The following is a 56,138-nucleotide window of genomic DNA, read 5'->3' as shown; positions in this document are numbered from 1 at the left end:
GCCGATCTCGGCCTGGGACGCGCCGCCAAAGCGAATGGTCCCGGACTGGGGCGTGTAAAGACCCAGCAGCAGTTGCACCAGGGTGCTTTTACCGCCGCCGCTGGCGCCGACAATCGCGACTTTTTCGCCAGGGGCGATGGACAGGTCCAACTGATCGAGCACCGGTTCCTCGCCATAGGCAAAACTCAGGCCCTGTACCTCGATACCCACGGTGTCGCGCCCAATGAAAGGATCGACGCCACCGGGGTACTGCGGTTCATCGGCACGTGCCAGCAGTTCGTTGATCCGCTCGAGCGCACCGCCGGCGGCGTAGAAGGCATATTGCAGGTTCAGCAACTGCTCCACCGGCCCGATCATGAACCAGAGATAACTGAACACCGCGAGCATCTGGCCGATGGACAGGTCCGAGAACAGCACCGTGAGCATCGCCGCCGCACGGAAGATATCGATGCCGAACTGGAACAGCAGCCCCGTGGCCCGGCTCGAGGCATCGCTTTTCCATTGCGACGCCACGGCGTAATCCCGTACTTCCCGGGCACGGGTCCCCAGACGGCCGAGGAAAAAGCCCTGGCGATTGCCGGCACGCACTTCCTGGATCGCGTCGAGGGTCTCGGTCAGGGCCTGGGTAAAACGCGAGGTGCTGTCGTTTTCCAGCTTCTTCAGATGCTTGACCCGCTTGCCCAACTGCACCGTGGCATAGATCACCAGCGGGTTGAACAGCAGGATCAGCAGCGCCAGCTTCCAGTGCATCCAGACCAGGATGGCCGAGGTGCCCACCAGCGTCAGCATCGCCACCAGAAAGCGGCTCAGGGTCTCGCCGACGAACTTGTCCAGGGTGTCCAGGTCGGTCACCAGGTGCGTGGTCACGGTGCCACTGCCGAGGCTTTCGTACTCGCCCAGGGAAATACGCTTCAAACGCTCGATCAACCGGGTGCGGATGCGGTAGACGATGTCCTTGGCCAGCCCGGCGAACAGCCGCGCCTGGACCACGTTGAACACCAGGGCCCCACAACGCAGGGTCAGAGTCACCAGCAGCATCAGGCCGATATAACCGACGGCGCGCTGCCAGGGATCGGGCAGCAGGTGGTTCATCACCTTGAGCGCGGCATCGCCGTGCCCCAGCAGGACCTCGTCCACCAGCAATGGCAACAGCAGGGGAATCGGCACACTGCACAAGGTCGCCAACACGGCCACCAGATTGGCGATCCATAGCGCTTTCTTATGGTGCAGGGCCAGACGCCGGATTTCGGCCCAGCTCAAGCGGTCCACAGGGGGTTTGACGGGTTCGGGATCGGGCTGTTCAAGCACTGGCCGCGCGCTCCAGCCATCGGCCGAGCAGCGGGGCAAGTTCAGCCAGCGGCTGGTAGCCATTGGTCAGCAGCGCCAACTGGCCATTACGTTCGGCCAGCAGGGTCGGGAAACCGGCAATCCCCAGGTCCTGGACCCAGGTGAAATCGGCCGCGGTGGCCGCGTGTTGCTCGGCCGTGTCGAAGGCGCCGGCAAACTCGATGCGCGGCAAACCGGCTTGCTCCGCCAACTCCACCAGCACGCTGGCTTGGGTGACATCCCGGCCCTCGACATAGAAGGCCCGCTGGATCAGCCCCACCAGCGTCCACGCACAGTCCGGCGCCAGGCTACGCGCGGTGATCACGGCGCGGCAGGCAGGCTCGGTGTCGTAGATGAAACCGTCAGGCAAGGCGCCGTCGAGCTTGAACGGCTGGCCGGTGGTCTCGGTAACCGCCTGCCAGTGCTCCATGATATAGCGCCGGGTGGTCGGCTCCAGCGCGGCGCCGCTACCGGTGCGCAGGCCGCCCATCACCAGGTGCAGTTCGACCCCCGCCGCCTGGGCCTGCTTGACCAGTGCCTCGGCCACCGGGGCAAACCCCCAGCACCAGGAGCACATCGGGTCCATTACATAGAGCAGGCGCGCGGACATGGTTCAGCCCTCGGAAGATTGACGGTAGTTGTAACCGATCGGATGCGGCTGGTTGCGCGCCTTGGCCAGTTCGATCTGCTTCTGGCGGTCAATGGCGCTACGACGGGTTTTCTCGCTCAAGGTGTCCCAGCAATGCGGGCAACTGATCCCGGCCACGTAATGCTCCGAGGCCCGTTCCTCGACGCTGATCGGCGTACGGCAGGCATGACATTGATCGTAGTCGCCTTCGCTCAGGTCATGGCGCACGGTCACCCGATTGTCGAAGACAAAACAGTCGCCCTGCCACTTGCTCTGCTCCTGGGGCACCTCTTCGAGGTACTTGAGGATCCCGCCCTTGAGGTGATAGACCTCGTCGAACCCCTGGCTGAGCATGTAGCTGGAGGCCTTCTCGCAGCGAATGCCGCCGGTGCAGAACATTGCGACCTTCTTGTGTTTGGCCGGGTCGAAATGGGCTTTGATGTAGTCGGGGAATTCGCGAAAACTGGTGGTTTTCGGGTCGATGGCGCCTTCGAAGGTACCGATCGAAACTTCATAATCGTTGCGGGTGTCGATCAGCAACACTTCCGGGTCGGCGATCAACGCATTCCAGTTCTGTGGATCGACATAGGTGCCGACCTGCTTGTTCGGGTCCACGCCCTCGACCCCCAGGGTGACGATTTCCTTCTTCAGCTTGACCTTGGTCCGATAGAACGGCTGGTCATCGCAATAGGATTCCTTGTGGTCGATGTCGACCATCCGCGGATCCAGCTTGAGCCAGGCGAGCAGGCCGTCGATGCCTTCGCGGCTACCGGAAACCGTACCGTTGATGCCTTCTTCGGCGATCAGCAGGGTGCCTTTGATACCGTTGTCGACCATCGCCTGCAGCAGTGGCTCGCGCAGGGCAACGTAATCTTCCAGGGTGACGAACTTATAAAGTGCCGCCACGACTATGGGTTGAGTCATGGGTGATTCTCTCCAGGTGGCTGCCCTCGCAAAGGGCGAACCGGATGCAAAAAAAACGCGCCGACAGTGCGGCGCGTTGCGGATTCTAGCAAAAAAACACCGGTCAAAAAACCAGCATCAATGCCCTCCGCCGGCGCAGACCGGCGATGCCGGGGCCACGCCGATTTTCACCCATTCTTCAGGGGTGTAGGTATGCAGGGCCAACGCATGGAATTCACTCATCAGATCACCCAGGGTGGCATAGACCTTCTGGTGGCGCTTGACGCTGTTCAACCCGGCAAACTGTGCGCTGACCAGCACCGCCTTGAAGTGGGTCTGCAACCCACGGCTGTGCATATGGCTCTCGTCCAGGACTTGCAGGTGCTCGGGTTGCAGGGCGCCCAGTGCGGTTTCGATACGTTGCTGCATGCTCATTCCAGGCTCCGCTTACGGCTTTTTCTTGACCGCGGGTGCCGGCGCCTTGGGCGTCAGCTCGTTGGTCATGTCTTCCAGCAGCTTGTTCACCACCGGTACTGCGCTTTCCAGTTTGGCCTGGGTCATCTGGGCCGATTGCTGGGTCAGCTGCGGCATTTTTTCCAGGACTTTCTTGCCCAGTGGCGACTGGTAGAACGCGACCAGGTCCTTGAGTTCGGATTCGCTGAAGTTGTCGGTGTAGAGTTTGAGCATGTCAGGCTTGAGCTTGTTCCAGCCGATGGCCTGGTCCAGGGCGGCGTTGGCCTTGGCCTGGTAGGTGTCGAGCAACGGCTTTTTCGAGGCCGGTGCCTGGGTCTGCTCGAAGCGCTGGGCAAACATTTGCTGTACTTGCGCGTAGACCGGGGTGCCCAGCTTGTCGGCGTGGGCCAACGTCAGGAAAGCCTCGGCACTGGCGTTGTGGCTGGCGGTATCGGCGAAAACCTGGCCGCTGGCGCATACCAGAGCAACCGCGGTACAGATGGCACGAAGACGGGTCATCGAGTTTCCTTTCTAAACAGGCGAGGTAAAACCCCAAGGGCATCCATTCTGCGCCTAACAAAGTGTGTCACTCAACCCCGTGGCCAATGCTCGGGTGTCCGATGGTCGCGAAGAGAGTAAAACCTGGAAGGGAACCCACGCGTTCGATCAGGACCTAAACTGCGCTAACCCGCCATCAGGAGTGAAACCGAATGAGTCGCATCGAAACCGACAGCCTTGGCCAGGTAAACGTACCGGAAGAGGCCTACTGGGGCGCCCAGACCCAGCGTTCGCTGATCAACTTCGCCATCGGCACGGAAAAAATGCCCCTGGCGGTCATGCACGCCCTGGCGTTGATCAAGAAGGCCGCGGCCCGGGTCAACAACCGCAATGGCGACCTGCCCGCCGATATCGCCCGGCTGATCGAGCAGGCCGCCGACGAAGTGCTCGCCGGCGAACATGACGACCAGTTCCCGCTGGCGGTCTGGCAGACCGGCAGCGGCACCCAGAGCAATATGAACGCCAACGAAGTGATTGCCGGGCGGGCCAATGAACTGGCCGGCAAGGGCCGTGGCGGCAAATCGCCAGTACACCCCAACGATCACGTCAACCGCTCCCAGAGCTCCAACGACTGCTTTCCCACCGCCATGCACATCGCCGCCGTCCAGGCGGTGTACCAGCAGTTGCTGCCGGCGATGGCCGAACTGTCCGGCGGGCTGGCGGAACTGGCGGCACGCCATATGAAGCTGGTGAAGACCGGGCGCACCCATATGATGGATGCCACGCCGATCACCTTCGGCCAGGAGGTCTCGGCCTATATCGCGCAACTGAACTACGCCGAGCGGGCGATTCGCGCGGCCTTGCCGGCGGTCTGCGAACTGGCCCAGGGCGGCACCGCCGTCGGCACCGGGCTGAATGCGCCCCATGGTTTTGCCGAGGCGGTTGCCGCCGAACTCGCGGCGTTGTCCGGCTTGCCGTTTATCAGCGCGCCGAACAAATTCGCCGCCCTGGCCGGCCATGAGCCCCTGACCACCCTCTCCGGCGCCCTGAAAACCCTCGCCGTGGCCCTGATGAAAATCGCCAACGACCTGCGCCTGCTGGGTTCCGGGCCGCGTGCCGGATTTGCCGAGGTGAAGTTGCCGGCCAACGAACCGGGCAGTTCGATCATGCCCGGCAAGGTCAACCCGACCCAGTGCGAGGCGCTATCGATGCTGGCCTGCCAGGTCATGGGCAATGACGTGACGATCGGCTTTGCCGCCAGCCAAGGTCACTTGCAGTTGAATGTGTTCAAGCCGGTGATCATCCATAACCTGCTGCAGTCGATCCGACTGCTCGGCGATGGTTGCAGCAACTTCCAGCAGCATTGCATCGCCGGGCTGGAACCCGACCCGGTGCAGATGGCCGCGCACCTGGAGCGTGGCCTGATGCTGGTGACGGCGCTGAATCCGCATATCGGCTACGACAAGTCGGCCCAGATCGCCAAGAAGGCCTACAGCGAAAACCTCACCTTGCGTGAAGCGGCGCTGGCCCTCGGCTACCTGACCGACGCCGAGTTCGACGCCTGGGTCCGGCCGGAAAACATGCTTGAATCCGGCAAGAACGGCTGACGTCGAGCGTTAATTTGCCATCAAACGCACCCGCCGGGCCTTGAGCCCGGCCATCAGCGACGGCCCCAACGCCACCAGCGCCGAGCCCAGCACCACCAGCAACGCGCCGCCATACCCCAGGCCATTGATATCTTCGGGCTGTACGAAGCCGGGCCACAGCCAGGCCGCCAGGGCCACCGCGGCAAAGGTCACCAGCGGCGTGATCGCCAGGGTCGCACTGACCCGCGAGGCTTCCCAGTGCGCCAGGGCCTCGGCAAAGGCACCGTAGGCCACCAGCGTATTGAGGCAACAACCGAGCAACAACCAGCCCTGCAACGGACTCAGTTGCAGGACTTCGCTCGGGTGCACCCAGGGCGTGAGCAACAAGGCACAAAACAGGTAGATCACCATCATCACCTGCAACGAATTCCATACCGTCAGCAATTGCTTCTGGCTCAAGGCATAGAAGGTCCAGACCGTGGACGCCAGCAACACCATCAATACCCCGGCGGTGTAAGTCCCCAGGGAGGTCAGCAACTCTTCCAGGCGCTGATTGAAAAACAGCCCGAAGCCGAACAGCAGCACCAGCAAGCCGAGCCCCTGCCCCAGGCTGAAGCGCTCCTTGAACACGAACAGGCTGGCGATCAGCAGGAAAATCGGCCCCATCTGCACCACCAACTGCGCGGTGCCCGGACTGAGGCGGTTCAAGCCCATGAGGTAAAGCACGTAGTTGCCCACCAGGCCGAGCACCGCCATCAGCACCAGCCAGCCGCCTCGTGGCCCGAGGACATGCCGGCTCGGCAACCGCCGGGTCGCCGCCAGGTACACGAACAGAAAGCCCCCCGACACGATCAAGCGGCACCAGGTCACGGTCACCGGGTCCATCACCTGCAATACCTGCTTGAGCTTGATCGGCAAAATGCCCCAGAGCACGGCGGTCAACAGCGCCAGGAACAGGCCATAGCCCCAGCGACCGGATGAGATATGCATGAAGAGTCCTGCGGACGTGTGGGGGAAGTCGCCATTCTAGGCCTTGCCAGGTCGGCAACACAGCCGGGGAAGACAGCCCGATACGACCTTGAGCATGCCAGAAACGCCGTCAATAAACTGGCCATGACCATTGATCGGAGGATCAGGTGAGCTATCCTCATAAGTTTTATGCTAGATTTCTGACAGCTACGCTCACCAGCGAGATTTCGCCATGTTCGGCAAACGCGCACAAGACAACACCGAGGCCATACATTTTCGCAGTGGCCGAGTGACGACCATCAACGGATTGTTTTTTTTCAGCACTCGGGAAAACACACTGGAAGGGCCGTTCTTTACTCGCACCGATGCCGAGCGCGAAACCCAGCTGTATGTAAAACGCATGCAGCGGGCCAATGCCATCCAGGCCAGCCAGACCCTGTAGCAACAGGGTCTGGTCCAGGTTCAGAGCAACGCTTCGAACAACCCCGTCGCCCCCATCCCACCGCCCACGCACATGGTGACGATGCCATAACGCAACTTGCGTCGCTGCAGCTCACGCACCAGGTGCCCGACCTGGCGCGAGCCGGTCATGCCGAAGGGATGGCCGATGGAAATCGAACCGCCGTTGACGTTGTACCTGTCGTTGTCGATGCCCAACCGATCACGGCTGTACAGGCACTGCGAGGCGAACGCTTCGTTCAACTCCCACAGATCGATATCCGCCACGCTCAGGCCCCTGGCCTTGAGCAGCCGCGGCACCGAGAACACCGGGCCGATGCCCATTTCGTCCGGTTCACAACCGGCCACGGCAAAACCACGGAACAAGGCCTTCGGCGTCAGCCCCAGTTCCAGGGCTTTTTCCAGGCTCATCACCAGGGTCATCGAAGCGCCGTCGGACAGTTGTGACGAGTTGCCCGCGGTCACCGAACCGTCTTCGGCAAACACCGGCTTCAAACCGGCCAGGCTTTGCAATGTGGTGTCCGGGCGATTGCAGTCATCACGCTCCACTACGCCTTGCAGATGCTGGATCTGCCCGCTGGCCTTGTCTTCAACCGCATAGGTTACGGCCATGGGCACGATTTCATCGTCGAACAAACCGGCGGCCTGGGCGGCGGCCGTGCGCTGCTGGCTTTGCAACGCATACAGATCCTGCTGCTCACGACTGACACCGTAGCGTCGGGCGACGATCTCGGCGGTCTGGCCCATGGGGAAATAGATCCCCGGCACCTGCTCCTTGAGCAGCGGGTTGATCAGGTTGTCGGTGTTGACGCTTTTCATCGTCAGGCTGATGGACTCGACGCCACCGGCAACGATGATCTCACTGCAACCGGATGCGATCTGGTTGGCGGCAATGGCAATCGCCTGCAAACCCGAGGAGCAGAAACGATTGAGGGTCATGCCGGCGGTGCCGGTGCCCAGCTTCGACAACACCGCGACATTACGCCCGATGTTGTAGCCCTGGGCCCCCTCGTTGGAGCCGGCGCCGACGATGCAATCCTCGACGCTGGCCGGGTCGATGCCGTTGCGGCTGAGCAAGGCGTTGACGCAATGGGCCGCCATGTCATCCGGCCGGGTCTGGTTGAATTTGCCGCGAAAGGACTTGGCCAGGCCAGTCCGCACGCTGTCGACGATCACCACTTCACGCATGACCCACCTCGTTGATTGTTGTTGTCGGTTGGAAGGATCGAGCGAGCATAAGCCCACCCGATTCCCGACCGCGACAATCATTCATCCGGCGTATGCGCGGCCATCGTCCTACTTCGACTTACCCTTCTTCCCATATGCTTCGAAGGCGTCCTCGATGGCCCGGTTGATCGTGCGCAGCACCTTGACCCGGGCCCAGCGCTTGTCATTGGCTTCCACCAGCGTCCAGGGCGACACTTCGGTGCTGGTACGGTCGACCATATCGCCGATGGCATCGCGGTACAGCTCCCATTTCTCGCGGTTGCGCCAATCGTCTTCGGTGATCTTGAAGCGCTTGAACGGAATTTCTTCGCGAGCCTGGAAACGCTCCAATTGGGTTTGTTTATCGATGGCCAGCCAGAACTTCACCACGATCACTCCGGCCTCGCTCAGTTGCTCCTCGAAATCGTTGATTTCACTGTAGGCACGCATCCAGTCGGCCTGGCTGCAGAAGCCTTCAATCCGTTCTACCAATACACGGCCATACCAGGAACGGTCGAACACGGTGAACTTGCCACGCGGCGGGATATGCCGCCAGAACCGCCAGAGGTACGGCTGGGCACGTTCGTCTTCGGTCGGCGCGGCGATGGGGACGATACGGTACTGCCGTGGATCGAGCGCCGCGGCGACCCGGCGGATCGCTCCGCCCTTGCCCGCCGCATCATTGCCTTCGAACACCGCCACCAGCGCGTGCCGACGCATGCGCTTGTCCCGCAGCAGACCGGCCAGCCGCGCCTGTTCGGTAATCAGTTGTTCTTCATAGTCGTCCTTGTCCAGGTGCTGACTCAGGTCAAGGCTGTCCAGCAGACTGAGTTCATCCACCCCCGACTGCAGCGGTGCGGCATTGGTCGGGCGCGGCTTGGCGTCCTTGGTCTTGAGCGCCGTCTGCAAGCCTTCGAGCAGGATCTTGCCCACGGTCAGGCTGCGGTAATGCGGATCGACACCTTCGATCACATGCCAGGGTGCGTAGTCGTTGCTGGTGCGGCGCAGCACCCGCTCACCGAAATGCACGAACTTGTCGTAAGTCTCCGACTGCTGCCAGTCCAGCGGGCTGATGCGCCAGCTGTGCAGGGGATCATCCTGGAGAGATTTGAGGCGGGCCTTCATCTGTTTCTTGGACAGGTGGAACCAGAACTTGAAGATCAGCGCACCTTCGTCGCAGAGCATGCGCTCCAGGCGCTCGGCGCCATTGATCGCCTGGTCCAGCACCGCGTCCTTGAAATGGCCGTGCACCCGTCCCTGCAACATCTGGCTGTACCAGTTGCCGAAGAACACCCCCATGCGCCCCTTGGCCGGCAACTGCCGCCAATAGCGCCAGGCCGGTGGCCGGGCCAGTTCTTCATCGGTCTGCTGGTCGAAGGTGCGGACCTCGATCAGACGCGGGTCCATCCATTCGTTGAGCAACTTGACCGTCTCGCCCTTGCCCGCCCCTTCAATGCCATTGATCAGCACAATGACCGGAAAGCGCTTTTGCTGCTGGAGTTCGAACTGCGCCTCCAGCAAGGCTTCACGCAGGGCCGGGACTTCGGCGTCGTAGGTTTCTTTGTCGATGGCGTGACCGATTTCGGCGGATTCAAACATGGGCGACTCCCTTCCAAGATAGAGCAAGACTAACGGATCGGACCACGCTGTGTGGCGGGAAATCCCCAGGCCTTGCCATGGATCAATCCAGCGCCCGGCAATGGGCTAGAATAGCCGCCTTGTTGCCGTCGAGTGCCCCCATGACCCGCGTATCGCCCACTCCTCCCAGCCACGCCCAGATCGACTGGGATGATCAAGGTCGCCCGCACTCTAGGGTCTTCGACGACGTCTATTTCTCCGACCAGTCGGGCCTGGACGAAACCCGCTACGTCTTTATCGAGCAAAATCGTCTGAAAGAGCGTTTCGAGGCCCTCGGGCCGAACGAGCGGCTGGTGATCGGCGAAACCGGCTTCGGCACCGGGCTGAATTTCCTCTGCGCCTGGCAGTTGTTCGAAACCTGTGCGGTAGCGGGCGCCCGACTGCATTTCGTCAGCGTGGAAAAGTACCCACTGAGCCGCACCGACCTGCAACGCGCCCTCAGCCTCTGGCCCGAACTGGCGACGTTCAGCGCGCAATTGCTCGGGCAGTATGTCGCCATTCACCAGGGCTTCCAGCGCCTGCTGCTGGACAATGGCCGGGTGACCCTGACACTGCTGGTCGGCGATGCCCTGGAACAGTTGCCGCAACTGGATGCCCGGATCGACGCCTGGTTCCTCGATGGCTTTGCCCCGGCGAAAAATCCCGAGATGTGGACACCCGAGCTGTTCGCCGAACTGGCGCGACTGGCGGCCCCCGGCGCGACCCTGAGCACCTTCACCAGCACCGGCTGGGTCCGTCGCTCGTTGAATGCCGCGGGCTTCAAGATGCGCCGCACGCCGGGCATCGGCCATAAATGGGAAATCCTGCGGGGCGAATTTATCGGCTGGCCCGAAGACACCGCCGAACCGCCGCCGGCCAAGCCCTGGTTCTCCCGCCCACGACCGCCCGGCGGCGAACGCCGGGCCCTGGTGATCGGCGGCGGCCTGGCCGGTTGTGCCAGCGCGGCGAGCCTCGCCGCCCGTGGCTGGCAGGTCTGCCTGCTGGAGCGCCACGATGCCCTGGCCCGGGAAGCCTCGGGCAACCCGCAAGGCGTCCTCTACCTCAAGCTGTCGGCCCATGGCACCGCGCTGTCGCAACTGATCCTCAGCGGTTTCGGGCATACCCGGCGCTTGCTCGAGCAGTTGCACAAAGGCCTCGACTGGGACGACTGCGGCGTCTTGCAACTGGCCTTCGATGAGAAAGAGGCCGAGCGCCAGGCCCAATTGGCCAAGGCCTTCAGCCCCGAGTTGCTGCAGGTCCTCGATCAAGCCCAGGCCCAGGCCCGTGCTGGCGTGGCCCTCGAACACGGTGGACTGTTCTTTCCGGAAGGCGGCTGGGTTCATCCGCCGGCCTTGTGCCAGTGGCAGGCCGACCACCCGAACATTGAAGTGCGTGCCCATAGCGACGCCGTCGAACTGCGCCAGGTCGACGGCCAATGGCAGGCGTGGGCCGCCGACACCCTGCTGGGCGGCGCCCCGGTGGTGATCCTTGCCGGCGCCGCCGAAGTGAAACGCTTCGCCGCCAGCGCCACGCTGCCGCTCAAGCGCATTCGCGGGCAGATCACTCGCCTGGCGCAGACCGCCGGCAGCGCCGCCTTGCACACCGTGGTCTGCGCCGAAGGTTATGTCGCGCCGGCACGCCTGGGTGAACATACCCTGGGAGCCAGCTTCGATTTCAAGAGCGAAGACCTGACTCCCACCACGGCGGAGCATATCGGCAACCTGGCATTGCTACAGGACATCTCGCCCGACCTGGCCCTGCGCTTGAACGCCGCGGGCTTGGCTCCAGAACAACTGCAAGGCCGGGCCGCCTTTCGCTGCACCAGCGCCGATTACCTGCCGATCGTCGGGCCGCTGGCGGACCCGCAAGCGTTCGCCGAGGCCTACGGCATCCTGGCCCGGGATGCCCGGCAGGTGCCACAGGTCCCCTGCGCCTGGCTCGAGGGCCTGTATATCAACAGCGGCCACGGCTCCCGAGGCCTGATCAGCGCACCGCTTTCGGGTGAGCTGCTGGCGGCGTGGCTGGAGAACGAACCGTTGCCGCTGCCCCGCAGTATTGCCGAGGCCTGTCATCCGAATCGTTTCGCCTTGCGCGCCCTGATTCGCGGCACGGTCAAGCCTCGGACGAACGCCTGAACCGGCGCCCCGACCAGACATCAGAGCGGGGCGGGATGCTCATCCAGTTCGTACTGGGTCAGCCCTTCGAGAAAACGTTGCTCCTCGGCGAGGCGGCTCTCCATCAACATCGACAAACTTCGGGAATACCTGTCGCTGAGCATCTCCGGGGAGTTGTTCAGCAGTTGTTCCTCCTGCTCATGAAACGGCCTGTTGAAGAGGGCGAAATCCCGTGGGTACTTCTTCCTCAGGTAGTCGATCCAGAAATCGCGCGAAGCAATAAAGGTCTTCATGGCCGCTGTCGCCTCAGCCTGCCGTATGCGACCGCGGGCTTCCAGGATCTGCTCTTCGCTGACACCGGCAATGGATCTGAAGAACATCTCCTTCGGCTGCCCGGGCAAATACAGCGAACGTCCCAGGCCGACCCGATAGGCCAGATTCACTTCGATCTCATCCACCATACCGGCTGAAGGCCGCTCGGGCTGCTCGTACAGCGCCTTGACATGCTCCCGGGCAATCTCATCGATACGTTCCAGGCGAAACAGGCCCCGCGCCAACTTCAGCAACTCCGTCGGCTCACTACTCCTGAGCGCCAGAAACCGGGCCCTGGCCAGCAACATCCGGACTTCCAGGTGACTGAAATTGCGTGCGGCGCTGTCCACACAGGTCAACGGATCGGCCGCCAGGTCGAACAGCTCACGCCGCAACGTGGTGTTCTCGGCGGCTTCCGCCAGCACCTCCCAGACGCGTCGCGTCAAGTCGGCGCGAGTCTTCTGATATTCCGCGCTGCTGCCCAGGCGTCCCAACAACGCGAACAGTTCCCCGGAGCCCTCCTCTTGCCGCAAGTCATGCCACAGGTCGCGCAGGTTGTCGCGGCGCTCGCCCTCCTCGATATCGGCCAGCCAACGCTGACGCGCACTGTAGTCATCCAACGCCAACTCGGTATCGGGAATGCCGAAGGTAATGCCGGTGCGCGCCCGATAGGCGGCCAACAGGTTCTGGTGATACTCCGACAAGGGGTTGTTACGCAGAATGATCCGCCGATTGATCGGCGAAGGTGCCGTGTAGATCGCGTTCGGCACAACCTGAATCCGGTTGTCACGCAGATCCGCCTCGTACAGGCGAACCCGCGTCAACAGGCCCACTGGCAAACCGTCGATACCTGTCCCGCGCAGATGCAGGCGGCGTAAACGCGGCATCTGGCCAACATCCAGCAAGCTGACATCGAAGTTGCCGTTCAGGTTCAGGGTTTCAAGATCGTGCAAACCCGACAGCACACCGACGGCGTTCGGCGTCAGGGTGATCTGGTTATCCTGCAGATACAGCTCCCTGAGCCGGCTCATATCGGCAATCGCATTCGGCAGGTACTCCAGCCGATTGTTATTCAACTCCAGCAGGCGCAGGTTGGGAAAACGCTCGAGAAAACCTTCTGGGATCCGACTGATTCTCATGTTCTTCAGCGAAAGCTCGGTGACATGATCAAAACTGATACCGGTGGGCAAACTTGGCAGGCTGTCGACGCGCAAGCCCGCCAGGCTCAGGCTGTGACCGATGGCCGCGCCATTTTCGTTGTAGGTAGCCGGTGTCTGCCGTCGCCAGCAACGCTCGATGATCTCGGCCGCCTGTTCACGGCTCTCGGCCATGCCTCCCAACCAGGCATGCGCCCTCACCGTCTGCCCTCCTCGCCAATCGGCCAGGGTCGAGCGCAGTTGCCGGAGCTCCTCTTCGAGCGCCTGGAGCCGAGCTCTGACCTCAAGAGGATCATCGCCAAAAGAAAAATAGAGATTGCGCGCCTCCGCCTCGCAAAGGTCTGGATACAGCCGGGTCAACCGGCGTAACCCGCGTCGCGAGCCATGGACAATGCCACGCCTGACACGCAGGCAACCGCCCATATAGCTGTCGCGCCATGTCGGCGAACGCGTTCCTGGCTTGCGTGGCGGCAGGCCGAGTGTCTCTTCGAGCTCAGCCCGTGGACGCAGCAGGATCTTGGACATCAGCAACTGGTGCAGCAAGTCGGCCTCGCCCAGCTTGACCCCCATCGCCTCGCGCTCGCTCACCCGCAAGCCGCTCAACACCGCCGAGCTCAGGGCCTGGGGCCCATTGACCTGCGGCCCCAGGCTCAGGCCCTCATTATCAAAGGCTTGATAGCCCTGTGCAGTCCTGACCAGAACCCGGCGCCGGGGCAAGTCGTCATCGCCCATCTTGAACAACAGGCGTCCGTCGAAGCGCTCCTGACGAATCTCCCAGCGCACATCCGCCGGCCACCCAACCATCGTTTTCAGGAGGGGCAGCTGCAACCTGGCGCCATCCAGATCTCCCGTTTTCTTGAGAAAACCACCGTCCAGCGCGTGATTGACTCGAATCTCACGCCTGCTTTCGCCGGCCTTTTCAATCAATTCCAAGGGCAGACGCCCGCCAAGGCTCAAGCGCCCTTTCAGTACGTCGTCCGTCTGTCCCAGGATTTCACGCAAGACCCCGTCCGGTAAATCGGCAAAGCCTTGCCTGAGGCTCATCGGCAAGCCGACATTGGTCACGCAGCACAAACGGTAGAGGCGCTGGAACACCGTGGGGCGCTGTTCGCGTACATGGGTGCGCAGCAGCCCTTCCAGAAGCGCCGACGTCTGGTCGGGATCCGCCCCCGGACCGAGCAGCATCCGCTGCTCCTGGAGTGTCAGTTTGTCCAGGACCATCGCCAATCCATCCGCCTCGATGTCCCTGGAGCGGAGCATGAGCCGCATCGGTTGCGTTGTCAGATCCGCCCCGTACTCCTTGAGCGGCTTGCCTGCATCGTCCAGCAACATGAGCGTGCGATTCCGGGGCCAGCTCTCGAGGCTGGGCAGAATCTGCAGCTTCAGGTCGAGCACACGTGCCGCGGCCGATCTCGGCGCGGTGGACGGCACCAGCAGCCAGCTCAATTCATTGTCCAACCTGAAGCGCTGTATCGAGTCCATCAGGGAAGCCGGGAGCTTGGCATTATTCATATGCAGGCGACGCAATAGCGATTCGTCGAGTCGATGAATCGACAGGATCTCCTCGAGGCTTTTATCACTCAAAAACCGCACGTCAGGCCCCAGGCGACGCAGCAGGTGAACCGGATCGTGCCACTGCAAAGGCCATTCGTGAGCCAGCCTCCAGGCCCCGGCGCCATTGTGCTCAAGCCAGGGTTCGTAAGCCGACCCACGGTTCGGATGGCACAGACGCCAGGCCCCGGAAGCCTTATCCCGGTAGGCCCGGTAAGGCTCGCCGGCGATATCCAGATAACGGTGTCCATCGCCAGCGTCGTCCCCCAGGTAAAAACCTTCAGGGTCCAGCCCCCTTTCCTCCAGTTCGGGGACATCATGGCGATAGGCGCGCAGGTCGGCCTGCCACAGCCGGTAGCGACCATCGCTCGACTTGATCGGCAGCAGGCTGTCAAAAAAGTCCGAGGGCCGCTGAAAAAAACCTTTGAGGGCCTTGCTCCCCCAGTGCATGACCACACCCAGGGCCACCATCGTCGCAATGTCCTCGGCCACCGACATCATGTGCGAGATCGCTTCGTCACGCTCACCGCGCCGCCAATCCTCATAGCCCTCATAGGTCTCCGCCAACAGTTGCCCGACCGCCACCCCCATCATCAGCAAACCCAGCCAGGGGTTGGCGAAGGCGGCCAGGTTGAGCAAGGTCATGCCCAGACCCAACAGCGACTGCCTCCTGGCCTCGCGGGCAGCCTCGTCAACATCTTCGGTCGGGACCGCCACGACCCGCCCATCGTCCTGAAGCCGCAGGATCTGTTGTCGATAGAGGTGAAAAAACAACTCGCCGCTCAGCAACTCCAGCTTCAACGATAAATCGGCAGACGGATTCAGGGACTTCGTGATGTTTCCATAGGCATCCCGGGTCTCAAGGGTCAGGCGCACCCTCAACTGCGACAGGAACCTCGGCAGATCGCGCTGGCTGACAAAACCACAGAAGAACGCTTCATACGAGGGCTGCCAAAGACGGCTACGCAGTTCGGCGTGGAACGCCGCGAGCGAGGCATAGAGTTTGAAGCGGGTGAGTGGATCATTGGGAATATGCACCAGTACCCGATCCTTCATCGCGGCCGTTTCGCTCGCTGGCACATTCTGCAGCGTGAACAGACAAATACCCGGTAACGAAACACCCAGCACTTTCAATCCATTGACCACCATCCTTGAGCCATCCGGGGCAACGGCGATATTCCATTCGATCAACTTGCAGATCTGTTGATGGGCAATCTGATCGATGTCTTTTTTCATGTAGGCGATATAGGCATCCACCAGCATATCGGCTTTCTTTTGCTGGACGATGGCGGACTCAATGCGAAACTCGTCGTCATCCGCCGACTCCCCCTCACTTCCCTGGAGATGAAAAGCCTGGCACAGGTGATGCTGATAGACCCGGCCCAGATCAAGCTGGCGCACCAGTTCGACGAAATCCTCCAGGCTGACTTTTGGCACCCGCTTCGGGTCGCCACTCAGGCTTATATGGGATTTTGGAGGGAGGCGTTCGTCCGCCTCGAAGTTCTGCAACGCGGCCTCCAGCAAACTGCGGCTGGTATAGGTCATCGGAAAGACTTGAGACGACTCGATGGGATAGCGCAGTGACGGCCATCGATCGGCAATTTTCACGTGGTCCCGGTAGATATCCAGGCCCGGCCCGAATCGACTCAGCAACGCGTGCTCCAGAACCGGCGCGCAAAACTCCCGGACGGGTTTCAGGTCCTTGAACCGCTCGGACAGTTCCTCCTTGAAAAAAAGACTGCGCCGCAGGTGCTCGCGCAGGCGCGCGATATCTTCGGGGCGGGCCGCCAACAACCAGGGCGGAGCATGGGCATTGATCACATCTTCGTTTTCGCTTTGCTCGTCCAGGGCAGACGGCACAAAACTGGGAATAGCTGACATTTCAAATATCCTTTTTTAAAAGCCCGCCGCCGCGACTGATCAGGGCAGACAAAGGCCCCAGGCCGTTATCCGCCAAGGCCTGGGCCACTCGCGCTCCGGCAAATTGCGCCAGGGGCTGACAATGCTCGAGTGCCGCGTCCATTTCCATCGAGGCTATCAGTCTGTCGAAGCTTGAAAAGCTCAAAAAATCTATTATTTATCAGCAAGTTAAATCAAAAATAAAAATCCTTTGGATAGCCGGATAACACCTCTGCGCGCAACACGCCGCGTCACCGGGGCTCAGCCGGCGAGCACGGTCGCGGAATTTTTTATAACGATTGGACTGGGGAAATTTCAGCGGGGCTCAGCCCTGGTCGCAGTCGCGTGGCCGGGGCCAGGTACGCGCGGGTTTCTGCGCCTTGACCTCGTCGCTCGCTTCGATGCCGACGGTGTCACTCCCCAGCAAGGCCTCCAGTTCCGCGATGCTGCGGATGTAGCGGTCCAGCGGCTCAAGCGTCGCCTGGTTGGGGATGTACCAACTGATGGCCTGGGTCTTGCCATCCGCATCGGTGGTCAAGATGGTTTTCCAGAAGGCATCAGGTGTGCGGATACCATGGGACTCGAGGAAGAAGTCATTCGCCGGGTTATCGTGGATCACCCCGCCGTAGACCTGCACCGATGCCAGGTCGCGATAGCATTCCGAAATCTCCTCCGTTTGCACCCAGATCCCCTGGTTGAAGCGCGCGGCCTGGGGCACGATATTGCTCATGTAATGGGCCTGGCGAATCGCCAGGCCGCTGTGGTCCATTTGATTGGAGGGCACCAGATGCCCCCGGTCCCAGCCGGGTACCGCGCTGTATCCTCGAGAGGAAAATTGCGTCGGGCAGCCGGCGGGCAGATCAGGGTCCAGTTCAAAGCCCCTGGGCCGCTTGGCATTGCCCTTGTCGGCGGTCAACTGATACGCGTACCTGAGTGCCGTGCGGTTTTCACAGTCATAAGTCAGGGTAAAGCCCTCGCGGACCAGGGTGATCTGCCCGGGAGGCGGCGCCAGATCCGGCAATGGCGAGACACAGCCGCCAAGGCCCAGCAACAGCCCCCCCAGGAGCGCTCGGCGGCCGGCACTGGTAAACGCCGCGTACGAAACCGGCCTGATGGGGTGTACTGCATTGTTCATTTTGATGTTCCTCATCAATAACGATCTGCCCTTGGCAGTCCGTCAGGAAGAGAACATTCTTTTGTTGCCTATGTCTGTCAGAACGGGACGAAATGAGCGAGGGGCCTGTCATTACACCTTGGCGTTATAGCCCGACAGGCCCTGGCACAGTAGCATCAGGCCCCTTAGCCGCCAGAGACGATTCCATGCTGATTCCCTACGACCAACTCGAACCCGACACCCTCACCCGCCTGATCGAAGACTTCGTCAGCCGCGACGGTACCGACAACGGTGACGACACGCCCCAGGAAACCCGCGTGCTGCGGGTACGCCATGCATTGAGCAAGGGCCAGGCGGTGATTCTCTTCGATCTCGAAAGCGAGCAATGTCAGTTGCTGCCCAGGCACGCGGTGCCGAAAGAGTTTTTCGACTGATCGTCAGACAACGGAGTCGCGGACAGGCTCCGGCGCCCCCAGTTGGGTCAGGATCCGACGGTAGATTTCCGCACGGTGCACATTGACGTTCTTCGGTGCCTCGACACCGAAACGAACGTGGTTACCGTTAATGGCGAGAATTCTCACGGTGATGTTATCGCCGATGGAAATCATCTCGCCGACGACGCGGCTCAGTACAAGCATGGCACTCAATCCTCAAGGGTTTATGAGCGCCCAAGACTGCCCGGCCCGATGAGCGCCTTCAATGCAGGCACGGCAAATCAGCCGGCCCTGACCGACAGGGTCGACTCGCCCTACAGAATCAGATTACTTACCGGGCAGAGTCGGAGAATTTACCGAGGAGAGTTGGATTCAGGACGGTGAAAAGCGCGGTCCCAACAGAATGATGCTTGCACCGAGGACACAGAGCGCGGCGCCCAACCAGTCGGAACCGAGGGGCCGGATACGCTCGATCAGGCCCAACCAGGCAATCGAAGCAATGATGTAGATACCGCCGTAGGCCGCGTAGGCCCGACCGGCGTAGGTCGCCTCGACCTTGGTCAGCAGCAGCGCGAACAGCGTCAGGCTCAACAGCGCCGGGGCAACCCACCAGGCGCTCTTGCCCAAGCGCAGCCACATCCAGAAGGCATAACATCCGGCGATTTCAAACAGTGCCGCGAGAAAGAACCACAGATAGTTGATCACAATAAACACTCGTCAGGATTGCCCATTGCCGGCAACCCTAACCAGCCGTCGATCCGTGGGCAAGCTCAATGCGGGACTTGTTTGGCCTTGGCCCGCATCTTGTCGGCCATCACGGTCATTTCGTCATAGAGCAACTGCGGATTCTTCTGCTTGAGGGCCCAGGCCATGCGCCCTTGCTCGTGGGGCAGAATCATGAATTCGCCCAGGCCGACCCGGGTATAGATGTAGTCGGCGATGTCGCTCGCGCTGATCGGTGAGCTTTCCAGCAACTTGCCGACCTGGGCCTTCATCGCCGGCGTAGGCCCGCGGAAAGAGTCCAGCAGATTGGTCTGGAAAAACGACGGGCAGACCACGTGCACGCCGACTTCCTGCTGCGCCAGTTCGATCAACAGGCTTTCCGACAACGCCACTACGCCAGCCTTGGCCACGTTGTAGTTGCTCATGGCCGGCCCCTGCATCAGCGCCGCCATGGAGGCGATATTGATGATCTTGCCCTTGCTCTGTTCCAGCAGCGGCAGGAACGCCTTGCAGCCCTTGACCACCCCCATCAGGTTGATCGCGATCTGCCAATCCCAGTCTTCGAGAGACAACTCGCTGAAGAACCCGCCCGAGGCAACACCGGCATTGTTGACGATCACATCGATGCCGCCGAATTTGACCTCACACGCCTGGGCGAATGCCGTCAACTGGCTGTAGTCGCGCACGTCGCAACGCTGGGTGAAACCATCGCCGCCAGCTTCGCGCACCAGCCTGAGGGTTTCCAGCAGGCCCGGCTCGCTGACATCCGACAGCGCCAGACGCCAGCCTTCGCGGGCCCAGCGCAGTGCGATTTCGCGGCCAAGACCGGAGCCGGCGCCAGTGATCATGATGCGATTGTGCATAGCAGATGCCTTGTGGGTTCTGAGGACGATGAGCGGCAGTGTAGCGAAGGACGCTCGAAGGCCCATGCACCATCAGATTGCTGAATGCTCCAGGCAAAGTGACGACTGAGGGGGAAGGCGCAGCTTTATTGTTCGACACCGCCAAGGTGGGAACGGTCGATCAATAAAACAATAAGACGAGGGGGCGAGAAAGGTCGGAAAAAAACTGAATTTTCTTCTCGGCGCTCAAGTCGGACTTATCAAGCAGCCTGTTATTCAACAGCTGAACGTGCGCGATAGCGTCTCGAAAAACAGAACAAGGAAAGCACCATGAGTCTTATTCTGATCGTCATCCTGATCCTGCTGCTGGTCGGCGGCCTGCCCGTTTTCCCACACTCCAGAAGCTGGGGTTATGGTCCATCGGGGGTGATCGGGACAGTCTTGATCGTACTGCTGATCCTGGTACTGCTCGGCAGGATATGAACCTGCTGGCTTGAGTCGGCTCGCGACGGTCCGGTTGACGATCATCGCGAGCCAGCGAGTGCGGTATCAGTCGTTGCTCGGTTTGTTCACGGCCTGCAACACGTATTGCGGCAAGGCAAACGCACCGAGATGGATCTCGGGATTGTAGTAGCGCGTGACTATACCGCTGCCAGCAAAGCGCTGGCGCAGGGTTTCCAGAGACAACTTGCGCGACGCGGTGTGGGTCGCGCCCCAGGCGAAGGTCATGGCACCGCCGATGTAGGTCGGTATCGCGGCCTGGTAGAAGTGCCAGTCCGGGAACAGGCTGCGCAGGCGTCCCGCGGTGGTCTGCACTTCGGCCAACTGCATGAACGGCGTACCGTTCTGGGTCACCAGGATGCCGCCTTCGTTCAGGCAGCGACGGCAGGCCTGGTAGAAATTTTCGGAAAACAGCACTTCACCGGGACCGATGGGGTCGGTGGAGTCGGAAATGATGACGTCGAACTTTTCTTCGGTGGTGGCGACGAAACGCATGCCGTCGTCGATCACCAGGTTCAGCCGCCCATCGTCGAACGCGCCCTTGGAATGCTCAGGCAGGAACTGCTTGCACATCTCCACTACGGTGGCGTCGATCTCGACCATGGTGATGTGCTCGACACCGCGATGCTTGGCTACTTCACGCAGCATGCCACCGTCGCCACCCCCAATAATCAGCACGCGCTTGGCGCTGCCATGGGCGAGGATCGGCACATGGGTGAGCATTTCGTGGTAGATGAACTCATCGGCCTCGGTGGTCTGGATGACACCGTCCAGGGCCATGACCCGGCCCATGCGGGCGTTTTCGAAGATCACCAGGTGCTGGTGCCCGGTGCGCACTTCGTGCAGCAGCTTGTCCATGCGAAAGCGCTGGCCGTAGCCTTCGTAGAGGGTTTCCTGGTAGTGGGTTTCAGGCGTATTGCTCATGGGAAGTGCTCCGGTGAAGGCGAGTGGCAACGGACGGTTACCCGCCCATGACGGACTATCGAACAAGCAATGGGCGCTGACGGCCATCGTCTCGATAATCCGAGAAAGGCGCGCAGTCTACGTTGCGAACTATGACAGGTCGAACCGTCCCCGGACAAAGGCCGTTGACTTGCGCGTTCTAACTAAGGGACGAGGTATTTGATCAGTAATGCGGTGACCGTCGACACGGTCCCGACAAAGCCAATGGCAATCGCGACCGGGTACCAGAATGTTTCCCGTGTCATCTTCCCCGCCTCGGCATTGAGCTTGCGTTGCTCGGCGATAAGCTTGGCAATCTCGACATGGGTTTTCTCAAGCTGAGCCTGTTCCATACTCATCTCCTGCATGGGCTAATCCTTTAGCGTAGGGTTTCGGGGCAGGTCCTCCCTTGAATCCGGGAGAAGCCTGAGGGCAAGGCGTCCAAGCCTTTTACCCTGTTCAAACCCTAGGACTTCATCCATGTAGATGCCATCAGCCGCCTACAACCAAGATCGTAGGCAATTTCCGAAACACAAACAGAATGTGTCACACCCTCTGCCGGGGCGGCACCTTGCTCAAGCCTGTATTGACCACCACTAGCGCAGATTGCCACGCGGCCCGGCGATGGCCCAGATGATCAGGCCGAGTACCGGCAGCAGGATGATCAGCAGGATCCAGAGGATCTTCATCCCGGTTTCGGCAGGGCTTTTCAGCACATTGAGGATGGCCCAGATATCCAGCGCCAGGATGATCAGGCCGATCAGGCCGTTGAAAGTGGAACCCATGGTCTTGCTCCTAGATGAGGATCTGCCCCCATAGGATAGCCGGCCGCCGCCAGGGTTCACTTTATTGCTGCGCGTTCAACCGCGGCGACTCAGACGTGCAGCGCGACTCTCAGGGCTTCCAGGGAGGGCGCGGCGGCAATCCCGACCTCTCCACACAGGGCCAGCACTCGCGGCAGGTCATTGCCGTAGACCAGCACCGCCTGCAGTTCGTCGTCGAGCAACTGGCTGAAGTTCACCAGTACGTAGCCGCCCATTTCCGGGTTCATGCTGCTCAATTGGACCTGGATACGGTTCAAGGCGGTCAAGGCCTCGACCTTGGCCAGCTGCTTGGGCTTGATATTGAAAGGCACGTCCTTGCCGAAGGACTCGACGATCCGGGCGAACAGATCCATGTAGGTGTCGGCCTGGAACAGCACGGTCTCGGGCAGGCTACCGACCACCACCCACTCGCCCAGGGGAATCGGAAAACTGTCGTCGTAGTTGATGTCCGGATTGGCCGCCAGGAAACCGACCTGGTCGGCGTAGGCCTGGGCTGCTTCATCGGCGATCTGCAGGATTTCGGCCTCGCTCATGCAGCCGGAGCTGATTTTGCTGATGAGTTCGACGAGGGCGATTTTCATGGACAGGTCCTGCAGAGGAGAAAATGACGGCCGCGAAGAATACACCAATTCCCCCTGAAGCCGGTCCATCCGCGCCTGAATCCCTGTCGACGGGCTGGCGAACGGTATCACCATGGCACCATTTGGCATTTTTATTTTCATAAAATTGATTTATGAAAAAAAACATGTCATTTATAGCCGCTACAAGATCAGGCGGAGCTACCCGCCACGCCAATCCGGACGGCACCTCGCCCACACTTCACAAACAACGGGAGTCAACAATATGAACAAGACAGGACTTCTAGGTGCCCTGGCCCTCTGCGCCTTCAGCATCCTGGCCCATGCCGACGAGGACAGTCTGCGTATCGGTATAGAAGCCGCCTACCCGCCCTTCTCCTACAAGACCCCGGAAGGCAACCTCGGGGGGTTCGATTACGACATCGGCAACGCCCTGTGCGATGAAATGAAGGTCAAGTGCCAATGGGTGATCCAGGAGTTCGACGGGATGATCCCCTCGCTCAAGGTGCGCAAGATCGATGCGGTGCTGTCGTCGATGTCGATCACCGACGACCGCCTGAAATCCGTCGACTTCAGCGAAAAGTACTACCACACCCCAGGCAAGTTCGCGATGAAGGCCGGCAGCCTGATCAACGATCCGCTGGTGGATCTCAAGGGCAAGAAAGTCGGCGTGCAGCGCTCCTCCACCTACGACCGCTTCGCCACCGAACAACTGGAGAAAGCCGGCGTCGAGATCGTGCGCTATTCCTCACAGAACGAGGCCTTTCTTGACCTGGCGTCGGGTCGCCTGGACGCCACCCTCGCCGACATCGTCAACACCGACGAGAGCTTTATCAAAACCCCGGCGGGTAAAGGCTTCGCGCTGGTCGGCCCCGATATCAACGACCCGAAATACTTCGGCCGGGGCGCCGGTATCGCCCTGCGCAAGGGTGACACCGCGAACGCCGCGCGCCTGAACGCGGCCATCGATGCGATCCGCGCCAATGGCAAGTACCAGCAGATACAGGCCAAGTACTTCGCGTTCGATATCTACGGCGAGTAAACCTTCCCGTGACCTTGGCGCCGGCTTGCCGCGGGCGCCCTTCTCCCACTTGTCCCGCGCGCCCGACGGCGCTTCGGGCGAGGAGTTTCATCATGCTCCACGGTTACGGATCGAGCATCCTCGAGGGTGCCTGGCTGACCCTCAACCTGGCCCTGAGTGCGATGGCCATGGCCATTGTCCTGGGTCTGATCGGTGCCGCCTTTCGGTTATCCCCGCTCAAATGGCTGGCGATGCTGGGTGAGGGTTACACCACCCTTATCCGCGGCATCCCCGACCTGGTCCTGATTCTGCTGATTTTCTATGGCGGTCAGGATCTGGTGAATCGCCTGGCTCTTGCACTCGGCTACACCCACTACATCGACATCAACCCCTTCATGGCCGGTGTCTGCACCATGGGCTTCATTTTCGGCGCCTATCTCTCGGAAACCTTTCGCGGTGCCTTCATGGCCATTCCCGGCGGCCAGGGCGAGGCCGGGATGGCCTATGGCATGAGTGGCCTGCAGGTGTTCCGGCGGATCCTGCTGCCACAGATGATTCGCTTCGCCATTCCCGGTTTCACCAACAACTGGCTGGTGCTGACCAAGTCCACCGCGCTGATCTCGGTGATCGGCCTGCAGGACATGATGTTCAAGGCCAAGAACGCCGCCGATGCCACCCACGAACCCTTCACCTTCTTCCTCGCCGTGGCGGCGCTTTACCTGATGCTGACCAGCCTGTCGCTGCTGGTGCTGCGTTATCTGGAAAAACACTATTCGGTCGGCATCAAAGCCGTCGAGCTGTAAGTGGAGAGCCACCGATGATTCTCGATTACAACCTGATCTGGCAAAACCTGCCGCTGTATCTCGGGGGGGCCTTGCTGACCCTCAAGCTGCTGCTGATCTCCCTGGCCCTGGGCCTGATGCTGGCCATCCCCCTGGCGCTGCTGCGGGTCTCCCGCTCGCCGCTGCTCAACTTCCCGGCCTGGCTGTACACCTACGTGATCCGCGGCACGCCGATGCTGGTGCAATTGTTCCTCATCTACTACGGCCTGGCGCAGTTCGAAGCAGTCCGCCAGAGCCTGCTCTGGCCCTATCTGTCGAGCGCGACCTTTTGCGCCTGCCTGGCCTTTGCAATCAACACCAGTGCCTACAGCGCAGAGTTGCTCGCCGGCAGCCTGAAGTCGACACCCGGCGGCGAAGTCGAGGCCGCCCGGGCCATGGGCATGTCGCGCATGACCCTGTACCGACGCATTCTCCTGCCCTCGGCCTTGCGCCGCGCGCTGCCGCAGTACAGCAACGAAGTGCTGATGATGCTGCAAACCACCAGCCTGGCGTCGATCGTCACCCTCGTCGATATCACCGGCGCGGCGCGCACCGTCAGCGCGCGCTTCTATTTGCCCTTCGAAGCCTTTATCACCGCTGGCCTGATCTACCTGGCCATGACCTTCGCCCTCGTGCGTCTGTTCAAGTTGGCCGAGCGCCATTGGCTGGCGTATCTGGCGCCACGCAAGCACTAAGGAACCCCCATGCAGCAGATCAACTACGTCCTGCCCTGGAGCGCCACGGGCACCGAGCGCCAGCTGTCACTGTTTCGCTTCGGCAGCGGCTCGCGCAAGGCCTACATCCAGGCCTCCCTGCACGCCGACGAACTGCCCGGCATGCGCGTCGCCGTCGAGCTCAAGCGCCGCCTGCGTGAACTGGAAGACCAGGGGCGCTTGATCGGTGTGATCGAACTGGTACCCATGGCGAACCCCATCGGCATCGGGCAGATGTTCCAGGCCACCCATCAGGGTCGCTTCGAGTTCTCCAGCGGCAGCAACTTCAATCGCGACTTCCCGCAACTGACCGACGCCGTGGCCCGGCAGTTGGAAGGCCAACTGGGCGCGGACGCCGTGACCAACGTCGGACTGATTCGTCGCGCCATGCTCACGGTCATCGAGCACCTGCCCCCGGCCACCTCGGAACTTGACGGTTTGCGTCGCCAGTTGTTGCGCCATGCCTGTGATGCCGATGTGGTGCTCGATCTGCACTGCGACTTCGAGTCGATCATGCTGCTCTACGCCCTGCCGCAAAACTGGTCGCGCCTGTGTTCCCTGGCCGCGCGCCTCGGCGCCGGAGCCGCCCTGCTGGCCGAGGATGCCGGCGGCAATGCCTTTGACGAAGCCTGTGCCAGCCCTTGGGTGCAACTGGCCAAACGCTTCCCACTGGCCAATATCCCCCTCGCCTGCATAGCCACGACCGTTGAGTTGCGAGGTATGGCCGACACCGATCGCGAGCCCTGCATCGCCAGCGCCGAGCAGATCCTCGGCTACCTGGCCGAACAGGGCCTGATCAGCGGTCAATGGCCGGCCGCGCCCGCCCTCTGCTGTGAAGCCACTCCGTTCGCTGGAGCGCAATATGCCTACGCGCCACACCCCGGCGTGGTCAGTTTCCTGCAGCCGCTGGGTGCGCGAGTCAAGGTCGGCGACCCGCTGTTCGAAGTCATCGACCCCGTGACCGACCAGCACAGCGTGGTGACCGCCAGCACCGACGGCATTCTCTATGCCCGCGAACGCCTGCGTTTCGCCCAACCCGGCTTGTGGCTGGCGAAAGTCGCCGGTCGTACCCCTATTCGCCAAGGTCGCTTGCTCAGCGACTGACTTCAGCAGAGTGAACACAGCATGAACAAACTTGAAATTCAGGACCTGCACAAAAGCTACGGTACTCACGAAGTGCTCAAGGGCGTGTCGCTGGAGGCAAAAGCCGGTGATGTGATCAGCCTCATCGGCTCCAGCGGCTCCGGTAAAAGCACTTTCCTGCGCTGCATCAATTTGCTTGAACAACCCAATGCCGGTCAGATACGGCTCAATGGTGAACAGCTCAAACTGGTGGCCAACGCCTCGGGCGGGCTCAAGGCCGCCGAGCCGAAGCAACTGCAACGCATGCGTTCGCGACTGGCCATGGTGTTTCAGCACTTCAACCTGTGGTCGCACATGAGCGCCGTTGAAAATGTCATGGAGGCCCCGGTGCAGGTCCTCGGTGTGTCCAGGAAAGAAGCCCGGGAAAAGGCCGAACACTACTTGAACAAGGTCGGCGTGGGACACCGCCTGAACGCCTATCCGGCGCACATGTCCGGCGGCGAGCAGCAGCGTGTGGCGATAGCCCGGGCCCTGGCCATGGAACCGGAAGTGATGCTCTTCGACGAACCCACTTCGGCGCTCGACCCGGAGCTGGTCGGTGAAGTGCTCAAAGTCATGCAGGACCTGGCCCTGGAAGGTCGCACCATGGTCGTGGTGACCCATGAAATGGGCTTCGCCAGGGAGGTCTCCAACCAGTTGGTATTCCTCCACAAAGGCCAGGTCGAAGAACGCGGCAACCCGCGCGAAGTGCTGCGGGGGCCCCAGTCCGAACGTCTCCGGCAATTCCTCTGCGGCAGCTTGAAATAGCCGCCGCCTGACGCCCCGACCATTGCCGGCCCCGCACGTCGACGGCCGGCTTCGGATACACTGGCACCCGCCCTTCCACCCCCAGAACCTGTTGAGCCGGATATGCCGACCCCCTCGAAAAACACTACGGTCTATGCCGCACCGGTCATGCGCAAACTGGCGGAAATCGTTGCCGACCTGCAGCCCTCGCTGCGCAAGGTGGCCGACTTCATCCTGCGCCATCCGTTGAAAGCCGCGACCCTGACCATCGAGGAGATGGCGCAGGCCACCGCCACCTCGCCCGCCGCGGTCAACCGCCTGGCCAAGGCGCTGAACCTGGGCGGCTACACCGGCATGAAAGCCGAGCTGGTAGCGACCTTGCAGCAGATGGTGTCGCCGGTGGACAAACTGCGCAACGAACTGGCGCACCGCCCCGGCGGCGCCTTCGGCCTGCATGAACAGATCGAGAGTGCCATTGGTAACCTCGGCACCACCGGCACCAACAACCACCCCGAGACCTTCGAAGCCTTTGTCACCTGCCTGACCCAGGCCCGCAAGATCTACATCCTCGGGTTTGGCAACAGCGTCTACATGGCCGGCCTCGCGGCTTCGACCCTGATGCCCTTCTGCGCCGACGCGACCGCCATCAGCATGGAGGGCGGTAACGAAAACGCCGCTTATCGACTGGCGGCCATTACCGACCAGGACATCCTCCTGGCGATCTCGCTGCCGCGCTATTCCCTGGATACGTTGCAACTCTCGCGGTTTGCCCACGAGCGTGGCGCCACGGTGCTGGCCATCACCGACTCGCCGGCCTCGCCGCTGACCGGCATCGCCCAGCACGTGCTCTTTGCCCCGGCCGACCACGCCGTGTTGACCAGTTCCAACATCGCGGTACTGGCGTTGATCGAAGGCTTGGTAGCCGGGGTGATGGCGCGCAACAAGGAAGCCGTGAAACTGGCAACCGAACTCACGGAAAGCGTGATGTCCTACCTGCACATACCCGGCAGCAGCAAGCCAACGAAAAAGTGAGCATGGCCGCCGCGCGGTATTTGCAGCAGTGCGTCAGCCGAGGATTTTCTGCAACTGCGCCGCCGTGTCCTGGGCGCCCATGGTCTGTGCCGCGGCCAATGCGGTGACGCCGTTGGCGTCCTGGGCCCGGGGATCGGCGCCCTGGCTGAGCAGGTAATCGACAATCGTGGTGCGATTGAACATCGCCGCCATCATCAGCGCCGTACGGCCGTCCTTCGACGTCCCCTCGACCTGGGCCCCGCCTTCGATCAGCAACCTGACCATCTCCAGGTCGCCCTTGAACGCCGCGCCGGCAATCGGGCTCTGGCCGTTATCGTTTTGTATCTGCGGATCAGCCTTGTGCTCCAGCAACACACGCACCGCATCGGCATGCCCGTGGTAACTGGCCAACATCAGCAAAGTGTCACCCTTGTGGTTACGCAGGTTCGGCGGCAGGCTTTTGCTCAACAGGGCCGCAAGCATCGGCGCATCGCCCTTGCGCGCCACATCGAACACCTGTTCGGCGAACTCGGCGGCTTGGTCTTCGGTCATTTGTCGGGCCTGGTCGGACATGGAGCGCTCCTTGGCGTTGCTTGGACAGGGCTGTAAAGGACTCCAGTTTCCCGAGCCTCCTGCTCGCTGTCATGCCCTATTTTTCAAGCGCTTCCATAGAGACAATCAATAAACGCAACGGAACAGCCCGACACCAGGCCCGCGCCGAGCGCCCAGACATCGGCAAAATGCAGGATGCACGATGGCCTTTCTTGCAAAATGCACGACCGCGCAAAACCAAAAAAACCATAACTTATTGTTTTATAAGTAATTTTTAAAAATCCCATGCTGGCACAATCACTGCACCTATGACTCCATGCCCTACATGAGCTAAAGGAGTCCATAGACATGAGCCTGATCCAGGAAAAGTTTGCTTCGGTATTTTCCAACTACAAGGTCACGACCCAAGCGCGTCCGGATGGCGGCATTCTGCTGACCCTGCAGGCCAGCGACGGCAAGCAAGTCCGGCGCTCGGTTTCCTACGCGCAATTACACACCGCGGAACAACTCACCTGGGTGATCAGCGCCATTCGCCGCGACCTCGCCAGCGAGCCCGGTGAACTACCGTCGATCGCACTGTTGCAAAGCCAGAACCGCTTCGCACTGCCGACCTATCAGTAAGCAGAAAACCACAAGCACCCCGTTGAAGCCTGTCGGACTCTCCCGGCAGCCCTTCCACGGGTGCCATGCAACTTGCCTGCACCCTCTCACACCAAGCCACGATTAACCGCCTCTCCCACGGCATGCGCCCGATTGCTCACACCCAGTTTGTGATAGATATTGCGCAGATGAAACTTGACCGTGGCTTCGGAAACATCGCGAATAACGCTGATTTCCCAGACGGTTTTGCCCGCCCGTGCCCAGCGCAACACTTCCAGTTCCTTTTCGCTCAAGGTTTTGCTCTTTGACAACCGGCACCGGCGGGGCTTGTCCAGCGCGGGCAGGACGACAACGTGGGACGGTGCCTTGGAGGATTGAATAAAATCCTGTTTATTCCGCCCTCGCGAATCGGCAATATCGACCACCCTGCAAGAAACTCTGCGCACGACATCGGCACCCAGCATTTCGGGAACGTTCATGATTGTTTCTCCCTCTGGTTTCAATAGATCTCCCTGCCGTGACCAATGCTTCTTAGCCACAGACAAACACCCATCAAAAAACAGAGAGTTACACAGAAAGGGGATTTAACAAGCAACCACAAACACAAACAGGGATGCCCGACATTTCAACAGGCAATTTCCTACAACTTAAAACACACAAGGCCGACTCAAGTTTTAATCAAGACGACCGTCCATGCTCTGTTTAACCTAAAGTGTCGCCAGATCAATCTCGGCAAAACTGCTCACGTTCGGGTGGCCGGGCAGTTCTCCACCGTCGCGCGCCAGGCCGCAGGTCAGCATGCCGGCCTGGCGGGCGGCATCGAGTTCTTCGACGATATCCGAAAGGAACAGGATCTGGCTTGCCGGGCAACCGATGGCTTCGCTGATATGTCGATAGGACTGGACTTCGCGCTTGGGTCCCGAGGTGGTATCAAAATAACCGCTGAACAAGGGCGACAGGTCACCAGCCTCGGAACAGCCGAAGATCAGCTTCTGTGCCTGGATCGAGCCCGAGGAATACACATACAGCGCCAAGCCCTGCCCGTGCCAGTCCTGCAGCGCCCGGACCGCATCCGGGTACACATGCCCCTTGAGCTGACCGGCTTCATAACCCTGCTGCCAGACCATGCCTTGCAAGGCCTTGAGCGGCGTGGCCTTGCGGTCCTCGGCAAGCCAGTCGAGGAGAATCTCGATCACCCGCTCGACATCCGCCGCCGGCTCACCGCTGTCCAGCCGCACCGCCCCCAGTTGCACCGCCACCTCCGGGCGCTCGGCGTGTTGCCGGACAAACTCCGGCAGATGCCCGGCCGCGTAGGGAAACAGCACGTCGAAGACAAAGCTCACCGCACTGGTGGTGCCTTCGATATCCGTGAGGATGGCTTTGATCGGCATGTCGGATCCTTCTGGGTGGAATGGCGGAGTCAGTCTTCGAGACGCGGGAAACGGTTGGCGATGTCCTCGCCGGTGAACTGGGCGACCCAGCCTTCGGGGTTGTTGAACAGGCGAATGGCGACGAAATGTGGGTGTTCGCCCATATCGAACCAGTGCGGCGTACCGGCCGGTACCGAAATCAGGTCGTTCTTTTCACAGAGCACGGCGTAGACATACTCGCCGATGTGCAGGGAGAACAGACCGCGACCGGCAACGAAGAAACGCACTTCGTCTTCGGCATGCCGGTGCTCGTCGAGGAACTTGGCGCGCAACTCGGCCTTCTGCGGGTGATCACTGTTCAGGCTGACGACGTCGACGGTGATGTAGCCGCGCTCGGTCATCAGACGGTCGATCTGCGCCTGGTAGGCGGCGATCACCTCTTCCTGGCTGGCACCGGGCTGAATCGGCGCGGCAGCTTGCCAACGGTCGAAACGCACCCCTTGCTCGGCCAGGGTCGAAGCGATGTCGTCGACGTGGGTCAGGACCTTGTTCGGGAGGTCCGGGCTTGAAACGTGATAGACGGACAGGCTGCTCATGGGACTCTATTCCTCGACTGGGCTCTGCGTCGACCTGCTCTGGAGGCCGGTCCGACGCGCCGGATAATCAGATAATCAACAGTTCGTGCAAAAACCGATATTCAGGAAGACTGCAGCGAACGGACTTTCAACTCACATTCAAAGAGAAACTCGAACGCTTCGATCTGGCGCAGGGCGTCGCTCATGCGCGCCCCCCAGGTGTAGAGACCGTGCCCGCGAATCAGATAACCGACGCAATCGGGATGCGCCTCGAGCCAAGGCTGCACCTTGGCCGCCAGCCGCGCAATATCCTGGTCGTTATCGAAGATCGGCACCCGCACCCGGGACTCATGGGTCGTGACCCCGGAGAAAGCCTTTTGCAGCTCATAGTCTTCGAACTCGATGAACTCGCCGGGCGTCATCCGCGACAACACCGTGGCATTCACCGAATGGGTGTGCAACACCGCGCCGATCTCTCCGCGCCAGGTATAGAGCTGGGTGTGCAACAGGGTTTCGGCCGAGGGCTTCTTGCCCGGCTCCAGGCTGTTGCCCGCCAGGTCGGTGGCGAGCACATCGTCCGGGCCCAACTGCCCCTTGTGCTTGCCAGACGCCGTCAGCAGCGCCTGGCTGGCCGACAGGCGGGTCGAATAGTTGCTGCTGGTGGCCGGCGACCAGCCGCGACCATACAGAAAGCGCCCGGCCTCGATGATCTCCAGGCTCAATTGTTCACGGGTCAGGTTCATGGCCGCTCCTCTTCCATGCGTGTGGCAATGATAATGGCCGCGGCCAGGGCCGCGAGGCTGGCGATGCTGAAGGTCCAGGTCGGCCCCAGGCTGTTCCAGCTATAACCGGCGTACAACGCGCCCAAAGCCCCGCCCGTACCGGCCAGTGCAGCGTATAACGCCTGCCCCTGGCCTTGCTGGCGCGCGCCGAAGCTACGTTGCACGAAATGAATGGCAGAGGCGTGAAAGCTGGCAAAGGTCGCCGCGTGCAGCACCTGGGCGAACAACAGCACCGCCAGGTGATCGGCCAACGCGCCCAGCAGCAACCAGCGCACGGCGGCCAGGAGGAAACTGGCCAGCAGCACCCGACGGACCGAAAAGCGCGCGAGGATCCGGCTCATGGCCAGGAACATCAGCACTTCCGCCACCACCCCCAGTGCCCAGAGCATGCCGATCAGCCCACGCGTGTAGCCGAGGCTTTCCAGGTGCAGGGTCAGGAAGGTGTAGTAAGGACCATGGCTCATCTGCATCAGCGCGACACAGGCATAGAACGCCAACACCCCGGGGCGGCGCAACTGTCGCAGAAAACCTTCGCCAGGCACTCTCGGGCCCTGGCTCGGCGGCTGGGCATTGGGCACCCAGGCGCTGCTCAGGACGATACCGGTCATGATCACCACAATGGCCACCGGGTAGATATCCAGGCTCAGGGCCTCGAACAGGCGTCCGAGTGCCACCACCGTGAGGATGAAACCGATGGAACCCCACAAGCGGATCTGGCTGTAACGTGCCGCCTGGCCCTGGACCTTCAGATGGGCCAGGGTGATGACTTCGAACTGTGGCAGCACCGCGTGCCAGAAAAACGCATGCAGGGCCATGACCAGCGCCAGCCAGGCGTAGCTCTTGTCGAAGAAGATCAGCGAAAACGCCAGCAAGGTGCAGACCGCGCCGAAGCGCACGATCGCCAGGCGCCGGCCCGTGTAGTCACCCAACCAGCCCCAGATATTCGGCGCCACGCAACGCATCAGCATGGGAATCGCTACCAGTTCGCCAATCCGCGCCGGGGCAAACCCCAGATGATGGAAGTACAGCGCCAGGAACGGCGCCGTCGCTCCCAGCAAGGCGAAGTAGAACAGGTAGAAACTGGACAACCGCCAGTAAGGGAGCGGCGCCCCCGGCATTACAACTGGCCCAGTACCGGTGTGCCGACCCGCACGTCAGCGTTTTGCCCGCGGTGACGCAGCAGGTGGTCCATCAGTACGATCGCCATCATCGCTTCGGCGATCGGGGTGGCACGGATGCCCACGCAAGGGTCATGACGGCCCTTGGTGATCACGTCCACCGGGTTGCCATGGATGTCGATGGAGCGTCCCGGCGTAGTGATGCTCGAGGTCGGTTTGAGGGCTAGGTGCGCGACAATCGGCTGGCCGGAGGAAATCCCGCCAAGGATGCCGCCGGCGTTGTTGCTGAGGAAACCTTCCGGGGTCAGTTCGTCGCGATGTTCGGTGCCGCGCTGGGCCACGCAGGCAAAACCGGCACCGATCTCGACCCCCTTGACCGCGTTGATGCTCATCAGCGCATGGGCCAGTTCCGCATCCAGGCGGTCGAAGATCGGCTCGCCCAGGCCCGGCATCACGCCTTCGGCAACCACGGTGATCTTCGCACCGACCGAATCCTGGTCGCGCCGCAACTGGTCCATATAGGCCTCAAGCTCAGGCACCTTGTCCGGATCGGGACAGAAAAAGGCATTCTGCTCCACCGAGTCCCAGGTCTTGAACGGGATTTCGATAGGGCCCAACTGGCTCATGTAGCCACGGATAACGATGCCCTGGCTGGCCAGGAACTTCTTCGCGATGGCACCGGCCGCCACGCGCATGGCGGTTTCCCGGGCGGAACTGCGGCCGCCGCCGCGATAATCGCGCTCACCGTATTTATGGTGATAGGTGTAGTCGGCGTGGGCCGGGCGGAACAGGTCCTTGATCGCCGAGTAGTCCTTGGACTTCTGGTCGGTGTTGCGGATCAGCAGGCCGATGGCGCAGCCGGTGGTACGGCCTTCGAAAACCCCGGAGAGGATCTCCACTTCGTCGGCTTCCTGGCGCTGGGTGGTGTGGCGGCTGGTGCCCGGCTTGCGGCGGTCGAGGTCGCGCTGCAGGTCATCCAGGGACAACTCCAGGCCCGGAGGGCAGCCGTCGACAATGGCGACCAACGCCGGGCCATGGCTTTCGCCTGCGGTGGTGACAGTGAACAGCTTGCCGTAAGTATTGCCGGACATGCAGGGCGCTCCGCGAATCGAGTCTAGATCAAGCGTGGCAGTATACGCGGGCTATCCCCGTAGTTCATCCTCGAACCTTATCCTCGATGACGAGTCGAACCGACACTCTGTAGATAATGGCGTGATAATGCTGCGATTGATTTTGATGACCCTGGCCCTGTTCAGCGGTTTTGCCCAAGCCTCCGTGCTGCTACAACAACCGATCACCCTGGACACCGGCAGCGGCGAGCTGTTCGGCTCGTTGCTGCTGCCGCGCTCCGACGCACCGGTACCCGTGGTGTTGATCGTGTCCGGCTCAGGTCCCACCGATCGCGATGGCAACAATCCCGATGGCGGTCGCACCGACAGCCTCAAGCGCCTGGCCGGGGTACTGGCCAGTCACAATATTGCCAGCGTGCGCTTCGACAAGCGTGGCGTGGCCGCCAGCCTGGCTGCCGCACCCGACGAGCGAACCCTGAGTATCGAGGGATATACGGCGGATGTGGTGGCCTGGGGCGAGAAGCTCAAGGCCGACCCGCGTTTCGGGCCACTGATCCTGCTCGGCCACAGCGAGGGCGCATTGATCGCCACCCTGGCGGCGCCCAAGCTGGACGTCGCGGCGCTGATCAGCGTCGCCGGCAGCGGCCGCCCGGTCGACAGCGTGGTCCGCCAGCAACTGGCCAATAACCTGCCGCCGGCCTTGATGTTGCGGGCCAACGCTCTGCTCGACAGCCTCAAGGCCGGGCACCTGGACAACGATATCCCCGCGCCGCTGATGCCGATTTTCCGTCCCAGCGTCCAGCCCTACCTGATCAGCCTGTTTCGCCAGGACCCGGCGGCGGCTTTCGCCCGCCTGAAGATACCCGCACTGATCGTCCAGGGCCGCAACGACATCCAGGTCGGCGTCGGCGATGCCGAGGCGCTCAAGGCCGCCAAGCCGGACGCGCAGCTGGCGCTGATTGACGGCATGAACCATGTGCTGCGTATCGTCCCCGAAGATATCAAGAGCCAGCTGGCCTCCTACAAGGACCCGCAACTGCCTCTGGCCGCCGAACTGGGCAGCCGGATCCTGGCCTTTATCGACGGGCTGCCGCATCACTGAGGCCCGGCTTGAGGGCGTCAAAAGCTTCGCGGGCAAGCCCAGCTCCTACAGTTCAGTGTCGTGTGTAAAATTTGTGTTCGACACTGGACTGTAGGAGCTGGGCTTGCCCGCGAAGAGGCCCTCAAGACCGCTACAGGACCGGTGCCAGGCCCAAGGGCACTTTCTGCTCCAGTCCTGCCAAAAACGGCCGATAAGTCATTGCCGGTACCGATATTGTGACCGGCAAGCTGGATACGGACAGGATCTTGCCGAATGACTGAACCCCAAGCCTCAACCGAAAACACCGCCGAAGCCGCCGAGGCCCCGCCCGTGGAGCTGCCGTGGGCGGACGTCCAGGCCGAGCATTTCAAGCTGCTGCGCCTGGCGCCCCTGCCCACCGAGCGCAGCACCGGCGCCCGCCCCCTGCGGTTTGTCCAGTTCGGCTACGCCGAGCGCCATAGCAAGGAACGCAGCCTGCTGCGCCTGGAGATCCAGCTGCCGGGACAACGGGTGCGCAAGGAACAGAACCACCTGGACGTGTGGGTCGACCACAGCACCAAGCGCGTGCATTTCGGACCGGAAAGCGGCTTGCAGGTAGAGCCGATGAATCGCGGTATCGGACGTTTCCTGGCCGCCCAGGCGGCGATCTGGGCCCAGAAGAAAGGCTCACATTACGTGGTCGATGGCGCCACCCTGCAAAACAAGGACGCCTTGAACGAAGACACCCGCCTGCGCCGCGATCACTTCCTGAAAGTCCAGGGTTACGAAGTCGAATACGCGGATGCCCCCCTGCACCTCAAGGGCAGCTACAAGGACGTGCGGGTCGGCGACCTGCGCACGGCGTGGAACACCGAAAAACTGCAATTCGTCGAAATACTCGAAGCGGCGCAGATGCTGCAGACCGCCGAACAGAACCTGCTGGAACAGGAAGTGAAGCTGCGCCAGCAGGAAGAACGCGTGAGCAAATTCAAGCGTGAAGACACCGGCCTGCGCTTCACCATCACCTGCCTGGTGGCCTTTGCGATGTTCCAGGCCGGCTTGCTGATCTGGATCGCGACCCGTCACTGAACCTTGTGGCGCCCATCCAAGGGCGCCAGGGTCAGGCCAACGACGAAGGCTTCAACCCCGATGCAACTTGCTCATCAGCTCCGCCTCGGCCTGGGTCAGGCCGCAGGACTGCGTCAATTCATCAACGCTGGCCCCCATCCCCACCAGCCGTGCCGCCTGGGCGAAGGACAGGCTCGACGGATCACGCTGCTCCAGTTGGGCAAGCTTTTCCGGTAGCGGCGCGACGACGGCCCGCAGCTCGTGCAGGTCCTCGCCCATGCGCACGGTGCCGTTCTGGAAGTTATCCACGCGCCGCGCCAGCTCCTTGATGCGCTGGTCCCGCAACGCATCGCCCTCGGCCTGCTGCCCGGCAATCAGACGCTGGTTGCGGGCATAGACCACAAACATCCCTACGGTCCCGGCCCACAACAGGGACAGGAGAATAACGGCGACCTCAAGAATCAATCAGATGCTCTCCAGCTCGGACCATTCTTCTTCGCTCATCATTTTGTCCAGCTCAACCAGAATCAGCAGTTCGTTGTTCTTGTTGCACACGCCCTGGATGAACTTGGCCGATTCGTCGTTACCCACGTTCGGCGCGGTTTCGACTTCCGACTGACGCAGATAGACCACTTCGGCCACGCTGTCGACCATGATACCGACCACTTGCTTGTCGGCCTCGATGATCACGATACGGGTGTTGTCGTTCACTTCGGTCGGCATCAGGCCAAAACGCTGGCGGGTGTCGATCACGGTGACCACGTTGCCGCGCAGGTTGATGATCCCCAGCACGTAGCTCGGTGCACCCGGTACCGGGGCGATCTCGGTGTAGCGCAGGACTTCCTGGACGCGCATCACGTTGATCCCATAGGACTCGTTATCCAGCTTGAAGGTTACCCATTGCAGGATCGGATCTTCGGAACTCTGTGCGGACGACGACTTATTCATACCCCTGACCCTCAATGACCGTTGATACGGTGTGTGCTCTGGCAAGCCTCGCGGGGGGACCGCTAGGACGCCGTTATTTGTTCGTTGGTTTGCTGGCTGGTTTACCGGCCGGCTTGTTCGTTTGCAGATGTTTCACCGCACCGCTGGCGATCAGTTCAGCCAGTTCGGAGACGTCGAGTAACGCACACATGTGTTCGATGACCGTGCCGGCCAGCCACGGCCGCTGTCCACGATGGGTACGCCATTTGATTTCGTTGGGGTCCAGGCGCAGGGAACGGCTGACCTGATGCACCGCCAGCCCCCATTCGTAGCCCTGGACCGAGATCACATATTGCAGCCCCTGGCGGAAATCGTCGCGATAACGGTCCGGCATCACCCAGCGCGCGGTATCCAGCACTTTCAGGTTGCCGGCCTGGCTCGGCAGGATCCCGAGGAACCATTCCGGCTGTCCGAACAATGGCGTCAGCTCGTGCCCCGCCAGCGAATAGATCGACCCCAGGCACACCAGCGGCACCGCCAGGGTCAGCCCGGCGACGTCGAACAGCAGGCATTCGAAAGGCTCGGCCGCCCAATGGGGACGCTCGTCGCCCTGCATCGGTGGCGGCGGGATATTCGCCGCGGGCGGCAGATGCACCTCGACCACCGGCTCCACCACCACGGGCGCGACCGGCACAACCTGCGGTATCGCCACCGGCGCTTCCAACACCACTGGCACTGGCGCAGGCGCCGTCACCACGGGTGCGGCAACCACGGCTTGCGCGGCCAGGGCATCGCGGGCCTGCTCTTCGAGCACGGCGGCCTGGAACTCGTCCAGCTCGCTGGCCACGCTCGTCTCTACCAGCAGCGGTACCGCGACCGGCACCTCGACGGCGATTTCCACCGGCAACTCTTCGGTCGCCTCCTGCAGCAGTGCATCCAGATAGGATTGCAGCGCCACTTGCGGCCGTGTGGTGATTTCGACAGGACGGATCATGTGCATGCCCATGGAGATGTCCCGTTACAGTAACCTGTAAAGGGTATCGGCTGGACAGGCAGATGACTTGAGGACTGGGACACGTCAGGCCACCTGCGGAATGAGTTGTTGGGTCAGCAAGTGCTTGAGCAAGGCCCGATAGGCCAGCACGCCCCGGCTCTTGCCGTCGAACTGCGACGGTGTGACACCCGCCCGGCTGGCATCGCGCAGGCGCGTGTCGACCGGAATGTAGCCTTCCCAGATGGTCTCCGGGAACTTGTCGCGCAGGACCCGCAGAGTCCCCATGGACGCCTGGGTCCGGCGATCGAACAATGTCGGTACGATGGTGTAGGGCAAGGCCTGCTTGCGTGAACGGTTGATCATCGCCAGGGTGTTGACCATCCGTTCCAGTCCCTTGACCGCCAGATGTTCGGTCTGTACCGGCACCACCAGTTGCTGGCTCGCCGCCAAGGCGTTGACCATCAATACACCCAGCAGCGGCGGGCTGTCGATCACCGCGTAATCGAAGTCCTGCCACAGCTGCGCCAGACTCTTGGCGATCACCAGGCCCAGGCCGCTCTGGCCCGGCGACAAGCGCTCAAGGGTCGCCAGGGCGGTGCTGGAGGGCAATAGGGAAATCCGCTCGTCGCTGGTGGACAGCAGCAATTGCCCGGGCAAGCCCACAGGAACCGTGCCCCGGTGCTGGAACAGGTCGAAGGTGCTGTGTTCCAGGGTATCGGGGTCATAACCGAAATAGCTGGTCATCGAGCCGTGGGGGTCGAGGTCGACCACGACCACGCGCTTGCCCGCCTCGGCCAGCAATCCGGCTAAAGCGATGGAGGAAGTGGTCTTACCGACGCCACCCTTTTGATTGGCTACTGCCCAGACTCTCATTCAGTGTATTCCTCCCGCCCGGCGTCAAGCCGGCCGAGAAATAGCGCCAAGTTATAGAGCAGGTGCCGGAGATTTGACGGCCTTCTCGCGTACCGCTTGCTTTATCGCTGGCGGTGCAGTTTGTGTGCCAGCACGCTTCAAGGCCGCGTCCGGTGTTGCATTGGCCGTGCCGGTACCGGTCAGGCTGCGGCGTACGTCGAGATTACGCGACACCACCAGCACCACCCGCCGGTTGCGCGCCCGGCCTTCGGCGGTGGCATTGTTGGCCACCGGCTGGAACTCGCCATACCCCACCGATGCCAGCCGGCCGGGGTTGACCCCGTCCATGGCCATCATCCGCACGATACTCGCCGAACGGGCCGAGGACAGCTCCCAGTTGGTGGGATATTGCGCGGTACGGATCGGCTGGTCGTCGGTAAAGCCTTCGACGTGGATCGGGTTGTCGAAGGGTTTGAGGATCTTCGCCACCTTCTCGATGATGTTGAACGCCATGTCACTGGGCATTGCATCGCCGCTGCCGAACAGCAGGCTGGAGTTGAGTTCGATCTCGACCCACAGTTCGTTGCCGCGCACGGTCATCTGGTTGGAACTGATCAGGTCGCCGAACGCCGCGCTGATATCGTCGGCGATGCTCTTGAGCGGGTCCTTGGCCCCCTGGCCGATGGCGGCATCGGTCTGATCGACATCCTTGATCAGCGGGTCGGCCGGCTTGACCGTGACCGGGCGCTCGTCACCGATGGGAATCGGCTTGAGGCTGCGGTCGGCGTCGTTGAAGACCCCGACCAGCGCCTGGGAGATCACCTTGTACTTGCCTTCGTTGATCGAGGAAATCGAGTACATGACCACGAAAAAGGCGAACAGCAGCGTGATGAAGTCAGCGTAGGAAACCAACCAGCGCTCGTGATTCACATGCTCTTCGTGTTGGCGACGTCTGGCCATGTCTACTCCATCACTCCATGAAGCCTTGCAGCTTCAATTCAATGGAGCGCGGGTTCTCGCCCTCGGCAATCGACAGGATGCCCTCGAGGAGCATTTCCCGATAACGCGACTGGCGAAAGGCAATCGACTTGAGCTTGCTGGCCACCGGCAGCAGTATCAGGTTGGCACTGGCCACGCCGTAGATGGTCGCGACAAAGGCCACGGCAATCCCGCTACCCAGTTGCGAGGGGTCGCCGAGGTTGCCCATCACGTGAATCAAGCCCATCACCGCACCGATGATACCGATGGTCGGCGCATAGCCGCCCATGCTTTCGAAGACCTTGGCGGCCTCGATATCACGGCTTTCCTGGGTGTAGAAGTCCACTTCGAGGATGCTGCGGATGGCTTCCGGCTCGGCACCGTCGACCAGCAGTTGCAGGCCCTTGCGCGAGTAGGTGTCGGGCTCGGCCTCGGCGATGCTTTCCAGGCCCAACAGGCCTTCCTTGCGCGCCGTCAGACTCCAGTTGACCACGCGCTCGACGCCGGCAGGCAGATCGATACGCGGTGGAAAGAGGATCCAGATGAGAATCTGCATGGCGCGCTTGAACGCGCTCATCGGCGATTGCAGCAAGGCCGCGCCGATGGTCCCGCCCAGCACGATCAAGGCGGCCGGACCGTTGGCCAGGGCCCCCAGGTGACCACCTTCGAGGAAGTTGCCGCCGATGATGGCGACAAACGCCAGAATCATCCCGATAAGGCTCAACACATCCATCAGAGACAAGCCTCGACCAGGTGCTTGCCGATTTCATCGAGGCTGTACACCGCATCGGCCAGCTCAGCCTTGACGATGGCCATGGGCATGCCGTAGATCACGCAACTGGCTTCGTCCTGGGCCCAGATGGCACTGCCGCCCTGCTTGAGCAGGCGCGCGCCTTCACGACCATCGGCACCCATGCCGGTGAGGACCACCGCCAGAACTTTGTCACCGTAGGACTTGGCCGCGGAACCGAAGGTGATATCCACACAAGGCTTGTAGTTCAGACGCTCATCGCCTGGCAGGATTTTCACCGCGCCACGCCCGTCGATCATCATCTGCTTGCCGCCCGGAGCGAGCAGGGCCAGCCCGGGACGCAGGATGTCGCCATCCTCGGCTTCCTTGACGCTGATCTGGCAAAGCTTGTCCAGACGTTCGGCAAAAGCCTTGGTGAAGGCCGCCGGCATATGCTGGATCAACACGATGGGCGCCGGGAAGCTGGCCGGCAACTGGGTCAGGACCCGCTGCAGGGCTACCGGACCACCGGTGGAGGTACCGATGGCAACCAGCTTGTAGGCCTTGCGCTTCGGCGCGCCGGAGGTCGAGACCGCGGCGTGTGCGGGCGCCGGAGCGCGACTGGCCACCGGGGTGGTGCGCACGGGTGCCGGAGCCGGGCTGCCGTAGCTGCTGGACGCCGGTGTCGGCGTAGGGGCCGGAGACGGCGCGGCAGCAGGCACACTGCTGAAGCGGCGGTTACTGCGCGAGATGCTGTGAACCTTCTCGCACAGCAGCTGCTTGACCTTCTCCGGGTTGCGCGAGATATCTTCGAAATTCTTCGGCAGGAAGTCCACGGCCCCGGCGTCCAGCGCATCGAGGGTGACCCGGGCGCCTTCGTGGGTGAGGGACGAGAACATCAGCACCGGCGTCGGGCAGCGCTGCATGATATGCCGCACCGCCGTGATGCCGTCCATCATCGGCATCTCGTAGTCCATGGTAATCACGTCCGGCTTGAGGGCCAGGGCCTGATCGATGGCTTCTTTACCGTTGGTCGCCGTACCGACGACCTGAATGCTTGGATCCGCCGAAAGAATTTCCGAGACGCGGCGGCGGAAAAACCCCGAATCATCCACCACCAGGACCTTGACTACCATAAACACTCCGTTAGGCACGGCGGCGGGCTTAAGCCCAGCCGCCGGGCCAGAATCAAATACGCCGTGCGGCGTAACGCTTGAGCATGCTCGGCACGTCGAGAATCAGGGCAATGCGACCGTCACCGGTAATGGTGGCGCCCGACATGCCCGGGGTCCCTTGCAGCATCTTGCCCAGCGGTTTGATGACCACTTCTTCCTGGCCGACCAACTGATCGACGACAAAGCCGATCCGCTGGGTGCCCACCGAAAGGATCACCACATGGCCTTCGCGCTGCTCCTCATGAGCGGCCGAACTGACCAGCCAGCGCTTGAGGTAGAACAGCGGCAGGGCCTTGTCGCGGACGATCACCACTTCCTGGCCGTCGACCACATTGGTGCGCGACAGGTCGAGGTGGAAGATCTCGTTGACGTTGACCAGCGGGAAGGCAAAAGCCTGGTTGCCGAGCATGACCATCAGGGTCGGCATGATCGCCAGGGTCAACGGGACCTTGATGACGATCTTCGAACCCTTGCCCTTGGTCGAGTAGATGTTGATGGTACCGTTGAGCTGGGCGATCTTGGTTTTCACCACGTCCATGCCCACGCCACGCCCTGACACGTCGGAAATCTCGGTCTTGGTCGAGAAGCCCGGGGCGAAGATCAGGTTGAAGCAGTCGGTCTCGCTCAGGCGATCGGCCGCATCCTTGTCCATCAGGCCCTTCTTCACCGCGATACTGCGCAGCACGTCGGCGTCCATGCCCTTGCCGTCATCGGAGATCGACAGCAGGATGTGGTCGCCTTCCTGCTCGGCGGAGAGGATGACCCGACCGCTGCGGGACTTGCCCATGGCTTCGCGGTCGGCCGGTTCTTCGATACCGTGGTCGACCGAGTTGCGCACCAAGTGGACCAGCGGGTCGGCCAGGGCCTCCACCAGGTTCTTGTCGAGGTCGGTCTCTTCGCCCACCAGTTCCAGGTTGATCTCTTTCTTCAACTGCCGGGCCAGGTCGCGAACCAGGCGCGGGAAGCGGCCGAAGACTTTCTTGATCGGCTGCATGCGGGTTTTCATCACCGCGGTCTGCAGGTCGGCGGTCACCACGTCGAGGTTGGACACGGCCTTGGACATGGCTTCATCGCCGCTGTTCAAGCCCAGGCGCACCAGGCGGTTACGCACCAGCACCAGTTCGCCGACCATGTTCATGATCTCGTCCAGGCGCGCGGTATCGACCCGCACGGTGGTTTCCGCTTCGCTGGCGGCCGGCTTGTCGCCGGCCGCAGCGGCAGGCGCCGGGGCACGGGCCGGAGCCGGCGCGGCGGCGGCAGGTGCCGGTGCGGCCTTGGCCGGTGCTGGCGTCGCTGCGACCGGCGCTGGCGCCTTGGCAACCGGTGCAGGTGCGGCGGCAGCCGGTTTGGTCGCGGCCGGCGTGGCCACCGCCGTGGTCGCGGCCACTTCGGTGAACTTGCCCTTGCCATGCAGCTCGTCGAGCAGCGATTCGAATTCCTGGTCGGTGATCAGGTCGCCGCTTGCAGCGCCGGTTTTCTCGGCCGCCTGAGCCGCAGCCGGAGTGGTATCGAGCGCCTCGACCTTGAACGAACCCTTGCCATGCAACTGGTCGAGCAAGGCTTCGAATTCGTCGTCGGTGATATCGCTACTTTTTTCAGCCCCACCGCTGGCCGCCGCCGGTGCTGCCGGCGGAGTGGGCGCCGCCACGGCATCCGGCGCGAACTGGCCCTTGCCGTGCAACTGGTCGAGCAGGGATTCGAACTCGGCGTCGGTGATCTCATCGCCACCGGCCTCGCCTTGTACCGCAGCCACCGCTTTGGGCGCCTCGGCTTCGGCCTTGACGCTGTTCAGGGAGTCGAGCAGCATTTCGAATTCGTTATCGGTGATGTCGCCGGATTCGCTTTCAGCGACCGGTTCCGGCTCCGCCACTTCGGCCACTGGCGCGGCCACTTCCTCGGCACCCGCCGGTTCCGCCAGGCGCGCCAAGGCCGCCAGCAGCTCCGGGGTGGCCGCAGTGATCGGGCCACGTTCACGGACTTCGCTGAACATGCCGTTCACCGCATCCAGCGCTTCCAGGACCACGTCCATCAGCTCCGAGTCGACGCGTCGCTCCCCCTTGCGCAGGATGTCGAACACGTTCTCGGCGATGTGACAGCACTCCACCAGCTCGTTGAGCTGGAGGAAGCCGGCGCCCCCTTTTACAGTGTGAAAACCGCGAAAGATTGCATTGAGCAGATCCGCATCATCTGGCCGGCTTTCCAGCTCGACCAGTTGTTCGGACAGTTGCTCCAGAATCTCGCCGGCCTCAACCAGAAAATCCTGAAGGATCTCTTCATCGGCGCCGAAGCTCATGTGTTTGGGTGCTCCTAGAATCCAAGACTGGAAAGCAAATCGTCGACATCGTCCTGACCGGACATAACGTCTTCACGTTTATCGGCATGAATCTGCGGACCTTCACCCTGGGCCATCTGTTTTTGTGGGTCTTTTTCGGCAAGAAGCGCATCGCGGTCATGTTCGATACCGGCAAAGCGGTCGACCTGACTGGCCATCAGCACCAATTTGAGCAGATTGCTTTCCACTTCGGTGACCATCTGGGTCACGCGCTTGATCACCTGGCCGGTAAGGTCCTGGTAATCCTGGGCCAGCAGAATATCGTTCAGTTCGCTCGAAACAGCGCGGGTTTCCTGCTCGCTGCGGGACAGGAACGTCTCGACCCGCCGCGCCAGCTCGCGAAACTCCTGGGCACCGACTTCGCGCCGCATGAAACGGCCCCAGTCGGCGCCCAGGGCCTTGGCCTCGACGTTCAGGCCAGTGATCCTCGGGGTCGCACTCTCCACCAGGTCCATGGTGCGATTGGCCGCCGCTTCGGTCAGCCTGACCACATAGGACAGGCGCTCGGTGGCGTCGGTGATCTGCGACACTTCCTCGGCCTGCGGCATATGCGGGTCGATCTGGAAGTTGACAATGGCGCTGTGCAATTCGCGGGTGAGCTTGCCGACTTCCAGGTACAGGCCACGGTCACGGGTCTGATTCAGCTCATGGATCATTTGCACCGCGTCGCCAAACCGGCCTTTTTCAAGGCTGTCGACCAGCTCGCGGGCGTGTTTTTTCAGGGTTAGTTCAAAATCACCCAGTGAAGATTCGTTGTGCTCCATAGCGCCCCCGTGGTGGACTTCATCAACCGATGCGTTCGAAGATCTTCTCGATCTTCTCTTTCAACGCCTGGGCCGTGAATGGTTTGACCACATAGCCGTTTACACCGGCCTGGGCAGCTTCGATGATCTGCTCGCGCTTGGCTTCAGCGGTCACCATCAGCACCGGCAGGTGCTTGAGCTTTTCATCGGCGCGCACGTGGCGCAGCAGATCGATACCGGTCATGCCGGGCATGTTCCAGTCGGTGACCAGAAAGTCGATGCTACCGCTGTTGAGGACGGGAATCGCGGTAGTACCGTCGTCCGCCTCAACCGTGTTGGTGAACCCGAGGTCACGCAACAGGTTCTTGATGATCCGCCGCATCGTTGAAAAATCATCAACGATGAGGATTTTCATGTTCTTGTCCAATTCGACCTCCAAGCAGTCTTAAACGCGTACAGCACCTGGACGCGCTGTTCAATCAATTCGGCACAGCACTCAACGACTGCATGGAAACGCCATCCGGCCGAGTCACCCGCAAGGCGTCAAACGCCCTGCCGGTCTCGTTCGCAGTGTTCCCACACTGCCCTCAGCGCGCTCGCCACTCCCCCAAACGCCCCCGCAAACGGGCCGCGCACTGGCTGTGTAACTGGCTGACTCGCGACTCGCTGACCCCCAGCACCTCACCAATTTCCTTGAGGTTCAGCTCCTCGTCGTAGTACAGCGCCAAGACCAGTCGCTCACGCTCCGGCAAATTGGCAATCGCATCCGCCAGCGCTGCCTGGAAGCGTTCATCCTCCAGGTCGCGCGACGGCTCGAGATGAGCACTTGCGCCGTCCTCGTGCAGCCCTTCATGGTCGCCGTCCTGCAACAGGTCGTCGAAACTGAACAGGCGGCTGCCCAAGGTATCGTTCAAAATCCCGTAATAATCGTCGAGACTCAATTGGAGTTCGGCTGCAACCTCGTGATCTTTAGCGTCACGGCCGGTTTTTGCTTCAATTGCGCGAATTGCGTCACTGACCATACGGGTATTGCGGTGTACCGAACGTGGTGCCCAGTCGCCCTTGCGCACTTCATCGAGCATCGCGCCGCGGATACGAATGCCGGCATAGGTCTCGAAACTGGCCCCCTTGCTCGCGTCGTACTTGGTCGAGACTTCCAGCAGCCCGATCATCCCGGCCTGGATCAGATCCTCGACCTGGACACTGGCCGGCAACCGCGCCAGCAGGTGGTAAGCGATACGTTTGACCAACGGTGCGTAACGTTCAATCAATTCATATTGGCTGTCACGCGACGACTTGGAATACATGCGATAGCCACTGGCAGTCATAGCACCGGTCCCGCACTCGTTTGATGCACCAGACGCTCGACGAAAAACTCCAGGTGCCCCCGTGGATTGGCGGGAAGCGGCCAGGTGTCGACCTTCTGAGCGATAGCCTTGAACGCCAAGGCACATTTCGAACGAGGGAATGCCTCGTAGACCGCACGCTGCTTTTGCACGGCCTTGCGCACACACTCGTCATAGGGAACGGCGCCGACGTATTGTAAGGCCACGTCCAGGAAACGATCCGTGACCTTGGTCAACTTGGCGAACAGGTTGCGGCCTTCCTGCGGGCTCTGGGCCATGTTGGCCAGCACGCGGAAGCGGTTCATGCCGTAGTCGCGGTTGAGCAACTTGATCAAGGCGTAGGCATCGGTGATCGACGTCGGCTCGTCGCAGACCACCAGCAGCACTTCCTGGGCCGCGCGGACGAAGCTGACCACCGACTCACCAATGCCCGCGGCGGTGTCGATCACCAGCACGTCGAGGTTGTCGCCGATATCGCTGAATGCCTGGATCAGGCCGGCATGCTGCGCCGGGCTCAGGTGCACCATGCTCTGGGTCCCCGAGGCCGCCGGCACGATACGAATCCCGCCCGGGCCTTGCAACAGCACATCGCGCAGCTCACAGCGGCCTTCGACCACGTCGGCCAGGGTACGTTTGGGTGTCAGGCCCAGCAGGACGTCGACATTCGCCAGCCCCAGATCCGCATCCAGCAGCATGACGCGCCGGCCAAGCTCAGCCAGGGCCAGGGATAAATTCACTGACACGTTGGTCTTCCCGACGCCACCTTTGCCGCCGGTCACCGCGATCACCTGTACGGGATGCATGCTGCCCATGTTCTCTTCTTACCTTGTCTTGCTTAGACGGAAGGCCACATAACTGGCTGCGCGTTCACTTGTCGGAACAATGCGTGGCAGACCATCGATGTAGGTAATTTGCAACGTCTGAATACTCATCTCAACCCACCCGTTTTGACGGGCTGTGGTAGATATCAGCGAACATATCGGCCATGGCTTCCTCGCTGGGTTCTTCCTGCATTTGCACACTGACCGCCCTGGACACCAATTGATGCCGGCGCGGCAGGTGTAGATCATCCGGAATGCGTGGCCCGTCGGTCAGGTAGGCCACTGGTAATTCGTGACTGATGGCCAGGCTCAGCACTTCGCCGAGGCTCGCCGTTTCATCAAGTTTAGTCAGGATGCAACCGGCCAGCCCGCAGCGCTTGTAGCTGTGGTAGGCGGCGGTCAGCACCTGTTTCTGGCTGGTGGTGGCCAGGACCAGATAATTCTTCGCCTTGATCCCGCGTCCGGCCAGGCTTTCCAGTTGCATGCGCAACGCCGGATCGCTGGCCTGCAGGCCGGCGGTGTCGATCAGCACCACGCGCTTGCGCAGCAGCGGGTCGAGGGCCTGGGCCAGGGACTGGCCCGGGTCGACATGGGTCACCGAGACGTTGAGGATCCGCCCCAGGGTCTTGAGTTGCTCCTGGGCACCGATACGGAAGCTGTCCATGCTCACCAGCGCGATGTTCTGCGCGCCGTACTTGAGCACATAACGCGCCGCCAGCTTGGCCAGGGTGGTGGTCTTGCCCATGCCGGCCGGGCCGACCATGGCGATTACACCGCCTTCTTCCAGTGGCTCGATCTCGGGCGTGACGATCATCCGCGCCAGGTGCGCCAGCAGCATGCGCCAGGCCTGGCGCGGCTCCTCGATCCCGTTCACCAGTTCCAGCAGGTCCCGCGACAACGGCCCGGACAGGCCGATACGCTGCAGGCGACGCCAGAGGTTGGCCTGTTGCGGCTGACGACCTTGCAACTGGTTCCAGGCCAGGGAGCCGAGCTGGACTTCCAGCAGCTCGCGCAGGCCGTTGAGCTCCGAACGCATCGAGTCGAACACTCGCTGGTCCACCGCCGGGGCGTGTGCGACAGGCGCTGGCGCCGGGCGCCGCGGCTCTTCGAAAGTCGGTTCGATCAGCGGCTCGGCGGCGGTCAGCGGCAGGCCGGCGAACAGTTGGCGATTGGTCGTGGCGTCGGTATCGCCGTCGCTGCGCAGGCTCAGCTCGGCCTGGGCGGTAACGATACGCGACTGAGTCTTGCGCAGCTCGTCTTCGAGTTCCATGTTCGGCACCCGCGGCGACAGCGCCGAGAGCTTGTAGTCCAGGGCAGCCGTCAGCTCGACACCGCCCGCAATCCGGCGGTTGCCGATAATGGCCGCGTCGGAGCCCAGCTCATCACGAACGAGCTTCATGGCCTGACGCATATCGGCGGCGAAAAAACGCTTAACTTGCATAACCCACTACCTCAGCCGTTGGGCCCTACTGTCGCAACGATGGTCACTTGCTTGTTGTCCGGAATTTCCTGGTAGGCCAAGACATGCAGACTTGGCACCGCCAGTCGTCCAAACCGCGAAAGCATCGCGCGAACCGGTCCAGCTACCAGCAGGATCACCGGCTGCCCTTGCATTTCCTGGCGCTGGGCGGCGTCGATCAACGAACGCTGGAGTTTCTCAGCCATGCTCGGCTCCAGAAGAACGCCTTCTTCCGAGCCTTGTCCGGCCTTCTGCAGACTATTGAGCAATATCTGTTCCAACCTTGGTTCCAAGGTGATCACAGGCAGCTCGGACTCAAGCCCCACAATGCTTTGGACGATTGCGCGGGACAATCCGACGCGAACCGCGGCAACCATAGCGGCAGTATCTTGACTCTTGCTGGCATTGTTGGCGATCGCTTCGGCAATGCTGCGGATATCCCGGACCGGCACGTGTTCGGCGAGCAGGGCTTGCAGCACCTTGAGCAGATGCGACAGGGAAATGATCCCCGGCACCAGCTCTTCGGCCAGTTTCGGCGAGCCCTTGGCCAGCAACTGCATGAGTTGCTGGACTTCCTCGTGGCCGATCAGTTCGCTGGAGTGCTTGTAGAGAATCTGGTTGAGGTGCGTCGCCACCACGGTACTGGCGTCGACCACGGTATACCCCAGGGACTGCGCCTGGGACCGCTGGCTGACCTCGATCCAGACCGCCTCCAGGCCGAAGGCCGGGTCTTTGGCGGTGATCCCGTTGAGGGGACCGTAGACCTGCCCCGGGTTGATCGCCAGTTCGCGATCCGGGTAGATCTCGGCTTCGGCCAGGGTCACGCCCATCAGGGTCAGGCGGTAGGCGCTGGGTGCCAGGTCGAGGTTGTCACGAATATGCACCGTGGGCATCAGGAAGCCCAGGTCCTGGGAGAGCTTCTTGCGCACCCCCTTGATCCGCGCCAGCAACTGCCCGCCCTGGTTACGGTCCACCAGCGGAATAAGGCGATAACCGACTTCCAGGCCGATCATGTCGATGGGGCTCACGTCATCCCAACCCAGCTCCTTGGTTTCCTGGGTTCGCGCCGGCGACGGCAGCAGCTCCTGCTGGCGCTGGACTTCGGCCAGGGCCTGGACCTTGGCGACGTTCTGTTTTTTCCAGACCAGATAGGCGATGCCACCGGCGACGGCCGCCAGGCTGATAAAGGAAAAGTGCGGCATGCCCGGCACCAGGCCCATCACCGCCATCAGGCCGGCGGCGACACCGAGGGCCTTGGGGGAGGCGAACATCTGCCGGCTGATCTGCTTGCCCATGTCTTCCGAGCCGGAAGCCCGGGTCACCATGATCGCCGCCGCTGTGGATAACAACAGTGATGGCAATTGCGCCACCAAACCGTCACCGATGGTCAGCAGGGCGTAGACCTTGCCGGCGTCGGCAAAACTCATATGGTGCTGGAAGATCCCGACCGCCATGCCGCCGATCAGGTTGATGAACAGAATCAGCAGGCCGGCGACGGCGTCACCGCGGACGAACTTGCTGGCACCGTCCATGGAACCGTAGAACTCGGCTTCCTGGGCGACTTCCAGGCGGCGCAGCTTGGCCTGTGGCTGATCGATCAGGCCGGCGTTGAGGTCGGCGTCGATCGCCATCTGCTTGCCGGGCATCGCATCGAGGGTGAAGCGCGCGCTCACCTCGGAAATCCGTCCGGCGCCCTTGGTGACCACGACGAAGTTGATGATCATCAAGATCGCGAAGACCACGATACCGACCACGTAGTTGCCGCCGATCACCACCTCGCCGAAGGCCTGGATCACCTTACCGGCGGAGGCATGACCTTCCTGGCCGTGGAGCATGACCACCCGGGTCGACGCCACGTTCAGCGCCAGGCGCAGCAGCGTGGCGATCAGCAGGATGGTCGGGAATACCGCGAAATCCAGCGGTCGCAGGGCGTAGACGCAGACCAGCAGGACGACAATCGACAGGGCAATGTTGAAGGTGAAGAACACGTCCAGCAGAAACGCCGGCACCGGCAACATCATCATCGCCAGCATGATCAACAGCAGCACCGGCACACCGAGGTTGCCGCGGCCGAGGCTGCTCAGGTTGCTGCGCGCCGAGTTGAGAAGTTGAGAGCGATCCACCGGTATTCCTCGTCACCTTGAAGCAAACTTTTGACGCCGGGAGCGTCATAGGCCTGCCACTGCAAGAAGCCTTCCAACTTTTGCAGTCCAAGGTAACGAGCCGCCTCGAACCAGGGGTTCTACTGGGCGACCCGGATGTCGTTCGCGGTCAACTTGCCAAACTGCAGATCACTCCCTTTCACGTACAGGATCCCGCGATTCAACCGGGCATCCTCGACCTTGACCTGGTCTTCATGGAAATACCCCAGAACGACAATCGCCGTCGGGGCACGCGAAAGCAGGTCATGCCCCAGCATCAAATTGAGTGCCCACTGAAATTCGATGATGGGCAAATCAGCAATGACGATCCGGCGCTTGCGGTCGCTCCAGCGGAAGTCCTGCTGGACCGTGATAAAGACATCATCGTCGAAAAACTCGAAAACCGGCTTGCCGTAACGCCTCGAAAGCCCATTGGCGGACCAATCACTCATATAGTCATTCGGATTGCTGAATACCCCGCAGAGTTGCTCGAATGAACGAATACTTCCCGCATTGCCGGAAAAGTAATTGTACGAATAGTGATAGGCCAGACCGGCCAACTCGGGACGGATGGCGTTGATAGGAGCATCGAGGTAACCCGGAATATGGGTGTTGGCTGCTTCTTTGAAACGTTCAAAATCCAGTAACAACCTGAAAGTGATCGAATAGCCGATCGCACCGATTTCAGGTTTGTCCTCCAACCTGCCCGATACAAATAGCAACCCCATCCCTTCCAGCCGCTCATATTGCTCGTTGCTCATGATCGTTCGCTCCCATGATGGCCATCCCTGAGAAGAATGAAACCTCCATGGAGCCTATGAGGCGCCAGGCAAACGAACGCGGTCTACTGTCAGAATTGACAGTTTTATGCAAAAAGTACTGCCACTGGTCGTGCCGCCGAGACAAGAGCTGGCGCAGGGTGCGCAACGCAGAAGACGTGCAGCCAAAAAAACCACTCTGATAGCCTCATCCCCGCCCTATTGCCGCTTTAGTTAAAAACAATCCAATAAACCACACTCTTAGTACAACTCAACATAAAAAACTGTCAGTTCTGACAGTTCACGAGAAATCTTTCCCGCCCCTATCATCGTTATGCAACACGGAATGGCAAGCACACATCGAATATCCACCATCGCGGGGGTTAGCTTGCCCCTACCCCTCCAAACTCAACGGATGCAGATTCATCCAAACAAAGAGAGACATCCTCATGAAAGGACCCACTCAAAACTTAACTGCTCCTGGAAGCATAGATAGTGAATTTGGATTTCTAGGCTCGTTCTCTGACTTCAGGGCGGGCACTCTGCTCATGAGCATCGCGGGTCTGCGCCCCCGCGGAGAAATACTCTTTGTAGGGACGCATCTGGAAAACAACCAACTGAGTTTTCAACTGGCGCAACTCACCAATCTGGGACGCCTTGATCCGTCTTTTGGCCCAGATGGCACCGGCAGCCTCCTCGGCGTATTCAAAACAGGAAGCGAGGCCACCGCCACCGGGGCTCAGATACTCAAGGATGGCAAAATACTCTTGGCCGGCCATCACCGTTCATTCGCAGGAGAGTCCCGAATTGCACTGGCACGCTTCCTGGAAAATGGGGCGCCTGACGAAAGTTTTGGCAATAAGGGCAGCGTTATTCTCCCTCGTCTCACCGACGCGCCACCCAACCTCCCCCAGGACCACCTTTCCACCCTGAGAAACCGCAGAACGCTGCTGAGCCACCCCAGGTCAAATATCGTTGTGGACCCCGATGAAAAAATTATCATCGGACAAAACGCGCTTCTGCTGAGGCTAGAAAAAAACGGAGAGATCGACCATAGCTTTAACCAGACCGGTCATCTTAATCCTAATACCGTCATCAACGCGGTTGCTGTGTCGGCCGATCGAAAAATCACCATCGCTGGAGTGGATAGCGAAGGTGCCAACTTGGCACGCTTCAATGTCGATGGTTCTCCAGACCTCGACTTCGGGCACGGCGGCAGGACTTCATTCGGCGTAGGTTACCCTTCAGCCGCCATAAGCCTGTCCCTACATGATGACGGGCGTATATTCGCCGCCGGTGTGTCAGACATGGATCCCGGCGATATATGGGGAGCCGGGCTCAGGGGATTGCTCGCGGCATTCACCGCCAATGGTCGCCTGGATCCGGCATTTAATAATGGCGCGCCCCTGGTGAGCGACTTTGGCATTACAGACGGCATGGGCTGGTTTGATATAGGCGGTACACCCGATGAAATAGTTGTCGTGGGTTATGCAGGTTTGCTGTCAAGGGAGAGCGGCCTTATCGCACGCTATCTGGCCAATGGTAATCTCGACACCACCTTTGGCAATGGATCAGGATACGTCAGACGATTTTTTCCAGGCTCACGCGGTGTATGGGAGTCAGTGATCGTCCAGCCGGACAAAGGCATCGTAGTTACGGGTGATACCCCGAGGAACGTCGTCTCCCGCTACCTCGGAACATAGGCCAGGCGGCCCGGAGGCTCGGTGTTTGTCGGGCCTGTTCAGGAATCGCGGCGTAAATCCGGCGGAATCGGCAGGTCGCCCTTGAGCGGGTCCGGGCGCTTGCCCTTGCCGGCACGGTACTGGCGGATCTGGAAGACGTACGCCAGCACTTGTGCCACCGCCAGGTACAGGCCCGCCGGAATCTCCTGATCCAACTCGGTGGAGTAGTAGATCGAACGCGCCAGGGCCGGCGACTCAAGCAGCAGGACGTCGTGTTCGACGGCGATCTCGCGGATCTTCAAGGCCAGGAAGTCACTGCCCTTGGCCAGCAACACCGGCGCCCCACCCTTCTCCGCGTCGTATTTGAGCGCCACGGCATAGTGGGTCGGGTTGGTGATCACCACATCCGCTTCGGGAATCGCCGCCATCATCCGCCGCTGGGACATTTCGCGCTGCAACTGGCGAATCCGCTGCTTGACCTCCGGCCGCCCCTCCTGGTCCTTGTGTTCGTCACGTATTTCCTGCTTGGTCATCAACAGGCGCTGGTGGGCGGTATAGAGCTGCACCGGGACATCCACCGCGGCAATGATCAACAGCCCCAGGGACATCCACAAGGTACTCCAGCCCACCAGTTGCAGGCTGTGGATGACCGCCGACTCCAGCGGTTCATGGGCGATCCGTACCAGGTCGTCGATATCCGAGGACAACACCGACAGCCCGACGAACAGAATGATGGTGAACTTGCCGACCGCCTTGAGCAGCTCCATCACCGACTTGGCCGAGAACATCCGCTTGATCCCCGGGAAGGGGTTCATCCGACTGAACTTCGGTGCCAATGTACCAGGCGAGAACAACCACCCGCCAAGGGCGATCGGCCCGATCAGGGCGGCGGCCAGGGCGGTCAGCAGGATCGGCTGCACGGCCCAGATAGCCATTTCCCCGGAGCGCAGGAGAAAAATCCCCATGTAGCGCTGGTCGAGCACCACTTCCCGGCTCAGGGTGAAATTCATGCGCATCAACTCGGCCAGATCCTGGGCCAGGGCGCCGCCGAACACCAGCAGCGCGCCGGCACCGGCCATCATCACGGCAAAGGTATTGAGTTCCTTGGAGCGGGCAACCTCACCCTTCTCCCGGGCATCTTTTTTCTTTTTGTCCGTGGGGTCTTCTGTCTTGTCCTGGCCGCTCTCGCTCTCTGCCATGGTTCAGCGCACCCGTGCCAGTCCACGTAAAAACTGCAGGGCCTCATCGGCTAGCGGTTGATACTGGTTGAGAATATCGCCCAGGCTGACCCAGAGAATGATCATCCCCAGCACCAGGATCAGCGGAAAACCAATGGAGAAGATGTTCAGCTGCGGCGCGGCACGGGTCATGATGCCGAACGCGATGTTCACCACCAGCAACGCGGTGATCGCCGGCAGCACCAGTACCAACGCCGCCCCGAGCACCCAGCCGAGCTTGCCGGAGATTTCCCACAAATCCGTGGTCGACAGCCCGCTGCCCACCGGAAAGGTGGTGAAACTCTCGGTCAGCACTTCGATGACCACCAGATGACCGTTCATGGCCAGGAACATCAGCGTCACCAGCATGGTGAAGAACTGTCCGATCACCGCCGCCGAGACACCGTTGACCGGGTCGACCATGGACGCGAAGCCCATGCCCATCTGGATCGCGATGATCTGTCCGGCCACCACGAAGGCCTGGAAAAACAATTGCAGGGAAAAACCGAGCAAGGCACCGAAGATGATCTGCTCGGCGATCAGCAGCAACCCGCTCAGGTCCAGCGGATGCACCTCGGGCATCGGCGGCAGGCCGGGGGCGATGACCACCGTGATTGCCAGGATGAAATACATGCGGATCCGGCGCGGCAACAGGGTGGTCCCGAAGACCGGCATGGTCATGATCACCGCGCCGACCCGAAACGCCGGCAGCATGAAGCTCGCGACCCAGCTGCTGATCTGCGTGTCGGTCAGCGCGAGCAGCGACATATCAGCCGATGACCTGCGGAATGCTGCCGTACAGCGACAGGATGTACTCCATGAACTTCTGCACCAGCCAGGGCCCGGCGACAATCAGGGTGACCAGCATCACCAACATGCGCGGCAGGAAGCTCAGGGTCTGTTCGTTGATCTGGGTGGCGGCCTGGAATATCGCCACAATCAAGCCCACCACCAGGCTCGGGATCACCAGCACGGCGACCATCAGGGTGGTCAGCCAGAGGGCATCACGGAATATGTCGACTGCGACTTCAGGAGTCATTACACATCACTCGCTCTAGACACCGCCAAAACTGCTGGCCAGGGTACCGATGATCAATGCCCAGCCATCCACCAGCACGAACAACATGATCTTGAACGGCAGGGAAATAATCAGTGGCGACAGCATCATCATCCCCATGGCCATCAGCACACTGGCCACCACCAGGTCGATGATCAGGAAGGGAATGAAGATCATGAAGCCGATCTGGAACGCGGTCTTCAATTCCGAGGTGATGAAGGCCGGCACGATAATGGTCAGCGGCGCCTGGTCGGGCGTGGCGATGTCGGTGCGCTTGGACAGGCGCATGAACAGCTCCAGGTCACTGGTGCGGATCTGCGCCAGCATGAACTCCTTGATCGGCACTTCGGCCTTGAGCACCGCATCCTGGGCCGTCATCTTGTCGGCCAGGTAGGGCTGCAGGGCATCATGGTTCACCTTGTCGTAGACCGGCGCCATGATGAACATGGTCAGGAACAGCGCCATGCCGGTGAGGATCTGGTTCGACGGCGTCGACTGCAGGCCCAGGGCCTGGCGCAGGATCGAGAAGACAATGATGATCCGGGTGAAACTGGTCATCAGCATGAGGAACGCCGGGATAAAACTCAGCGCCGTCATGATCAGCAGGATTTGCAGGTTGACCGAGTATTCCTGCTGGCCGTTGGCCCCGGTGCCGAGGGT

Annotated in this window: 57 protein-coding genes and 1 pseudogene (2 of these 58 cut by a window edge); 15 read left to right on the top strand and 43 right to left on the bottom strand. The window is 61.4% G+C overall.

Going from position 1 to position 56,138, the window contains the following annotated elements; genetic code table 11:
• The 5 genes from M5C71_RS14395 to M5C71_RS14375 all read right to left on the bottom strand — a co-directional run.
• Positions 1-1,269: the 5' portion of an ABC transporter ATP-binding protein gene (locus M5C71_RS14395; RefSeq protein WP_248768154.1), read on the bottom strand. It extends 510 nt beyond the left edge of the window; the window shows 1,269 of its 1,779 coding nt (coding positions 1-1,269); the start codon lies at positions 1,267-1,269; the stop codon falls past the left edge of the window.
• A 31-nt stretch (positions 1,270-1,300) separates the two neighbouring features.
• Entirely contained in the window at positions 1,301-1,903 is a 603-nt protein-coding gene (locus tag M5C71_RS14390; RefSeq protein WP_177100248.1) for a DsbA family protein, read from the bottom strand.
• A 36-nt stretch (positions 1,904-1,939) separates the two neighbouring features.
• A complete protein-coding gene (locus M5C71_RS14385; RefSeq protein WP_103495906.1) occupies positions 1,940-2,878 on the bottom strand; it encodes a rhodanese-related sulfurtransferase in 939 nt (312 codons plus the stop codon).
• A gap of 117 nt (positions 2,879-2,995) precedes the next feature.
• Entirely contained in the window at positions 2,996-3,292 is a 297-nt protein-coding gene (locus M5C71_RS14380) for a BolA family protein (protein WP_103495907.1), read from the bottom strand.
• 12 nt (positions 3,293-3,304) lie between these two features.
• Complete coding sequence (locus tag M5C71_RS14375) at positions 3,305-3,829, bottom strand: DUF2059 domain-containing protein (protein ID WP_103495908.1); 525 nt, start codon at positions 3,827-3,829, stop codon at positions 3,305-3,307.
• A gap of 191 nt (positions 3,830-4,020) precedes the next feature.
• On the opposite strand from M5C71_RS14375, the gene M5C71_RS14370 reads away from it, so the two are divergent.
• Positions 4,021-5,415, top strand: a complete 1,395-nt coding sequence (locus tag M5C71_RS14370) for a class II fumarate hydratase (protein ID WP_103495909.1) — start codon at positions 4,021-4,023, stop codon at positions 5,413-5,415.
• Positions 5,416-5,424: 9 nt separating this feature from the next.
• On the opposite strand, the gene M5C71_RS14365 is transcribed toward M5C71_RS14370, so the two are convergent.
• The gene (locus tag M5C71_RS14365; RefSeq protein ID WP_103495910.1) at positions 5,425-6,384 is read right to left on the bottom strand and encodes a DMT family transporter; all 960 of its coding nucleotides are present in this window, start codon (positions 6,382-6,384) and stop codon (positions 5,425-5,427) included.
• Positions 6,385-6,595: 211 nt separating this feature from the next.
• On the opposite strand from M5C71_RS14365, the gene M5C71_RS14360 reads away from it, so the two are divergent.
• Positions 6,596-6,805, top strand: a complete 210-nt coding sequence (locus tag M5C71_RS14360) for a DUF6316 family protein (protein WP_103495911.1) — start codon at positions 6,596-6,598, stop codon at positions 6,803-6,805.
• Positions 6,806-6,825: 20 nt separating this feature from the next.
• On the opposite strand, the gene M5C71_RS14355 is transcribed toward M5C71_RS14360, so the two are convergent.
• A complete protein-coding gene (locus tag M5C71_RS14355) occupies positions 6,826-8,010 on the bottom strand; it encodes an acetyl-CoA C-acyltransferase (RefSeq protein ID WP_103495912.1) in 1,185 nt (394 codons plus the stop codon).
• 108 nt (positions 8,011-8,118) lie between these two features.
• The gene (gene pap / locus M5C71_RS14350) at positions 8,119-9,627 is read right to left on the bottom strand and encodes a polyphosphate:AMP phosphotransferase (RefSeq protein ID WP_103495913.1); all 1,509 of its coding nucleotides are present in this window, start codon (positions 9,625-9,627) and stop codon (positions 8,119-8,121) included.
• Between the two features lie 140 nt (positions 9,628-9,767).
• Here pap and mnmC point away from each other — a divergent pair, with 140 nt between their 5' ends.
• The gene (gene mnmC, locus M5C71_RS14345; protein WP_248768153.1) at positions 9,768-11,780 is read left to right on the top strand and encodes a bifunctional tRNA (5-methylaminomethyl-2-thiouridine)(34)-methyltransferase MnmD/FAD-dependent 5-carboxymethylaminomethyl-2-thiouridine(34) oxidoreductase MnmC; all 2,013 of its coding nucleotides are present in this window, start codon (positions 9,768-9,770) and stop codon (positions 11,778-11,780) included.
• 20 nt (positions 11,781-11,800) lie between these two features.
• Here the strand turns inward: mnmC and M5C71_RS14340 are convergent, their stop codons facing one another.
• Together M5C71_RS14340 and M5C71_RS14335 are read right to left on the bottom strand one after the other, a co-directional pair.
• Positions 11,801-16,660, bottom strand: coding sequence for an NEL-type E3 ubiquitin ligase domain-containing protein (locus M5C71_RS14340; protein WP_248768091.1), 4,860 nt, complete (start codon positions 16,658-16,660; stop codon positions 11,801-11,803).
• Positions 16,661-17,003: 343 nt separating this feature from the next.
• Positions 17,004-17,813 carry a DNA/RNA non-specific endonuclease gene (locus M5C71_RS14335; protein ID WP_248768090.1) on the bottom strand — a complete coding sequence of 270 codons (810 nt, stop codon included), beginning with the start codon at positions 17,811-17,813 and terminating at the stop codon, positions 17,004-17,006.
• Positions 17,814-17,998: 185 nt separating this feature from the next.
• Here M5C71_RS14335 and M5C71_RS14330 point away from each other — a divergent pair, with 185 nt between their 5' ends.
• Positions 17,999-18,226, top strand: a complete 228-nt coding sequence (locus M5C71_RS14330) for a YheU family protein (protein ID WP_103495916.1) — start codon at positions 17,999-18,001, stop codon at positions 18,224-18,226.
• A 3-nt stretch (positions 18,227-18,229) separates the two neighbouring features.
• On the opposite strand, the gene csrA is transcribed toward M5C71_RS14330, so the two are convergent.
• The 3 genes from csrA to M5C71_RS14315 all read right to left on the bottom strand — a co-directional run bounded on the left by csrA (position 18,230) and on the right by M5C71_RS14315 (position 19,812).
• On the bottom strand, positions 18,230-18,430 hold the full coding sequence (gene csrA / locus M5C71_RS14325) for a carbon storage regulator CsrA (protein WP_248768089.1): 201 nt from the start codon (positions 18,428-18,430) through the stop codon (positions 18,230-18,232).
• Between the two features lie 168 nt (positions 18,431-18,598).
• The gene (locus M5C71_RS14320) at positions 18,599-18,931 is read right to left on the bottom strand and encodes a YnfA family protein (RefSeq protein ID WP_103495918.1); all 333 of its coding nucleotides are present in this window, start codon (positions 18,929-18,931) and stop codon (positions 18,599-18,601) included.
• A 65-nt stretch (positions 18,932-18,996) separates the two neighbouring features.
• Positions 18,997-19,812 carry an SDR family oxidoreductase gene (locus M5C71_RS14315; protein WP_103495919.1) on the bottom strand — a complete coding sequence of 272 codons (816 nt, stop codon included), beginning with the start codon at positions 19,810-19,812 and terminating at the stop codon, positions 18,997-18,999.
• A 309-nt stretch (positions 19,813-20,121) separates the two neighbouring features.
• On the opposite strand from M5C71_RS14315, the gene M5C71_RS14310 reads away from it, so the two are divergent.
• Complete coding sequence (locus M5C71_RS14310; RefSeq protein ID WP_103495920.1) at positions 20,122-20,274, top strand: DUF3309 family protein; 153 nt, start codon at positions 20,122-20,124, stop codon at positions 20,272-20,274.
• Positions 20,275-20,340: 66 nt separating this feature from the next.
• Here the strand turns inward: M5C71_RS14310 and speE are convergent, their stop codons facing one another.
• From speE to M5C71_RS14290, 4 genes are all read right to left on the bottom strand, one after another.
• Positions 20,341-21,216, bottom strand: coding sequence for a polyamine aminopropyltransferase (gene speE / locus M5C71_RS14305; protein WP_248768088.1), 876 nt, complete (start codon positions 21,214-21,216; stop codon positions 20,341-20,343).
• A gap of 182 nt (positions 21,217-21,398) precedes the next feature.
• Positions 21,399-21,602, bottom strand: a complete 204-nt coding sequence (locus M5C71_RS14300; RefSeq protein ID WP_247263009.1) for a hypothetical protein — start codon at positions 21,600-21,602, stop codon at positions 21,399-21,401.
• Between the two features lie 228 nt (positions 21,603-21,830).
• Positions 21,831-22,019 (bottom strand): PLDc N-terminal domain-containing protein, encoded by a 189-nt coding sequence (locus M5C71_RS14295; protein ID WP_103495922.1) that lies wholly within the window; start codon positions 22,017-22,019, stop codon positions 21,831-21,833.
• 89 nt (positions 22,020-22,108) lie between these two features.
• The gene (locus M5C71_RS14290; protein ID WP_248768087.1) at positions 22,109-22,639 is read right to left on the bottom strand and encodes a hypothetical protein; all 531 of its coding nucleotides are present in this window, start codon (positions 22,637-22,639) and stop codon (positions 22,109-22,111) included.
• A 262-nt stretch (positions 22,640-22,901) separates the two neighbouring features.
• On the opposite strand from M5C71_RS14290, the gene M5C71_RS14285 reads away from it, so the two are divergent.
• The 6 genes from M5C71_RS14285 (at position 22,902) to M5C71_RS14260 (ending at position 28,092) form a co-directional block, all read left to right on the top strand.
• Positions 22,902-23,678, top strand: a complete 777-nt coding sequence (locus M5C71_RS14285) for an ABC transporter substrate-binding protein (protein ID WP_100939057.1) — start codon at positions 22,902-22,904, stop codon at positions 23,676-23,678.
• Between the two features lie 92 nt (positions 23,679-23,770).
• Positions 23,771-24,460: an ABC transporter permease gene (locus M5C71_RS14280; RefSeq protein ID WP_103495924.1), complete on the top strand. Its 690-nt coding sequence runs from the start codon at positions 23,771-23,773 to the stop codon at positions 24,458-24,460.
• 14 nt (positions 24,461-24,474) lie between these two features.
• Positions 24,475-25,173 (top strand): ABC transporter permease, encoded by a 699-nt coding sequence (locus M5C71_RS14275; protein WP_103495925.1) that lies wholly within the window; start codon positions 24,475-24,477, stop codon positions 25,171-25,173.
• A 9-nt stretch (positions 25,174-25,182) separates the two neighbouring features.
• Positions 25,183-26,295: a succinylglutamate desuccinylase/aspartoacylase family protein gene (locus M5C71_RS14270; protein WP_248768086.1), complete on the top strand. Its 1,113-nt coding sequence runs from the start codon at positions 25,183-25,185 to the stop codon at positions 26,293-26,295.
• A gap of 21 nt (positions 26,296-26,316) precedes the next feature.
• Positions 26,317-27,081 (top strand): ABC transporter ATP-binding protein, encoded by a 765-nt coding sequence (locus M5C71_RS14265; RefSeq protein ID WP_248768085.1) that lies wholly within the window; start codon positions 26,317-26,319, stop codon positions 27,079-27,081.
• Between the two features lie 102 nt (positions 27,082-27,183).
• Positions 27,184-28,092, top strand: coding sequence for a MurR/RpiR family transcriptional regulator (locus M5C71_RS14260; protein WP_100939052.1), 909 nt, complete (start codon positions 27,184-27,186; stop codon positions 28,090-28,092).
• Between the two features lie 33 nt (positions 28,093-28,125).
• Here M5C71_RS14260 and M5C71_RS14255 read toward each other — a convergent pair whose 3' ends face one another.
• The gene (locus M5C71_RS14255; RefSeq protein ID WP_248768084.1) at positions 28,126-28,644 is read right to left on the bottom strand and encodes an ankyrin repeat domain-containing protein; all 519 of its coding nucleotides are present in this window, start codon (positions 28,642-28,644) and stop codon (positions 28,126-28,128) included.
• A 327-nt stretch (positions 28,645-28,971) separates the two neighbouring features.
• Between M5C71_RS14255 and M5C71_RS14250 the strand changes: the two genes are divergently transcribed.
• Entirely contained in the window at positions 28,972-29,244 is a 273-nt protein-coding gene (locus tag M5C71_RS14250; RefSeq protein ID WP_103495929.1) for a DUF3509 domain-containing protein, read from the top strand.
• Positions 29,245-29,330: 86 nt separating this feature from the next.
• Here M5C71_RS14250 and M5C71_RS14245 read toward each other — a convergent pair.
• The 6 genes and pseudogenes from M5C71_RS14245 to aroC all read right to left on the bottom strand — a co-directional run.
• A pseudogene (locus M5C71_RS14245) lies at positions 29,331-29,525 on the bottom strand (helix-turn-helix transcriptional regulator); the annotation flags it as partial.
• A 405-nt stretch (positions 29,526-29,930) separates the two neighbouring features.
• Entirely contained in the window at positions 29,931-30,614 is a 684-nt protein-coding gene (mtnC, locus tag M5C71_RS14240; RefSeq protein WP_248768083.1) for an acireductone synthase, read from the bottom strand.
• A gap of 29 nt (positions 30,615-30,643) precedes the next feature.
• The gene (locus M5C71_RS14235) at positions 30,644-31,189 is read right to left on the bottom strand and encodes an acireductone dioxygenase (RefSeq protein WP_248744712.1); all 546 of its coding nucleotides are present in this window, start codon (positions 31,187-31,189) and stop codon (positions 30,644-30,646) included.
• Between the two features lie 101 nt (positions 31,190-31,290).
• Positions 31,291-31,911, bottom strand: a complete 621-nt coding sequence (locus tag M5C71_RS14230) for a methylthioribulose 1-phosphate dehydratase (RefSeq protein ID WP_248768082.1) — start codon at positions 31,909-31,911, stop codon at positions 31,291-31,293.
• Positions 31,908-33,068 carry an MFS transporter gene (locus tag M5C71_RS14225; protein WP_248744710.1) on the bottom strand — a complete coding sequence of 387 codons (1,161 nt, stop codon included), beginning with the start codon at positions 33,066-33,068 and terminating at the stop codon, positions 31,908-31,910. Before M5C71_RS14225 ends, M5C71_RS14230 begins: the two co-directional genes overlap by 4 nt.
• The gene (gene aroC, locus M5C71_RS14220) at positions 33,068-34,159 is read right to left on the bottom strand and encodes a chorismate synthase (protein ID WP_152737249.1); all 1,092 of its coding nucleotides are present in this window, start codon (positions 34,157-34,159) and stop codon (positions 33,068-33,070) included. Before aroC ends, M5C71_RS14225 begins: the two co-directional genes overlap by 1 nt.
• Positions 34,160-34,238: 79 nt before the next feature.
• On the opposite strand from aroC, the gene M5C71_RS14215 reads away from it, so the two are divergent.
• Together M5C71_RS14215 and M5C71_RS14210 are read left to right on the top strand one after the other, a co-directional pair.
• The gene (locus tag M5C71_RS14215; protein WP_248768152.1) at positions 34,239-35,240 is read left to right on the top strand and encodes an alpha/beta fold hydrolase; all 1,002 of its coding nucleotides are present in this window, start codon (positions 34,239-34,241) and stop codon (positions 35,238-35,240) included.
• A gap of 252 nt (positions 35,241-35,492) precedes the next feature.
• Positions 35,493-36,287 carry a hypothetical protein gene (locus tag M5C71_RS14210; protein ID WP_103495935.1) on the top strand — a complete coding sequence of 265 codons (795 nt, stop codon included), beginning with the start codon at positions 35,493-35,495 and terminating at the stop codon, positions 36,285-36,287.
• Positions 36,288-36,338: 51 nt separating this feature from the next.
• On the opposite strand, the gene M5C71_RS14205 is transcribed toward M5C71_RS14210, so the two are convergent.
• The 15 genes from M5C71_RS14205 to M5C71_RS14135 form a co-directional block, all read right to left on the bottom strand.
• Positions 36,339-36,731 (bottom strand): DUF2802 domain-containing protein, encoded by a 393-nt coding sequence (locus M5C71_RS14205; RefSeq protein WP_248744709.1) that lies wholly within the window; start codon positions 36,729-36,731, stop codon positions 36,339-36,341.
• The gene (locus tag M5C71_RS14200) at positions 36,732-37,214 is read right to left on the bottom strand and encodes a chemotaxis protein CheW (protein ID WP_040069887.1); all 483 of its coding nucleotides are present in this window, start codon (positions 37,212-37,214) and stop codon (positions 36,732-36,734) included. It abuts the gene before it with no gap.
• A gap of 73 nt (positions 37,215-37,287) precedes the next feature.
• Complete coding sequence (locus M5C71_RS14195) at positions 37,288-38,187, bottom strand: CheW domain-containing protein (RefSeq protein ID WP_103495995.1); 900 nt, start codon at positions 38,185-38,187, stop codon at positions 37,288-37,290.
• Positions 38,188-38,271: 84 nt separating this feature from the next.
• Entirely contained in the window at positions 38,272-39,060 is a 789-nt protein-coding gene (locus tag M5C71_RS14190) for a ParA family protein (RefSeq protein ID WP_103495936.1), read from the bottom strand.
• 51 nt (positions 39,061-39,111) lie between these two features.
• Positions 39,112-39,999: a flagellar motor protein MotD gene (gene motD / locus M5C71_RS14185; protein ID WP_103495937.1), complete on the bottom strand. Its 888-nt coding sequence runs from the start codon at positions 39,997-39,999 to the stop codon at positions 39,112-39,114.
• A 10-nt stretch (positions 40,000-40,009) separates the two neighbouring features.
• Positions 40,010-40,750, bottom strand: coding sequence for a flagellar motor protein (locus tag M5C71_RS14180; protein ID WP_103495938.1), 741 nt, complete (start codon positions 40,748-40,750; stop codon positions 40,010-40,012).
• Positions 40,750-41,883, bottom strand: a complete 1,134-nt coding sequence (locus M5C71_RS14175) for a chemotaxis response regulator protein-glutamate methylesterase (RefSeq protein WP_103495939.1) — start codon at positions 41,881-41,883, stop codon at positions 40,750-40,752. The genes M5C71_RS14180 and M5C71_RS14175 overlap by 1 nt, the downstream gene beginning before the upstream one ends.
• Before the next feature lie 52 nt (positions 41,884-41,935).
• Positions 41,936-44,215: a chemotaxis protein CheA gene (locus M5C71_RS14170; protein WP_103495940.1), complete on the bottom strand. Its 2,280-nt coding sequence runs from the start codon at positions 44,213-44,215 to the stop codon at positions 41,936-41,938.
• Between the two features lie 14 nt (positions 44,216-44,229).
• Positions 44,230-45,018, bottom strand: coding sequence for a protein phosphatase CheZ (locus M5C71_RS14165; protein ID WP_103495941.1), 789 nt, complete (start codon positions 45,016-45,018; stop codon positions 44,230-44,232).
• A 22-nt stretch (positions 45,019-45,040) separates the two neighbouring features.
• Positions 45,041-45,412: a chemotaxis response regulator CheY gene (locus tag M5C71_RS14160; protein ID WP_003183998.1), complete on the bottom strand. Its 372-nt coding sequence runs from the start codon at positions 45,410-45,412 to the stop codon at positions 45,041-45,043.
• Positions 45,413-45,584: 172 nt separating this feature from the next.
• A complete protein-coding gene (gene fliA / locus M5C71_RS14155; RefSeq protein WP_103495942.1) occupies positions 45,585-46,325 on the bottom strand; it encodes an RNA polymerase sigma factor FliA in 741 nt (246 codons plus the stop codon).
• Positions 46,322-47,155, bottom strand: coding sequence for a flagellar synthesis regulator FleN (gene fleN, locus M5C71_RS14150; protein ID WP_040069867.1), 834 nt, complete (start codon positions 47,153-47,155; stop codon positions 46,322-46,324). Before fleN ends, fliA begins: the two co-directional genes overlap by 4 nt.
• A 121-nt stretch (positions 47,156-47,276) precedes the next feature.
• Positions 47,277-48,605: a flagellar biosynthesis protein FlhF gene (flhF, locus tag M5C71_RS14145; protein ID WP_103495943.1), complete on the bottom strand. Its 1,329-nt coding sequence runs from the start codon at positions 48,603-48,605 to the stop codon at positions 47,277-47,279.
• 11 nt (positions 48,606-48,616) lie between these two features.
• Positions 48,617-50,746, bottom strand: a complete 2,130-nt coding sequence (flhA, locus tag M5C71_RS14140) for a flagellar biosynthesis protein FlhA (RefSeq protein WP_177100135.1) — start codon at positions 50,744-50,746, stop codon at positions 48,617-48,619.
• 119 nt (positions 50,747-50,865) lie between these two features.
• A complete protein-coding gene (locus M5C71_RS14135) occupies positions 50,866-51,525 on the bottom strand; it encodes a hypothetical protein (RefSeq protein WP_248768081.1) in 660 nt (219 codons plus the stop codon).
• Between the two features lie 446 nt (positions 51,526-51,971).
• Between M5C71_RS14135 and M5C71_RS14130 the strand changes: the two genes are divergently transcribed.
• Positions 51,972-53,225 carry a hypothetical protein gene (locus M5C71_RS14130; protein ID WP_103495946.1) on the top strand — a complete coding sequence of 418 codons (1,254 nt, stop codon included), beginning with the start codon at positions 51,972-51,974 and terminating at the stop codon, positions 53,223-53,225.
• 38 nt (positions 53,226-53,263) lie between these two features.
• Here the strand turns inward: M5C71_RS14130 and flhB are convergent, their stop codons facing one another.
• The 4 genes in view from flhB to fliP are tightly spaced (at most 15 nt apart) and all read right to left on the bottom strand, a layout consistent with a single transcriptional unit that may run on beyond the window.
• On the bottom strand, positions 53,264-54,403 hold the full coding sequence (gene flhB, locus M5C71_RS14125; RefSeq protein WP_103495947.1) for a flagellar biosynthesis protein FlhB: 1,140 nt from the start codon (positions 54,401-54,403) through the stop codon (positions 53,264-53,266).
• Between the two features lie 3 nt (positions 54,404-54,406).
• The gene (gene fliR / locus M5C71_RS14120; RefSeq protein ID WP_103495948.1) at positions 54,407-55,189 is read right to left on the bottom strand and encodes a flagellar biosynthetic protein FliR; all 783 of its coding nucleotides are present in this window, start codon (positions 55,187-55,189) and stop codon (positions 54,407-54,409) included.
• 1 nt (position 55,190) lies between these two features.
• Positions 55,191-55,460, bottom strand: coding sequence for a flagellar biosynthesis protein FliQ (gene fliQ / locus M5C71_RS14115; protein WP_100939027.1), 270 nt, complete (start codon positions 55,458-55,460; stop codon positions 55,191-55,193).
• A gap of 15 nt (positions 55,461-55,475) precedes the next feature.
• On the bottom strand, positions 55,476-56,138 hold the 3' portion of the coding sequence (fliP, locus tag M5C71_RS14110; protein ID WP_103495949.1) for a flagellar type III secretion system pore protein FliP. Its footprint extends 90 nt past the window's final position; the window shows 663 of its 753 coding nt (coding positions 91-753); its start codon lies beyond the right edge, outside the window; the stop codon is at positions 55,476-55,478.

This window comes from Pseudomonas sp. MWU12-2345, assembly GCF_023242385.1.
Taxonomy (GTDB): Bacteria; Pseudomonadota; Gammaproteobacteria; order Pseudomonadales; family Pseudomonadaceae; genus Aquipseudomonas; species Aquipseudomonas gingeri_D.
The sequence above is the reverse complement of the archived record's forward strand: the minus strand, read 5'-3'. Positions and strand labels throughout refer to the sequence as shown.

Bases quoted from the DNA above. Each gene is read 5' to 3' on its own strand.
- fliR (WP_103495948.1), bottom strand. From the start codon at position 55,189: ATGTCGCTGCTCGCGCTGACCGACACGCAGATCAGCAGCTGGGTCGCG.
- M5C71_RS14285 (WP_100939057.1), top strand. From the start codon at position 22,902: ATGAACAAGACAGGACTTCTAGGTGCCCTGGCCCTCTGCGCCTTCAGC.
- flhF (WP_103495943.1), bottom strand. From the start codon at position 48,605: ATGCAAGTTAAGCGTTTTTTCGCCGCCGATATGCGTCAGGCCATGAAG.
- M5C71_RS14390 (WP_177100248.1), bottom strand. From the start codon at position 1,903: ATGTGCTCCTGGTGCTGGGGGTTTGCCCCGGTGGCCGAGGCACTGGTC.
- M5C71_RS14195 (WP_103495995.1), bottom strand. From the start codon at position 38,187: ATGATCCGTCCTGTCGAAATCACCACACGGCCGCAAGTGGCGCTGCAA.
- mnmC (WP_248768153.1), top strand. From the start codon at position 9,768: ATGACCCGCGTATCGCCCACTCCTCCCAGCCACGCCCAGATCGACTGG.
- M5C71_RS14135 (WP_248768081.1), bottom strand. From the start codon at position 51,525: ATGAGCAACGAGCAATATGAGCGGCTGGAAGGGATGGGGTTGCTATTT.
- M5C71_RS14385 (WP_103495906.1), bottom strand. From the start codon at position 2,878: ATGACTCAACCCATAGTCGTGGCGGCACTTTATAAGTTCGTCACCCTG.
- mtnC (WP_248768083.1), bottom strand. From the start codon at position 30,614: ATGCCGATCAAAGCCATCCTCACGGATATCGAAGGCACCACCAGTGCG.
- M5C71_RS14160 (WP_003183998.1), bottom strand. From the start codon at position 45,412: ATGAAAATCCTCATCGTTGATGATTTTTCAACGATGCGGCGGATCATC.
- M5C71_RS14270 (WP_248768086.1), top strand. From the start codon at position 25,183: ATGCAGCAGATCAACTACGTCCTGCCCTGGAGCGCCACGGGCACCGAG.
- M5C71_RS14300 (WP_247263009.1), bottom strand. From the start codon at position 21,602: ATGCAGGAGATGAGTATGGAACAGGCTCAGCTTGAGAAAACCCATGTC.
- aroC (WP_152737249.1), bottom strand. From the start codon at position 34,159: ATGTCCGGCAATACTTACGGCAAGCTGTTCACTGTCACCACCGCAGGC.
- M5C71_RS14260 (WP_100939052.1), top strand. From the start codon at position 27,184: ATGCCGACCCCCTCGAAAAACACTACGGTCTATGCCGCACCGGTCATG.
- M5C71_RS14340 (WP_248768091.1), bottom strand. From the start codon at position 16,660: ATGTCAGCTATTCCCAGTTTTGTGCCGTCTGCCCTGGACGAGCAAAGC.
- fleN (WP_040069867.1), bottom strand. From the start codon at position 47,155: ATGGGCAGCATGCATCCCGTACAGGTGATCGCGGTGACCGGCGGCAAA.
- M5C71_RS14355 (WP_103495912.1), bottom strand. From the start codon at position 8,010: ATGCGTGAAGTGGTGATCGTCGACAGCGTGCGGACTGGCCTGGCCAAG.
- M5C71_RS14170 (WP_103495940.1), bottom strand. From the start codon at position 44,215: ATGAGCTTCGGCGCCGATGAAGAGATCCTTCAGGATTTTCTGGTTGAG.
- M5C71_RS14225 (WP_248744710.1), bottom strand. From the start codon at position 33,068: ATGCCGGGGGCGCCGCTCCCTTACTGGCGGTTGTCCAGTTTCTACCTG.
- M5C71_RS14180 (WP_103495938.1), bottom strand. From the start codon at position 40,750: ATGGATGTGTTGAGCCTTATCGGGATGATTCTGGCGTTTGTCGCCATC.
- flhB (WP_103495947.1), bottom strand. From the start codon at position 54,403: ATGGCAGAGAGCGAGAGCGGCCAGGACAAGACAGAAGACCCCACGGAC.
- M5C71_RS14165 (WP_103495941.1), bottom strand. From the start codon at position 45,018: ATGGAGCACAACGAATCTTCACTGGGTGATTTTGAACTAACCCTGAAA.
- M5C71_RS14130 (WP_103495946.1), top strand. From the start codon at position 51,972: ATGAAAGGACCCACTCAAAACTTAACTGCTCCTGGAAGCATAGATAGT.
- M5C71_RS14375 (WP_103495908.1), bottom strand. From the start codon at position 3,829: ATGACCCGTCTTCGTGCCATCTGTACCGCGGTTGCTCTGGTATGCGCC.
- M5C71_RS14360 (WP_103495911.1), top strand. From the start codon at position 6,596: ATGTTCGGCAAACGCGCACAAGACAACACCGAGGCCATACATTTTCGC.
- fliQ (WP_100939027.1), bottom strand. From the start codon at position 55,460: ATGACTCCTGAAGTCGCAGTCGACATATTCCGTGATGCCCTCTGGCTG.
- M5C71_RS14275 (WP_103495925.1), top strand. From the start codon at position 24,475: ATGATTCTCGATTACAACCTGATCTGGCAAAACCTGCCGCTGTATCTC.
- M5C71_RS14330 (WP_103495916.1), top strand. From the start codon at position 17,999: ATGCTGATTCCCTACGACCAACTCGAACCCGACACCCTCACCCGCCTG.
- speE (WP_248768088.1), bottom strand. From the start codon at position 21,216: ATGAGCAATACGCCTGAAACCCACTACCAGGAAACCCTCTACGAAGGC.
- pap (WP_103495913.1), bottom strand. From the start codon at position 9,627: ATGTTTGAATCCGCCGAAATCGGTCACGCCATCGACAAAGAAACCTAC.
- M5C71_RS14315 (WP_103495919.1), bottom strand. From the start codon at position 19,812: ATGCACAATCGCATCATGATCACTGGCGCCGGCTCCGGTCTTGGCCGC.
- M5C71_RS14380 (WP_103495907.1), bottom strand. From the start codon at position 3,292: ATGAGCATGCAGCAACGTATCGAAACCGCACTGGGCGCCCTGCAACCC.
- M5C71_RS14175 (WP_103495939.1), bottom strand. From the start codon at position 41,883: ATGGTAGTCAAGGTCCTGGTGGTGGATGATTCGGGGTTTTTCCGCCGC.
- M5C71_RS14335 (WP_248768090.1), bottom strand. From the start codon at position 17,813: ATGAACAATGCAGTACACCCCATCAGGCCGGTTTCGTACGCGGCGTTT.
- M5C71_RS14310 (WP_103495920.1), top strand. From the start codon at position 20,122: ATGAGTCTTATTCTGATCGTCATCCTGATCCTGCTGCTGGTCGGCGGC.
- M5C71_RS14230 (WP_248768082.1), bottom strand. From the start codon at position 31,911: ATGAACCTGACCCGTGAACAATTGAGCCTGGAGATCATCGAGGCCGGG.
- M5C71_RS14255 (WP_248768084.1), bottom strand. From the start codon at position 28,644: ATGTCCGACCAGGCCCGACAAATGACCGAAGACCAAGCCGCCGAGTTC.
- M5C71_RS14265 (WP_248768085.1), top strand. From the start codon at position 26,317: ATGAACAAACTTGAAATTCAGGACCTGCACAAAAGCTACGGTACTCAC.
- M5C71_RS14365 (WP_103495910.1), bottom strand. From the start codon at position 6,384: ATGCATATCTCATCCGGTCGCTGGGGCTATGGCCTGTTCCTGGCGCTG.
- motD (WP_103495937.1), bottom strand. From the start codon at position 39,999: ATGGCCAGACGTCGCCAACACGAAGAGCATGTGAATCACGAGCGCTGG.
- M5C71_RS14370 (WP_103495909.1), top strand. From the start codon at position 4,021: ATGAGTCGCATCGAAACCGACAGCCTTGGCCAGGTAAACGTACCGGAA.
- M5C71_RS14250 (WP_103495929.1), top strand. From the start codon at position 28,972: ATGAGCCTGATCCAGGAAAAGTTTGCTTCGGTATTTTCCAACTACAAG.
- M5C71_RS14210 (WP_103495935.1), top strand. From the start codon at position 35,493: ATGACTGAACCCCAAGCCTCAACCGAAAACACCGCCGAAGCCGCCGAG.
- csrA (WP_248768089.1), bottom strand. From the start codon at position 18,430: ATGCTTGTACTGAGCCGCGTCGTCGGCGAGATGATTTCCATCGGCGAT.
- M5C71_RS14290 (WP_248768087.1), bottom strand. From the start codon at position 22,639: ATGAAAATCGCCCTCGTCGAACTCATCAGCAAAATCAGCTCCGGCTGC.
- M5C71_RS14280 (WP_103495924.1), top strand. From the start codon at position 23,771: ATGCTCCACGGTTACGGATCGAGCATCCTCGAGGGTGCCTGGCTGACC.
- M5C71_RS14295 (WP_103495922.1), bottom strand. From the start codon at position 22,019: ATGGGTTCCACTTTCAACGGCCTGATCGGCCTGATCATCCTGGCGCTG.
- M5C71_RS14235 (WP_248744712.1), bottom strand. From the start codon at position 31,189: ATGAGCAGCCTGTCCGTCTATCACGTTTCAAGCCCGGACCTCCCGAAC.
- M5C71_RS14190 (WP_103495936.1), bottom strand. From the start codon at position 39,060: ATGAGAGTCTGGGCAGTAGCCAATCAAAAGGGTGGCGTCGGTAAGACC.
- M5C71_RS14200 (WP_040069887.1), bottom strand. From the start codon at position 37,214: ATGAATAAGTCGTCGTCCGCACAGAGTTCCGAAGATCCGATCCTGCAA.
- fliA (WP_103495942.1), bottom strand. From the start codon at position 46,325: ATGACTGCCAGTGGCTATCGCATGTATTCCAAGTCGTCGCGTGACAGC.